A 54,163-nucleotide genomic window follows, 5' to 3' on the forward strand; every position below is an offset into this window, starting at 1 on the left:
AAGGTGGAGCACCCGTTTCGGGTGATCAAGCGTCAGTTCGGCTTGGCAAAGGTGAGATTCAAGGGATTAGCCAAGAACACTGCGCACGTGATCACGCTGTTTGCGCTGTCGAACTTGTGGATGGTCAGAAGGAAACTGATTGCGATGATGGGACAGCTGCGCCCGCAGGCAGCGTGAAGGGGGCATAGAAGCCCTCAAACGCATCGGATGCTCGGTGCAACGAGCCTGCGAGTGCAGCGGGACCGCACGCACCCTCTTCAGCCGGCCAATTTACGACTTGATCAGACGTTCCCTAGGATCTGTTTCTGAGCTATTCCAATAATCAGGAAAAACAAAGGGGCATCGATCAGCGCGATGCATCTGATACTGAAGTTCAAGCTCGTCCCGCTCATCATTCTCAAGGTTGTCCGCCTTGGATTGACCGGTTGCGGCTGCAGAAACCGCCAACGCAATATGGCGCCTAAATAGCGGCCAAGCCTGCTGAAACGGTCGATAGATTCGGCCAGAGGAATGTCTGTATGGACCGATTTTTCGAGTCTTCTTGCCATGGGAATCTTCTTCAATCCATGTGGACCGGAAGAGTCTGTTGCCATAGCTCCAAACAGGCATCTTTGTATCGACATGGCGCCCCAACACGTTCACAACTGCAGTCCAAGCGACTTGATCTCTGATCGTGAAGTGGAAGTATTGCCGAACCCTTGGATTTCCATCTCCATCAGGGTTCTTCGGGAAAGCCATCGGCCGAATCGGTGACATCCGAAATCTTCCAGAGCAAAGATCGTCACTCAGACTATGGAGTTCGCGACCCAAATGAACTTCAAAGGAGGCGAGGTCCGCTTCGTCGATCCAGATGTCGCCGGGGACGGAGGCCCGTTTCACCTTCTCCCATGCCCAACGCATGTTCAATTCGTCGCATACTTGATCCAGAAAACTACGCATTTTTTCCTCGTGCAATCACGTCGCTAGCATCCATGCCTTCAGGTGGAATCGCAAACCGAACGCTCTTGCTTCTCGCCCGAAACTCATTTGCAAGGCATTTCATGAACTTTTCGCCCGCGGTATCCCCATCGGGAACGCCCACTAAGTCAAATGGAAGTAGCTCTTCAACCCATTCGGAGCGAAACGATGTGGCCCCTAAAACCGCGACTGCTGCAAATCCAGCCCCCTCCATGGCAACTGCGTCCGGAACGCCCTCACAAATGTGGAGGAGACCCCCTTTCCGCAACTGCCGAAGCCTCTCGCGGTTGAACATAGGTTTGGGGATGCCGCTTGGGCCAAAGAATTTCATACTGCTCTCCAGGCAGCGAACTTGAAGGTATTCTGTAGCCGCCCCGGACTTGAAGGGGAAGAGCAGAGCGTAGCCATACCAACTTAGTGCTCGTCGGCTCCCAGATAGTCCCGCGGCGCGGATTCGCTCTGCACCCCAGTGCTTCTCGAGTTTTAGATAAGCCTTGGTTGGATTTACGAGTTCAACGATGCCAAACTTGAGCGCCAGTTCGGGTGAAATTCCGTGAGCTTGGAGGTAATTGATCCCCAAAGATGCTTTTACAGGGCCGCAGTGCGCTGTCAACCAACCGTATAGCTCAGGGTCAGGCCTATTTGAGGGGACAGAAGTCGAGGGAACGACTGACTGAGGCTTTGTAGGCCGTGCAATGGAACGCGCGAGTCTACTGGGTGGTACGTCGCTGCCGGCGACGCCGAAATGGCTGCAGAGCCAGTTGCAGGCGTCTATAAACCCTAAGCCATGAATTTTCCGGACGAGCGCGATTGCGTCGCCATGTTCACCGCATCCAAAGCACTTCCAAGTGTTTCTCGTCTTGCTGACTGTGAAGCTCGGACTCGCCGTATCGTGTCCGTTGAAGCACATTGCCTTGCTGCCGCGCAGGATGATCCCCATGGCTGCCGCGACTTCCGCCATTGGCAATTCGCGCAGGCGTGCGAGCGTCTGATCGCTCAGTTGCGTCGGCATGGCTGCCTTTGTACTGGTTCGCCGCAAAACCATCTCCTCGCGCCAGTTTCCGTTCTCTTACGGAAATTGTCCCATAGAGACAATGCAAATGTGGTTGCCAGTCCGCTAACGTCTGAACGCACACATGCCTGCGGTGGCAGCCAATCGGGCAAGGTAGTTACGTCAGGATCAACCAGAGAGTGCACCTGCCCTCACAGGCCGTGTTCAAAGATCAAGAAATCCGGCGTATCTCGTCCGCACGCCCACACCAGCGCTACAGCATTCAATATGCAGACTTGAAACTATTCCGACATCCCATAAACAAGGTAGTCGTGCGACGCGAAGCTGCCAATGCGATTTCGTCCATACGAGAACACGGAATAAGCGAAAGCAGACCCTTAAGAGGGCAGGCATTCTTCGTGCGGGCCCTTCCGCATCACGACGTTGAACAGGGCACGCCAACTCCGCAGGCCCTCTCAACCCAACCCCTCAATACCCCCGCCCCGGATCAACCACATCCATCGGCTCTTCCCCCTCCGCCACACGCAGGATATTCGCCGCGATCTGCCGCGCAGACGAGGAGGGAATAGCAACCGAAGCCAGATGCGGCGTAATCAGCACCTGCGGCATGCCCCACAGCGGATCATCGGCAGGCAGCGGCTCGCGCTCGAACACATCGAGCGTCGCGCTGCCGATATGCCCGCTCTGCAGCAGCGCAGTCAGCGCCGCCTGATCGACCAGCGCCCCGCGGGCCACATTCACGAAGGCGGCGCCGGGCCGCATACGCTCCAGCCGTGCGCGGTCGAAAAGGCCCTTCGTCTGCGGCGTGAGCGGCAGCATCAGCACGACGATGTCGGCCTGGCCGAGCACGGTGTCCAGCGTCTCCATGCCAGAGAAGCATTCCACGCCTTCGATCAGCCGCTGGCTGCGCGACCAGCCCAGCGTTCTGAAGCCCTGGCGCTGCACTTCGGTTGCGGCCATGGCGCCGAGATGGCCCAGGCCGAGCACGGCCACCGTGATTTCCTCGGGCGAGCGCGGGTGGCGGTAGGCCCATTCGCCGCGCCGTTGGGCCTGCTCGAAGTGGGGAATGTCGCGCGCATGGCGCAGCACGGCGAACAGCACGTAGCCGGCCATCATGCGAGACATGTTCGGATCGGTGATGCGTGTGATGGGGATGCCGGCGGGCAGGTCGCTGCGCGAGACCAGGGCGTCGACGCCGGCGCCCAGGTTGACGATGAGCCGCAGGTTCGGCATCTGCTGGAAGAAGCCCTCGGGCGGCTTCCACACCATCGCGTAATGCACGTCCTCGGGCCGCTCGAGGGCGCTGGAGTGGACCACCTGCAGGTCGGGCAGTTGCGCCTGCAGTGCCTTCTGCCATGCACCGAAATCGTCGAAGTCGCTGTAGAAGACCAGGGTGCCGAGGCGCTGCTGCTGCTGTGCCATCTTCAGGCGCTCTTCTGCTGCTGTTCGCTGGCACTGCGAACCAGGCGGGCCACGGCCTCGATCGCGAACTCGTAGCCGTCGCCGCCCAGGCCTGCGATCACGCCATGGGCCGCCTTGGAGATGAAGGAGTGGTGGCGGAAGGGCTCGCGCTTCCAGATGTTGCTCATGTGGGCCTCGATGATCTTGCCGGGGAAGGCCAGCAGTGCGTCGAGTATGGCGATCGATGTGTAGGTGAGGCCTGCCGCGTTGATGACGATGCCGTCGGCCACGCCGCGCGCTTCCTGGATCCAGTCGATCAGCTGGCCTTCGTGGTTGCTTTGCAGAAAGCGCAGGTCCACGCCCAGCGAGGCGGCCTTCTGCTCGCAGCGCGACTGCAGCACCGGAAAGCTGTCGCTGCCGTAGGTCTTGTTGGCATCCAGGCCATAGAGGTTGGCGTTGGGCCCGTTGAGAAACCAGACCGTGAGGGGAGGAAGCGTGGTGGTGTTGCTCATCGTGGGTGCTTTCAGGCTTCGTGGGGAAGGGTGGCCTGCATGGCGGGCAGTTGCGCGAACCCGGCATACCAGCGCGTTGCGGCGGGGTGGCTGGCGCGCCAGTCCAGTTCGGGAAAGCGGAAGTCGAGGTAGCCCAGGCCGCAGCCGATGGCGACTTCGCCGATGGTGGGGCCAGCCGTTGCCAGCTCCGGCGCGATGGCCTCGATGGCGCCCAGGCAGGCCGTGACCTTGGTCAGCAGCGCCTGGCGCCAGACGGGCCACTGCATTTCAGTGGGCCGCGCCGTGAGTTCGTAGCGCGCAAGCAATGCGGCGTCGAGCAGGCCGTCGCCCATCGACTGGCGCGTGAGCGCCTTCCAGCGCGCGGGGCCGGCCGGTGGAAAGATGCCGGCGCTGCCCAGGCTGTCGATGTATTCGCAGATCACGCGGCTGTCGTAGAGCGACTCGCCGTCGTCCAGCACCAGCGTCGGCACCTTGGCCAGCGGGTTGTGCGCCGCGATGCGGTTGTCGCGGCGCACCGGGTGAGCGGCGCTGTCGAGCCACTCGATGCGTTCGGCCTGGCCGCTCAGGTGGGCGCAGACCATGACCTTGCGCACGAAGGGCGAGGTGGGGGCGTACAGCAGTCGCATGATGCTCAAGGCTCCAGGACGAGTTTGCCGAACACCTGGCCGCTCTCCAGCAGCGCATGGGCCTGTGCGGCCTGGGCCAGCGGCAGCCGCGCGTGCAGGCGCGGCGCGATGCGTCCGCTGGCGAGCAGCGGCAGCACGTGGCGCGAGATGGCCTGCGCCATGCGTGCCTTCTCGGCATGCGTCTGCGGGCGCATGGTGGAGGAATGCAGGCTCAGCTGGCGCTGCATCAGCGTGAGCAGTTCGACCGTGACGGCGGAGCCCTGCATGAAAGAAAGGCTCACGTGCCGGCCGCCGAAGGCCATGGCCTGCAGGTTGCGGCGCACATAGTCGCCGCCGACGATGTCCAGCACCACGTCCACGCCGCGCCCGCCGGTGAAGTCGAGGCAGGCCTGCACGAAGTCGGTGGTAGGCCAGCAGATTGCGAGGTCCGCGCCCATGGTTTTCAGATCGGCGAAGCGGGCCTCGTCGCTGGCGGTCGCGATGACGGTGCAGCCGGCCGCATGCGCCATCTGCACCGCGAGCGAGCCGATGCCGCCCGTGGCGCCGTGGATCAGCACGGTCTCGCCCATGGCCAGCCGGCCCAGCTCGAATAGGTTGTGCCAGACGGTGAAGAGCCCTTCCGGCAGGGCCGCGGCCTCTGCGTCGGACAGGCGGGCCGGCACTGCGAACGAATGGTCCACCGCGGCCACGCACCAGGGCGCATAGCCGCCGCCGGGCACGAGCGCCATGCGCCGCGTGCCGCGCAGCGCAGGGTCGACGCCCGGTCCGCAGGCGACGACCTCGCCACAGACTTCGAGCCCCAGCACGTCGGTGACGCCGGGCGCCGGCTTGGCGATGCCCTGGCGCTGCATGATGTCGGGCCGGTTGATGCCGCCGGCCAGCACGCGCAGCAGCACCTCGCCGGGGCGGGGTTGCGGCACGGGCCGCTCGACCAGCACGAGCACGCTGGCATCGCCCGGTTCGCGGGCCACGATGGCCTGCATGGTGGAGGGCAGCGCTTCGGTCATGGCGTTCATGGCTGGGGGCTGAAGACGCTCACGCCTTCAGGTGCGAGCGCCAGTCCTGCCACAGAGCCGACCGGCCATTGCCGCATGGCCGTGAGGCCCGGGCTGCGCACGGTGACGATCTGGCGTGCCGTCATCGGCAGGTCGACGTCGACGAAGGTGTTGATGTGGTCGCCCTGGAACACGTGATTGACCACGGTGCCGCTGAGCACCGAGGCCGGGTGCAGGTTCTCCAGCCGCAGATGCTCTGGCCGCACGTACACGTCGAGTCGCTCGCCTTCGTGCGAGGCGTGCACGAGCCGGTCCTGCGACAGGCTGATGAGGCCCGAGCCCAGGCGCAACTGCACGTCGCCCGCGCCCTTGCCGTGGTAGTAGGCAGGCAGGATGTTCACGTCGCCCAGGAAGGATGCGACGAAGGGGTCCTGCGGACTCTGGTAGAGCTCGGCCGGCGGCGCGATCTGGCGGATCACGCCCGCCGACATCACCGCGATGCGGTCGGACATGGCCAGCGCCTCGCCCTGGTCGTGCGTGACGAACACGGTGGTCAGGCCCAGGCGGCGCTGGATCTCGCGGATCTCCACCTGCATGGAGCCGCGCAGGCTCTTGTCGAGGGCCGAGAAGGGTTCGTCGAGCAGCAGCACCTTGGGCTGGATGACGAGCGCGCGCGCCAGTGCCACGCGCTGCTGCTGGCCGCCCGAGAGTTCGCGCGGCTTGCGGTGGCCGAGGCCGTCGAGCTTGACCATGGCCATGGCATCGCGAATGCGCCTGGCCGCTTCGTCCGTGGGCACGCCCTGCATGCGCAGGCCGTAGCCGATGTTGCGCTCCACCGTCATGTGCGGGAACAGCGCGTAGTTCTGGAACACGAGGCCGATCTTGCGCAGGTGCGGCGGGTCGCTGGTGACGGGGCGGCCGTCGATGAAGACTTCGCCGCTGTCGGCCTCGGCGAAGCCTGCGATCAGGTTCAGCAGCGTGGTCTTGCCGCAGCCCGAAGGCCCCAGCAGTGTGAGGAACTCGCCGCGCCGGATCTTCAGCGAGACCTCGCGCAGCACGGTCTGGTCGTGGTACTTCTTGACCACGCCTTCGATGCTGACGGCCACATCGGCCGCATTGGGGCCGAGCTCGGGAGGGACAGGATTCATGGCCGAAACGATAAGTCAATCGGCTGCCATCGGGCATTTGCAGATATTGAGCCGGCCCCTCGGAAAAAACGAAACAGGCGCTTTCTCCAGCGTTGCGCAACGTCTTGCGGGCGTCGCGGCCGCGCTTCGCTTTTTCCTAAGCCTTGCGTCTGAAAAACATGATTTTCAAACGCCATGCCCTTCATCAGACTCGGCCCCCAATCGGTGTGTGGCAGCGCCGGCCTGCCCGGCCGAAACAGCCCCGTCGATCATCCTGAGGAACATCAAATGTCTGTGGAGAAAATCAATACCCTGGTGGTCGGCGCAGGCCAGGCCGGTATCGCGATGAGCGAGCATCTGGCGGCCATGGGTGTCTCGCACCTCGTGCTCGAACGCAATCGCATCGCGGAGCGCTGGCGTTCGGAGCGCTGGGATTCGCTGGTCGCCAACGGCCCGGCCTGGCACGACCGCTTTCCGGGGCTGAAGTTCGAGGGCATCTCGCCCGAGGCCTTTCCGCCCAAGGAGCGCATGGCGCAGTACTTCGAGGACTACGCAGCCATGCTGAAGGCCCCAGTGCGCACCGGCGTGGAGGTGCAGCGCGTCGAGCGCCATGTCGGCCGACCGGGCTTCAAGGTGAGCACTTCGCAAGGCGTGATCGAGGCGATGAACGTGGTCGCGGCCACCGGCCCGTTCCAGATCCCGGCCTATCCCGCCATCGTGCCGGCCGATGCGCCGGTCGCGCAGCTGCATTCATCGGCCTACAAGAACCCGGGCCAGCTGGCCGACGGCGCGGTGCTGGTGGTCGGGGCGGGCGCTTCGGGCTCGCAGATCGCCGAAGAGCTGCGCCAGGCCGGCCGCAAGGTGTACCTGTCGGTGGGCGAGCATTACCGCCCGCCGCGCTCGTACCGCGGCCGCGACTACTGCTGGTGGCTGGGCGCGCTCGGCCTGTGGGACGAAGTCCGCATCAAGCCGAAGAAGAAGCACGTGGCCTTCGCCGTGAGCGGCTACGAGGGCGGCCGCACGGTGGACTTCCGGCGCCTGGCCCACGCGGGCATCGAGCTGGTGGGCCTGACCGAGTCCTACGAGGGCGGCGTGATGCGCTTCGCCGAAGGCCTGGCCCGCAACGTGGCCGAGGGTGACCAGGCGTACTTCGACGTGCTGCGCGAAGCCGACGCGTACATCGAGCAGAACGGCCTGCCGTTCCCGCCCGAGCCCGAGGCCTGGGAGCTTCTGCCCGACCCCGCATGCCTGACCGAGCCCACGCTGAGCCTGAACCTGCGCGAGGCCGGCATCACGACCGTGCTGTGGGCCACGGGCTTCAAGTTCGACTACAGCTGGCTGCAGGTCAACGCCTTCCACGAGAACGGCGAGCCGTACCACAAGCGCGGCATCTCGGCCGAAAGCGGCATCTACTTCCTGGGGCTGCCGAACCTGGTGAATCGTGCCTCGTCGTTCATCTACGGCGTGTGGCATGACGCCAAGTACATCGCCGACCACATCCTTTTGCAGCAGGGCTACATGTCCTACGAAAAGAGCTGATCGCGCACGGTGCGTGAATGAGAAGGCCGCCGGATCCTGCGATCCGGCGGCCTTCGTCATTCGATGCGCGCCGTGGGCAGCGGCATCTCGTGACCCGGCTGATCTATCGATCTATCCGATCAGCGGCAGAGGAAGTCGACGAGCCCAGCCAGCATGCGGTCGCAGGCCTGCAGCTGCGACAGCTCCACGTATTCGTCGGCCTTGTGCGCCACCGTGATGCTGCCGGGGCCGCACACCAGCACGGGCGTCTGCTGCCAGCTCTGCTGGAACAGGCCGCCCTCGCTGCCGTAGTCGACCTTGGTGGTGGGCGTGCCCTCGGGCAGCAGCCCGCGCAGCAGGCCGACGGCCGGCGCATCTTCCGGTGTCGACAGGCTGGGGTAGCTGTTCTGCAGCGTGACCTCGGGCAGCGGTGCGTTGGCGTGCTGGGCCTCGCGCTTCACGCGCGCGGCCAGGTTCTGCAGGATGCGTTCGAGGATCTGCGCCGGCTCGTCCTGCGCGACGTTGCGGATCTCGAAGTTCAGCGTGCATTCGCTGGGCACGATGTTGAGTGCGCGGCCGCCCTGGATGGTGCCGACGTGCACGGTGGAGTAGGGCACGCCGTAGCCTTCTTCGCGCGGGCCGCTTTCGGCCAGCTCGCGCTGCACCTCGCGCGCCGAGGCCACGAGGTCGCTGGCCATGTGGATGGCGTTGACGAACTGCGGCGCGAGGCCCGAATGACCGGCCTCGCCGCAGCAGACCGCGCGGTAGGCGGCCTTGCCCTTGTGGCCGGTGCCGATGCGCATCAGCGTGGGCTCGCCGACGATGCACAGGTACGGCGCCGGCAGATGGCCTTCGAGCCGGCGCAGCAGATGGCGCACGCCGACGCAGCCGATCTCTTCGTCGAAGGACAGAGCCAGCTGCAGCGGCCTTTTCAGCGGCCGTCCGGCGGCAGCCACCATGGCGGTGACTGCGCAGGCGACGAAGCCCTTCATGTCGGCCGCGCCGCGTCCGTAGATGCGACCGTCCTTGTGGGTGGCCTCGAAAGGCGGCGATGTCCAGGGCTGCCCTTCCACGGGCACCACGTCGGTGTGGCCTGACAGCAGCACGCCGGGCACGCCCTCGGGTCCGACCGAGGCGAACAGGTTGGTGCGGCGCGGGTCCTCGGGGTCCGGCGCGCGCGTGGAGGCGATGCCGGCGGCCGAGAGGATGTCCTGCACCGCGGCGATGAGCCCGTCGTTGGGTTGCAGCGAGACGGAGGGAAAGGCGATCAGCGTCTCCAGCAGGGAGACGCTGGAGACGCTGGCGGAGCGTTCAGTGGTCATGGTTTTTGCGCGGGTGGCGCGTCTCGCGAGTCTGGCGTTTCTTGCGTCTCGGGCGCCACGGGATGGGGATCGAAGAAGCTGGCCGCGCTCATACCGGGGATGTACTGGTCGGAGATGTAGGCGCGGCAGCGGTCCATGAAGGCCTGGGTCAGTCGCGACTGCTTCATGGGCTTGTAGGTGGCCAGCCCCAGGAGCATGGGGCGGTGCTTGCCGGCCAGGCGAACGCGCACCATGCGCTTGCCGTCCAGCGACAGGTTGGACTTGGGCCGAACGTTGAACAGCGCATAGCCGATGCCGTTGGCGGCCATGGAGCGCACCACCTCTTCCGAACGCGAGCGCGCCACGATGTTGGGTGTCAGCCCGACGCTGGCGAACAGCGAGGTGAAGTAGTCGCGGCTCATGGGCAAATCGAGCAGCACGAAGGGCTGCGGGGCGAGCTCCTCGAAAGTGACGGCCTTCTGCTGCGCCAGCGGATGCAGTTCGCTCACCAGCACGTAGGGCGGCAGCGTGGCCAGGCTCTCGAACTCGATGTCGTCGTCCAGGCGCAGGTCATACGTCAGGGCCACGTCGATCTCCAGCGACCGCAGCTTGTTCATGAGCACTTCCTGGTCGCCCTCCACCATCTGCATCTCGACCCGCTCGAAGGCGCGCGCGAAGCGGAAGATGACCTCGGGCGCGATCATGGCCGTCAGCGACTGGAAGCTGCCCACGCGCAGCGGGCCCTGCATCACGTCGCCGGAGTCGGAAGCGATCTCGTAGAGGCGCGAGGAGCGTTCGAGCACGTCCTGGCACTGGTTCAGCACCAGCGTGCCGATGGCGGTGAGCCCCAGTCCCTTGGAGGGATGGCGCACGAACAGCTGGACGTTGAGTTCGCTCTCGATGTGCGCGATGGCCGCGGAGATCGAGGGGGAGGAGATGTGGATCTGCGCGGAGGCCGCGGCGATGCTGCCGTACTTGGCCGTCGCGACGAAGTACTCCATCTGGCGCAGGGAGACGCGGTTGAGCATATCGGAACAGGTAGGCGCGCCACGCGCGGCGCGGAAGCGACCGCGCCAGTGTAGCGACACCCCTGCGTCAGGGATTGCCCGGCACACCGAAGCTGGGTGCGGCGCGCGGGTCGATCGCCCGCGTGATGTAGGCCTCCTGCTGCGGCGCATAGACCTGCCAGGTGGCGTACAGCGCCTGCACCGGGTCGGCTTCAACCCAGTCCAGGCGCAGGTCGACCACGGGCCAGTTCTGCGTGCCGTAGACCAGCAATCCCGCTGAATGCACGGGGCCTTCCTCCCCGCCGGCCGCCTGGCCGGCGAGCATGGCCAGCATCAGGCGCTCGGCGAGCGCGCCCTCGGCCTTCTCGAAGGCCGCCAGCATGGCCGCCGGCACCTCGCGGTTGCGCAGCATGTTGCCGGCGCAGGCCGCGTGCGTGCCCACCACGCTCGCCAGGGTACCCAGCGCGTTGGCCCCGGTGAACACCACCGGCGGGTTGTGCGCGTCGATGGCCATGAGCTGGCGGTAGTCGATGAAGGGGCGCTGCTGCTGCAGCTGCGCCACGGCCTGCGCGGGCGTGTTGCCGGCGGCCATGAGGTCGAGCAGCATCGGTCCCAGGTCGGGGTCGGTGATGTTCTGGCTGGCGGCGGCGCCCACGCCACGGCGGCCGCGCACGCAGCGCGACGCCACGGCGGGCGACGAGGAGGCCACGGCCGCACCGAACTGGCCGGTGGCGGGACAGCGCGCAACGATGGAGAAGGTCATGGCGTTCAGTCGGGGATGACGGCGGTGGCGTCGATCTCCACCAGCCATTCGGGGCGGGCCAGGGCCGAGACCACGATGCCGGTGGACACCGGGAACACGCCCTTGAGCCAGCGGCCGACCACGAGGTAGACGGCCTCGCGGTAGCGCGGGTCGATGATGTAGATGGTGATCTTGCAGATGTCCTGCAGTTCGCCGCCGGCTTCCTCCAGCAGCATGGCGATGTTGGACATGGCCTGTTCGGCCTGTCCGGCGACGTCGCCGATGCACACGCTCTCGGAGGTTTCCAGGTTCTGGCCGATCTGCCCGCGCAGGAACACGGTGCGGCCGCGGGCGACGACGGCCTGGCAGAGGTCGTTGTCCAGCTTCTGTTCCGGGTAGGTGACCTTGGTGTTGAAAGGACGGATGCGGGTGTGCTTCATGGTCGCTGCAGGGGAGGCTGGGGGCATGAGACGCCGATGGCGCCGGGACCGGCATGGTCGTCGGCGCCGGCCGTTGGCGCCATTTGTTTTTTCCGTGTGACCGTTTAGGAATTTCCGAGCGGCGGGCGCGCCGGGGCCCTCGGAAAATTTGAGCCACCTCTACGTAAAAGGCGATTAGGCCGCGACGTAAGCCATTCCTATGATCCGGCCCCGTGATGCAGGTGCTGCACGTGCCGAAGGTTTTGCAGGGCGCCCCGCAATCGCAGTACCGGCAGATGTTCAACTTTTACGATCGAGGTTCAATCAATGATTCGCAAGCTTCTGACTTTGTGCGCGCTCTCCGTCACTCTGGGCGGCACCACCGCCTGGGCACAGGACAACGCGCTCGTGGTGAGCACCTGGGGCGGCAGCTTCCGTGACCTCATCGACGACAACATCGGCAAGGAATTCACCCGCCAGACCGGCGTGCCCGTGAAGTACGTGACCGGCGGCACCATCGATCGCCTGAACAAGGCCAAGCTGGCTTCCAAGCCCGAGAGCGACATCACCTTCACGACCTCGCACGTGGGCTGGCTGTATGTGAACAGCAACCTGTTCGAGCAGATCGACACCGCCAAGATCCCGAACTACGCCAACCTGGTGGACCGCGCCAAGATCAGCCCGTACCACATCGGCAGCTGGGCGTACGTCTACTCCATCGGCTACCGCCCCGACCTGGTGCCCGCCAGCATCAAGCTCGAGAGCTGGAACGACCTGTGGAACCCGGCGCTCAAGGGCAAGCTCAGCGCGCCCGACTTCGACCCCAGCCACATCATCGCGGTGTCGGCCATGCTCTCGGGCGGCGACGCCGCCACCTGGGAGAAGGGCCAGGAAAAGCTCAAGGCGCTCAAGCCCAACTTCAAGGCCTTCTACACCAACGACGCCAACGCCCAGCAGCTGATCGCCACCGGCGAGACGCCCGTGGAGGTGATCCTGTCGATGAACGCGTACCACATGGCCAGCCAGGGCGTGCCGATCAAGGTCGTGATGCCCAAGGAAGGCGCCGTGCTCGGCGTGGACACGATGGCCATCATGAAGGGCACGACCAAGGCCGATCTGGCCTACAAGTTCCTGAACATCGCGCTGTCGGCCGACGTGCAGTCGAAGATCGTCGCCTCCAAGAAGGCCAGCCCGGTCGTCACCAATGCCAAGGTCTCGGCCGAGGACGCCAAGCTGCCCGGCGTGTTCACCACCAAGGAACAGTGGGACACCCAGGCCATCGTGATCGACAACAAGCTGCGCGCCGAGAAGACCGCCGAATGGCGCAAGTGGTTCACTGAAAACATCATGAACTGATCGCTGGCGATAGAGCACCTGAAGTTAGTTGTTGCGAAGGGCTGGAATGCGTTCCGATCTACGGGCCTGGCTGGTGTCCCCGGCCGTCATTGTTGCGGCGGGCATTGCCGTGTCGCTGCTGGCCGTGCTGCAGTTCAGCTTCCGCGCCTTCGTGCCCGGCTCGCTGGACGTGGGCGGCCTTACGCTCGAAAACTTCAGCGGCCTGACCAAGTCGATCTATCTTTCCGCGTTCGCCAACACCCTGCTGCTGAGCGTGGAGACGACGGTGTTCTCGCTGCTGGCAGCCTATCCGCTGGCCTATGCACTGGTGCGCGTGCGCAACCGTGCGCTCAAGTCGTTCATCCTCGTGGTGTCGATCACGCCGCTGTTCCTGGGCGAGATCGTGCGCACCTACTCCTGGATCGCGGTGCTGGGCAGCAACGGCTTCATCAACGGCGTGCTGCGCCGTCTCGGCCTCATCGAATGGCCGCTGGAGCTCATGTTCACCCACCTGGGCGTGCTCGTGGCGCTGGTGCACGTGACCATCCCGGTGGTGGTGCTGATGCTGGCCACCGCCATCTCCCACATCGACCGCGACTACGAGAAGGCCGCGCAAAGCCTGGGCGCGGGCCCGGTCAAGACCTTCCTCACGGTCACGCTGCCGCTGTCCATGCCCGGCATCCTGGCCAGCATCACCACGGCCTTCGCCTGGACCTTCAGCGCCTTCGCCACGCCGCAGATGATCGGCGGCGGCCGCGTGCCGACGGTGTCCACGCTGGTCTACCAGCTCGGCTTCTCGTCGATGAATTTCCCGCTGGCCGCGAGCCTGAGCGTGGTCGGCCTGCTGCTGACCGCTGCCGCGCTGCTCGCCCTGGGCCAGTTGACCAGGCGGCTGAAGGCCATCGGAGGCCACTGACACCATGAAGATCAAGAGCGCCCTGCCGCTTCCGCTGCGCATCGCGGGCCCCCTGCTGATAGCCATCCTGCTGGGCTTCGTGCTGCTGCCGGTGGTGGTGGTCACCATCGCCGCGTTCAACGAGAAGGCCATCCTCACCTTCCCGCCCGAGTCGTACTCGCTCCAATGGTTCGCGCGGGTGTTCAGCTACCCCGACTTCCAGCATGGCTTCAAGGCCAGCCTGGTCATCACCGGCTGGTCGTCGTTCCTGGCGCTGGTGATCGGCACCTGCCTGGCCATCGCAGCGAAGCGGATGGAATTCAAGGGCAAGCAGACCCTGCTGGCCATCCTGCATTCGCCGCTGGTGGTGCCGCACTTCACGCTGGGGCTGGGCCTGCTGATCCTGGTGTCGCAGGCCTCGGTGCAGCGCGGCTGGGGCATCGCCATCCTGTGCCACGTGATGCTGGTGCTGCCCTTCGTGATGCGCAGCGTCTACGTGTCGATGGAGAACCTGGACGAGCGCCTGGAGCAGGCCGCGGCCAGCCTCGGCGCCTCGCCGCTCAAGGTGCTGCTGACCGTGACTGTGCCGCTGCTGGCGCCAGGGCTTTTCGGCGGCTGGCTGTTCGCGGCCATCATGTCGTTCAGCGAGTTCACGGCGTCGCTGTTCGTGACCACGCAGGACACGCAGACACTGCCCGTGGCCATGTACAACTACGTTCGCGAGTTCGCCGACCCGACGCTGGCGGCGCTGTCGGTGGTCTACATCGCGGTCACGGCCACGGTGCTGGCCCTGGCCAACTACTTCCTCGGTCTGGGCAAGATCCTGAACATCGAGGATCGATGAAGGCCCTTGCGCACGCAGCCGGGCGCCGCCGCGAGCGCTCCAGGTCGCGACGTTGACGGGGCCAGCGAACAGGGCCACCATCGCACAGCGTCGCCAATGCCCGATACGGCGGCGCGCCTGTCGAGGCCGCTTGGCTCGTACACGAGCTGGGTAACTCGAACAGGGCACCCAAGGGCGCTCCAGGGCATCCTGGGTACCAGGCAGGTCCAGATTTCAAGGAGCCATCCCATGACCGAAAGCGACAAGCTCTTCGCAGGCTCGATCCCACGGCTCTACGACACGCTCATGGTTCCCTTGATCTTCGAGGCCTACGCTGCCGACACGGCCGAGCTGGTCGCAGCCTTTTCCCCCAGCGCGGTGCTCGAGACGGCCGCAGGCAGCGGTGTTGTCACGCGGGCCCTGGCGCCAAGGCTGGGCATGGGTACGCGCTACGTGGTGACCGATCTCAACCAGCCCATGCTCGACTACGCCGCCACCCGTCAGGGCAGCAGCAAGATCGACATCGAATGGCGGCAGGCCGACGCGCTCAGGCTGCCGTTCGAAGACGCCTCGTTCGACGTCGTCTTCTGCCAGTTCGGCGCGATGTTTTTCCCCGACCGCACCGCCGGCTATGCCGAGGCGCGCCGCGTGCTCAGGCCGGGCGGGCGTTTCGTGTTCACCGTGTGGGACCGCATCGAGGACAACGCCTTTGCGGACGAGGTCACCGGCGCCGTCGCGGAGATCTTTCCGCAAGACCCTCCGCGCTTTCTGGCGCGCACGCCGCACGGCTACCACGACGTGGCGCTGATCCGCAGCGATGTGAGCCGCGCGGGCTTCACGAGCATCGAGATCGAGACGCGCGAGAAGACGAGCCGCTCACCCTCGGCGCGCGACGTTGCTACAGCCTATTGCCAGGGAACGCCGCTGCGCAACGAGATCGAGGCGCGCGATGCCGGGGCGCTGCAGGCGGCGACGGACCGGGCGGCGCAGGTCATCGCCAGCCGCCACGGCGAAGGCCCGGTGGCCGGCAAGATCCAGGCGCATGTGATCGTGGCGGCGAGGTAGCCGGGCAGGGCAGGAGGCGAGGGCGCTGTCTTCGGCGCCCGATCGGCCCTTCGATCAAAGTGTCGTGACGACGATGGGCGCGCCCTTGGTGATGATCATCGTGTGCTCGTACTGCGCAGACAGGTTGCCTTTCACGCCCGCAAGCGTCCAGCCGTCGGAAGCCTCGGTGACGATGCGGCTCTTGGTCGACAGGAAGGGCTCGATGGTGATGACCATGCCCTCGTGCAGCGTGCGCGTGTCCGAGGGATCGAAGTAGCCCGGAATGTGCTCGGGCTCCTCGTGCAGCGCGCGGCCGACGCCGTGGCTCGCGAGGTTCTCGATGACCTTGAAGCCGTAGGCCTTGGCCGTGCGCTCGATGGCGGCGCCGATGCGGTTGATCGGCTGCCCGGCCCTGGCGGTCTTCATCGCTTCGGCCAGCGCGGTGCGGGTGGCGTGGCACAGGCGGGTCTTCTGCGGGTTGGTGGGCGGCACCACCGTGGTTCCGCCGGTGTCGGCGAAGTAGCCGCCGAGTTCGGCCGACACGTCGACGTTCAGCACGTCTCCGGCGCGGATGACGCGGTCACCGGGAATGCCGTGCGCGGCCTCTTCGTTGATGCTGATGCAGGTCGCGCCCGGAAAGTTGTAGGTGAGCTTCGGCGCAGACCGCGCACCGTGCTCCTCCAGCAGCCGCTGGCCGATCAGGTCGAGCTCGCGTGTGGTCATGCCGGGCTCCGCTGCATCGAGCATGCGCTGCAGCGTCAGCGAGACGATGCGGCCGATGCGCTGGAGGGCTACCACGTCGTCCTGGGTTTCGATGGTCATGTCTGTCGGTCCTTGAGAAAGAGAGGGCGCGGGGCGACGGATGGCCCGCCGGGAAGGCGCCCTTCAATGCAATGGAACGGCGCGGATGGAGTGCATTGTCATATGCACATCGAATTTCCGGGCATCTTTACCGGCCATTCGAATATTCTTGCTGGGCCGCAGCCGCTCCCACTCATCCCTCGTCACCCCTCATTCAGGTGCCGCACCCATGCCCGACCTTCCCCACAGCCCCGCCGCCGAACGCAACAAGCAGCCCATCCTCGACGCATTGACCGGCATCCTCGGCGAAGAAGGCGCGATGCTGGAGATCGCCTCCGGCACCGGCCAGCATGCCGTCTGGTTCGCCACCGCGCAGGGCAGATGGACCTTGCAGCCCACCGACGGGGATGAGCGCGCCTTGCCCGGCATTGCCACGCGTGTCGCCCGGGCTGCACTGCCCAACCTTCGGCCGCCGATCCTGCTCGATGTCACGGCGCCTCAATGGCCTTCGCAAGGCTCATCTTTCCCGCAAGGGCAGGACAAGTTCGACGCGATCTACTGCGCCAACATGATCCACATCGCACCCTGGGCCGCGTGCGTTGGGCTGATGAAGGGCGCGGCGCGGCATCTGCGTTCAGGCGGTGTGCTCGTCACCTACGGCCCCTATTTCGAGGACGACTTGCCGACGGCGCCGAGCAATCTGGCCTTCGACGAAGACCTGCGCGGGCGCAATCCTGCGTGGGGGATACGGCGGCTGGAGGATGTGGCGGCGGAGGCGCAGCGGGCGGGGCTTGTGTTGCGGGAGAGGCATGGGATGCCGGCGAACAATCTGTTGTTGGTCTTTGGCTTGACTTGAACGCTCCACTGACAGGTCTTGGAAGTCGGGTAGCTTGCCGATCAGCGCGCCGGGCCTCGGAAGAATGGAAGCTCAAACAAATCAAGGGAGGACTCAATGTCGACATCCATGCAGGCGCGTGCCACGCACGCGGGGGTTCGAATTCTTTTCATCGCCGCGGGCGCATTGCTGTTCGGCCTCGTCTCCAATTTCGTCTTGACCGCGATTGGCCATTGGTACGAGATGAACATGGCGCGCAGCGAGTACGACCTCTCCGATTCCTTCATGATCGCCTTGCTGGTCCAGGCCCTTTGTGTTGTTGCCGGTGGAGTGACAGGCAACTGGCTGTATCGGCGCTCGCGCATCAAGAAGGGCGTCGAGCGCTGAAGGGTAATCGGCCTGTTGCACGCGGCGGGCAATGCCTTCGCGTTGCTCGCCCCGATGCTCGATTTCTGCGCACCCCCGTGCATCGATCACGATGTTTCACTTTTGAAACGCATCGGCGCTCCACCGCTTCCCGCGAGCGCGATTACATTCAAGCCCGGTGCGCATTCGCGCCACCGTTTTTTTCCACCATCGATTCAAGCAAGAAAGAACATCCGTTTTGAACAAGACCGACCTCATCGCCGCCGTCGCCACGGACACCAACCTCAGCAAGGCCGATGCCGCTCGCGCGCTCGATTCCGTCATCGACAACCTGTCGCGCGCCCTGGCAAAGGGCGATACGGTGCAACTGATCGGCTTCGGCACCTTCGCCGTGGCTGCCCGTCCCGAGCGTGAAGGGCGCAATCCCTCGACCGGCGAGAAGATGACCATCAAGGCCAGCAAGGCGCCGAAGTTCACCGCCGGCAAGGCGCTGAAGGACGCGGTCAACGCGCCCGCTGCCGAGTAAGCAGCCAGGAAAATAGACCCCAAAGAACGCGCAAGGGGCATGCACAGGCCCCTTGCCCGCACCCCCTCCGTGGCGTCCGCGCCGCAGTGCAGGCCGCGGAGGGCGGCCATCTTCAGGAAACCGTCGTATTCCGCGCTAGAGTTCGTGCAGGTTCACGAGCCCAGCCATCCGACATGTACGACGCGCCTGTGCCGACACCCTCATCCCCCACCACCTCGCAGCAGTGGCTGCTTCGGCTTCTTTCGATAGGAGCCTGCCTCCTGTTCATCGGCTGTGCCAGCAGCCCGCCCGGGCCCCGGCAAGGCGGCAGCCCCGGCGCCGTGATCGGCGGCACGAGCCTGCTGACGCCCGAGCAATCGAACAGCGTCGCGATCCACGCCCTGGGCCTCGTCGGCACGCCGTACCGCTACGGCGGCAACACGCCCGACGGCGGCTTCGACTGCAGCGGGCTCATCGGCTACGTGTATCTCAACAGCGTCGGCGAGGCTCCGCCGCGCACGGTGGCGCGCATGGCGGGCTTCGGCGCCCCGGTACCGATGTCGGAGCTTCGCACCGGCGACCTCGTCCTGTTCGGCGCCTCCACGCCTTCGCATGCGGGCATCTACGTGGGCAATGGTCGCTTCGTGCATGCGCCTTCGACGGGCGGCGTTGTGCGGCTCGACCGGCTCGACGGCGTGTACTGGTCGCGCCAGGTGGTGCAGGCGCGGCGGCCATAGGCGCAAGCGCGTGGGCTCAGCCCGGCCTGCTTCTGCCGCTCTTCTTCGCGGGTGAGCCTGCGGCACCTGCAGGTGCTGCTGCACCGGCATTCCCCCCCGCATTCAACTGTTCGACCCACGACAGCGCATCGACATACGCCATGAACCGGTTGAGGTACTCCGGCGAGATGTCGCGCATCAGCGTGAGCGAGCGGTGCACGAGGTGGTGCGAGTTGAGCGGGCCGGCGTTCTCGGGCACCTTCGACAGCGACTGCGTCAGGCGCCGGTCGGCACTGAGCCTGGACCACGTGCTCTGGAAGTAGCGGATCGACTTGAGCTCGGGCGGGGGCGCTGCGGGTGAGGCTGCAGCCGCGGCGCCGGCCTTTGCGGGAGTCGGTGCGATCGGGGCATTGCCCGGCACCGGCGCATGTTGCGCGATGTGCTCGACGAGCTCCGCAAGAGCACTCTGTTCCACGGTCGCCTTTTGCTCTTGCGGTTCCGGGCTTGCGGATTGTGACTTCTTCCGATCCTCCTCGTACGCCGCAAGAAGCGCCGCCACCTTGTCGTCCAGCATCTGCCGTGCCTCGCCGCCGTGCGCGGCGGCGCGCCTGGCCATCGCCTCGATGAAGCGGAAGCGCACCGGGTCGAAGCGCTGGTCGCCGCGTGCGAGGGCGGCGGCGACCAGCGCGCCGATGTCGCGTGCGGCTTCGCTGCCTTCGGTTTCAGTCACGGGGCTTGGCGTTGGCGTTGGCGTTGCTGGTGCCGCCGTTCGACGGGCGCGGCGTGGGCGCCATCTCCACGCGGCGGTTCTTCGAGCGGCCATCGGCATCGGCGTTCGACGCAACCGGCTGCTCGGAGCCGAATGCCGCCGCGAAGATCGACGACGACGGAACCCCCGATTCGATCAGCGCGCGCGTCACGGTGAGCGCGCGCTGTGCCGAGAGCTCCCAGTTGTCGGCGAACTGGCGCGCGTTGTCGCGCATCTGCCGGTCGTCGGTGAAGCCGCTCACCATCAGGATCTCGTCGCGCGACTTGAGGTAGGCGGTCAGCGGCGCCGCGAGGCTCCTGAGCAGCTGGCGGCCTTCGGGCTGCAGCTCTGCGGAGTTGAAGGCGAACAGCACGTTGCCGCTGATGCCGATGCGACCGTTGGTCAGCGTCACGCGGCCGGCGGCCAGCGGTGCAGCCAATGCCTGTTCGAACGTCTGCAATCGCTTGGCCTCGGCCTGCCGTTGCTTGACTTCGGTTTCCAGCTTCGACGCGAGTTCGAGCTGCATGCCGATCGCGCAAACGAGGATGAGCACGAAGGCACCGAGCAGGCCGGCCATGAGGTCGCCGAAGACGGCCCACACGGGCACGCCCGGTTCGTCGAAGCCGGCCTCGATGTCGTCGCGGATCATGCTTCGCTGTCCGCGGGCGCCTGCTGCGGCAGCTGGCGCTGCCGGTCGGCGATCTGCTGCATGTCTTCGACGATCTGCTTCTGCGACATGATGCTCAGGTCGATCACCTCGCGCGCCTGCGCGACGTAGTAGGCCAGCTGCTCGTCGCTGCGCGCGATGGACTTGCCCAGCGCGCCTTCGATGCGCTGCAGGTGGGCCGCAAGCTTGTCGTTCGACTGGCTGAAGAGCTGCACCGCGAGGCCGAAGGCCTCGCCCAGGCTGGCCACTTCGACGGCGCTGCCGGTGATCTGAGCGGCGACCGAGGCCATCTTCTCGGACTCGGCATCGGCCCGCTCGGTGAAGCGGCTGCCCACGCGCTCCAGCATCTCGGCCGACGCCGACACCAGCGTGTCGATGGCGGTGCGCTGCTCGGTGGAGGCGTGGTTCACCGCATCGAGCAGGGTGGAGAGCGTCTCGAGGATGCGGCTGCGCTCCTCCAGCATCGCGTTGTCGCGCGCCATGCCGTCGGCCAGCTTCTGGCGCAGCTCGGTCACCACCTCGGCCGCGGCGCGCGGCGCTTCGGCCGCCGCCTGCAGCAGCTGGGCGATCTCGGCGACGGTGCTCCTGGCATGCGCTTCCGTTTGCGCGGACATGTCGCGCGCGGTCTGCGCCATGGTGTCGATGAGCTGCTTCTGCTGGCTCGCGCTGTGCTCGCCGGCCTGCTGCCATTCCTGGCGCAGCGCGGCGGCCATGTCGGTGAGCGACTGCGTCCAGGCCGAGAGGCGCAGCTCGTCGCGCGAGGTCATCTGCGACACGATCTCGGCCGCGGCGCGCGGTGCTTCCGACGCGGCCTGCAGCAGCTTCTCGATCTCGGCGATGGTGTTCTTCGCATGCGCTTCGTTCTGGGCCGACATCTCGTGCGCGGTCTGCGCCATGGCGTCGAGAAGCTGCTTCTGCTGGCTGCCGGTGTGCTCGCCGGCCTGCTGCCATTCCTGGCGCAGCGCGGCGGCCATGTCGGTGAGCGACTGCGTCCAGGCCGAGAGGCGCTGTTCGTCCCGCGAGGTCATCTGCGACACGATCTCTGCCGCGGCGCGCGGTGCCTCGGATGCGGCCTGCAGCAGCTTCTCGATCTCGGCGATGGTGTTCTTCGCGTGCGCCTCGGTCTGGGCCAGCATCTCGCGTGCGGTCTGCGCCATGGTGTCGAGCAGCTGTTGCTGCTGGCTCGCGTTGTGCGCGCCGGCCTGCTGCCATTCCTGCTGCAGCGAGGCGGCCATGGCGGTGATCGACTGCGTCCAGGCGGCAAGGCGCTGTTCGTCGCGCGATGCCAGCTCGGTCTGCAGCGAGGCGTGCGACTTGTCGATGGACTGGAGCAGCGATGCGGAGTGCTGTTCGAAGGCCGCCGCAGCGGTCGACAGGGCCTGGTGCGCGTCACCCGAGAGCTTCTCGCTCACGCGCTGGTGCTGCGCGAGGGCGCTGCTCCAGCTGTCGGATACATTGCCCACGGCGCTTTCGAGGCGGGCGGAGACGCTCTCCACCAGCGCGGCGGAGCGCTGCTCGAAGGTCTGCGCGAAGTTGTCGTGGGAGCCGCGCATGTCGCCGGCCAGGGCTTCGCTGGTGCGCTGGTGTTCCGCGAGCGCGCTCTTCCAGGTGTCCGCCACGCGGGTGGTGCTGGCCTCGAAGCGGCTGGAGAGGCCGTCGAGCTGCTGCTGGACCGTCTTCGAGATGGTGTCGTGCAGTGCGACCGTCTCGCGCGCGATGCCGGCCATGGTGGCTTCGACCACGGGCTGGATCGCCGCGCCCGCGACGCGCGCGCTTTCGGTGAGGCTGTGCTTGAGCGACTGGTCGACCGAAGCGGCAAGGTTGCCGTAGACGGCCTCGGCCTTGCTGTGGAAGCTGTCCTGCCCGGCCACAAGACGCTCGTTCAGCGCCTGACTCTGGCGTTCCATCGCCAGCATCATGGCCTGCAGCTGGCCGACCAGTTCGGGCATGGCATGGGCCTGCTGCTGCAGCAGCCTGAACGATTCTTCGCGCTGGTGGGTCTGCGAGAAGGGGCGCAGCACGGTGGCGATCCTGGTGTCGAGCAGTTGCGCCGCCTGCAGCCTCTCGCGGCGGCTCAGCGCCGAGGCTAGGCCCAGCATGGCCGATGCGGCCACGCCCGCCACCGAGGTGCCGAAAGCCAGGCCCAGGCCCTTGACGGGGGCCGATAGCGAATCGCGGATGGTCTGCAGGTCGGTCGAGCTTTCGAGCGCGATTCCGGTGCCGCGTAGCGTGACCACCATGCCGATGAAGGTGCCCAGCATGCCCAGCAGCACCAGGAAGCCGGCGAGGTAGGGCGTCAGCGCCGGGCCCGGCAGGCCCACGCGCTCACCCTCGATGCGCAGGCGCACCGGGTTGCGCAGCGAAGGGTGAAGACCGTCGAGCCACGCGCCGAGGTTCTGGGGCGGCGCGGAGAGGCTGGACACGGCCTGCGTCAGCGTGCCGGTGGCCTGCTGGAAGCGGTGCAGTTCCAGCGCGCCGAGGATGTAGAAGGCACCGACGATCAGGGTGACGGCCAGCGCCAGCGAGTTGGTGCCGATGTAGCCGGCGCCCACCCAGCCGACGACGGCCAGGCCGGCGGCAAACACAGCGTATTGAAGGAATCGGGTCATGGGGTCCTGGTGGCCTGGGTGCGAAGGGCATCGAGCAGCCCTTCGACCGGTTGAAATCGAAAATCAAGTTCGGCGAGCAGCACGTCCTGCGCGTCCTTGCGGAAGGTGTCGAGCCATGCGTCGGAGGGCGGGGCGGCAGGCTGTGCCTCGTCTTCCTCGCTCGCCGCCTCGGCGGCGGCCGCCTTGCGCAGCCGCTCGAAATGCCGCTCCAGCAGCCCCGGAACGGCCGACAGCAGGCTGTGCTCGCGTGCTTCCAGCACCTGCGCCATCACCACGTCGACCGAGGCCAGCCGCGCCATCGCGGGCGACCTGGCGGCCATGGCGGAGCGCAGCCTGCTGCGCAGCGAGCCCACGCCGGCTTCCATGGCCTGTTGCCGGGCGAGGTAGCGGCGGCGGTAGGGGGCGAAGTCGGAGGCTGCGTCCTTGCCGGCGCCGAAGGTGTTGTCTTCGACGATGGCATTGGCCAGCGCGGTACGCACGCGGCTGCATTCGTTTTCTTCGGTGTTGCGGGGAGCCCGGATGCCTGCCTGCGCCATCGCGGGCGCGCCGTCGAGCGCGGCCGACAGCGAGATCGCGTCGGTCCAGCCGAACCATTGGCTCAGCCGGTCGGCGGTGGGATTTGCAGGTTCGCGGACATCAGCCTCGGCCAGTCGGGAAAGCAAGCGAATGAGCGCCGAGCCGTTGAAACTTGTGCGCCTGAAAACTTGCCCCATAACCTCCTGGACGCGTCTGACGGCGCCTGACCGAAAAACCCGGCAGTCTACAACAGCACCCTCAGTCCGAGGCTCTCCGGGCGCCTGTGCGGGGCGCCGGCTGTGTAACGAAATGCCTGTTTTCCATCGCCGAGACCGCTGCCGGAATCAACGCCTGGCGTCCGGCGACCGGACGTGCTCCGGCCGCACCCCCAGCCCCACGGCCCGGGCCGGCAGCCTGCGCAGCAGTGGCCAGCGCGCCAAGAGCCTCAGGGGCAAGGGCAGCGGCGCCTGGCGGTCCGGCGGCTCGCGGTCGAGCACGGCCATGAGCACGTTGTCCTGGATGAAGCGCTGCACGGCCTGGGTGACCTGCACGGGCCACTCCCTGCGGCGCTGCAGCTGGGGCAGCAGGGCGTCGATCTCCTTGTCGCTCGCGTCGCCGGCCAGCGCGGCCCACAGCAGGTTGGCGGCGGCCACCGCGTCCTGCACGGCGAGATTGATGCCGACGCCGCCCACCGGCGACATCGCATGCGCGGCATCGCCGATGCACAGCAGCCCGCGGCAGGACCAGCTCTCGAGCCGGTCGACCGTCACTTCGAGCAGCTTGACCGAGTCCCAGTCGGGCAGCGCCGCGGGCAGCCTGTCGACCAGGAAGGGCGCGATGCGGCCGATCTCCCGGTGGAAGGCGCCGATGCCCCGTGCCTTGAGCGCATGGTGGCCGCCCTTGGGTATGACGAAGGCGCACTGCCAGTAGTCTCCGCGGTTCAGCGTCACGAGGATGCGGCCCCCCGCGATGTGGCCGCCGGTGGACGCCGGGTCTTCCTCGCGCCGCGGAATTGCCATCCAGAGCACGTCGATGGGCGCGCCGTAGCTGATGTGCGGCAGCGCCGCCGCGTCGCGCAGGGCCGAGTGCCGTCCGTCGGCGGCCACCACCAGCGAGGCGTGCAGCTCGACCTCGCGCGGCTGGCCGGCGCGGCGGTCGCGCCGCACCTTCACGCCGTTGACGCGGCCCTTTTCCTGCAGCAGGCCGATGGCCTCGGCATCGGTCCAGAGCTCGAAGCCCGGATAGCGCCGCGCCTCGTCGTACATGAAGTCCAGGAACTCCCACTGCGGCATCAGCACCAGGAACCTGCTGTGCGAGGGCAGGTGGGTGAAGTCGGCCACCGGCACGGTGCGGCCCTCGTAGCTGGCGCGCAGCTCGTCGACGCGGTCGTGGGGGCGCTGCAGGAAGGCGTCGAGCAGGCCCAGCTCGTGCAGCACCTCCAGCGTGGACGGGTGCACCGTGTCACCGCGGAAGTCGCGCAGGAAGTCGAGATGCTTCTCCAGTACGACCACCGGCACGCCGGCGCGGGCCAGCAGCAGGCCCAGCACCATGCCGGCAGGGCCGCCGCCTGCGATGCAGCAGCGCGGCGTCGGGGATTCGCTCGCTTGGGCGGTTGGCGTTTCCATGGCTCCGATCGATCGATCCGGTCGCGCCGCGGACGACGTGGCCTGTGTTGCACGGCACCGCCCGATGCGGGGGCTGGGCCCCCGGGGCTCAGGGTTGCGCGAAGGTGACGCTCTGGGCGATGAGCACGCCGTCGACCACGCGGTCTCCGACGACTGTCACGCGCTTGCCGTTGCCCAGGTCCGTGGCGGTGCCGTTGACGAACATGGTAGCGGAGCCGCCGGCATTCACGCGCTGGCCGCGCACGATGAAGTCGGAAGCCGACTGGTAATTGCCTATGGCGCCGACCACCGTGAAGGAAGCCGGCCCGCCAGTGCCCGGCACGTAGCGCACGCGCAGCTTCTTCGCCACCAGTACCTGGCCAGAGAGGAAACCGTCGACCTCGACCTTGACGCCGTTGCCGATGGAGCCGGCCTGGCCGCCGGGTATCTGTGCATTGCGCGCGTCGACTCTGTTGCCGAGCACGTGGAAGTCGCCGAGCGATGCGAAGTCGGTCACGACGCCCGCGAGCTGCAGTGCGATGCCGTCGGCGGTGGGAATGGCGTACCAGCCCTGAACCCTGGTGGCGGTGAAGCGGCCAGCCACCGGCGCCGCGGTGCCGCGCACGCGGACGATGGCGCCGTCGGCCAGGCTGGCGGCGTCGACGCCGGGGCCGAAGGTCGCGCCGCCGAAGTCGACCGTGAGCAGGCCGAGGGTGAATTGCCGGCCGACGCGGTCGAGGTTCTGAACGGTGCCGGTCACCAGCGGTTCGGTGGAGGCAGGCGTGACCTGCACCCGCGTGGCGCGCAGCGTGCCCGGTGCGGCGGGCAGGCCCCAGACCTGGATCACCGCGCCGTCGCGCAGGTCGGCGGGGCCGTTGGCGTCGCCCCAGACGGTGGCGGTGTCGGTGGTCACGCGGCTGCCCATCACGGTGAAGCTGCCGCTCGGCAGGTCGATGGCGGAGACGGCGCCGCGCAGCTCGGCGGCCGAGACCACCTGCGCGGCAATGCCGCTGGTGAAGTTGGCATCGACCTTGCCGGCCACGCGCGCACTCATGCCGATCTGCAGCTCGGTCGTGTCTTCGAGGCTGAAGGTGGCGCTGTCGGTGTTGTAGCGCAGCCCGTTGAGGATGATGCTGCCCAGGCCGTCCGCCGCGCCGATGCCGGCCGCGTCCGCAGTCACGCCGGTGCCGCCGGAACCCACGCCGGAGCCGTCGCCGTTCGTGTTGCCGGCGGTGGTGGTGCCGTCGCTGCCGCCGGTTCCTGCACCGGTGCCGTTTCCGGTGCTTCCTGAGCCGTCGGCCCCGCCGGTGCCGCCGCCGCTGTTGTCGGCGCCGCCGCTCGCCCCCGTGTCGGTGGAGGTGCCGGAGATGCCGGCCACGCCGGCGCCCGATGTGCCGCCGCCACCGCCACCGCCACCGCAGGAAAGAAGCATGGCGATGCCGCCGGCGAGCAGGAGGCTGCGCAGCAGCCCGCGCAGAGGTGCGCGCGTGGGCCGGAGGGAGTGCACCGTGGTGAGGATCGTGTTCATCGTGAGGGCGGCCCGCTCTTCTTCGGCGCGGCTTCGTCGTCTTCGTAGTAGGTATAGATGCCGACGCGGATGCGGGCCTTGCTGTCGGCGGGGGCGCGCTCGACGGCCTCGGTCATCTCGCGGGCCAGTTCGTGGTGCAGGCCGGTCCAGCGCTCGCGTGCGAGGCGCTGGATTTTTTCGCAGTCTTCCAGCGTGAGGCCGCGCGCGTACACCGAGCGCTCCAGCATGCGGGGCGTTTCGCCCAGCGTGTTGGAGACGGCGGCCAGCAGGTGGTCGCGGCCGTTGTCGCCCAGGAATGCGAGCATCGACTGCAGGTCTTCGACCGGCACGAAACCGTCGGCCATGAGCTCGGCGGTGCCGTTGTCCTCGGCCACCATGTTCAGGCGCACCAGTTCATCCAGGATGGTGCGATGGTGGATGTTGCCGCGGCTGGCCAGCCGGGCCACGCGCTCGAAGGACGGGGCCTCGTCCTCGGTGGAGACGGGGATGCGGCGAAGGTCCTCGTTCTCGACCGTCATCTGCAGCCAGAGCGTGAAGGTCTTGGCGGCGGCCGACAGCTCGGTGTGCGGCAGCGGGTCGGCGGTGGCGCGGACCTTGGCGGTGACCGCCTTGCGGTTCAGGCCTGTGGTGACCGAGATCTGGCTGAGGTTGGGCCGCTTCACGCCCTGCTGGCGCCAGGAGCGCTGGGCCTCCTCGATGAGCAGGTCGCGCAGGAGTTCTTCCAGGTGCGGGTGCTTGACGCCCATGGCGAGCGCCAGCCGGACCACCGGACGGAGGATGCGAGCGCAGGCGGCGAGGGCCCAATCCAGCCGTTGTTCCATGGGTGCGGTCGTTGCTCCTGGTTCTTTGCGTCCGAGACAAGAAGGGAGAAGGGGCCCGGGCTTCCAGCCGTGCCGGAGCGGATTCCAGCCCCCTTCGCAGCGGGGTATTGTCGTTCGTCCGCGAAGGCCGCCCCGGCCGTGTGCCCGCGGGGAAGGCTAGGTGGCGGTGCAGGTGCCGTCGTTCGACCTCGTGACATTGGTGCGCCCGGTGGCGCTGATGCTCACGGCGCGCGACTGGTTGGCGCTCGGGGTGCTGCGGCAGATGGTGATCCGGCTCTGGCTGGCGCCCACGCCGGTGGCCTGGAACACGATGGCGCTCGCGCCGCCCGCCTCGCGCAGCAGGTAGCCCGAGGCCGCCGCGCTTTCCACGCGCAGCACCTGCGTGCCGCTCAGCACGATCCAGCCGGCTTCCCACTGGCCGTTGGTGCTGCAGCTGGTGCCGTCGGCCGAGGCGCAGAGGGTGACCGGCGCGTTGCGCTTGATGGCCTCGCTGCGCGCGAGCTGGCTGCCGGCCACCAGCGAGGTGGCGTAGCTGCTCAGTCGCATGGAAAGCCGGATGCCGTCGAACGAGGGCACGGCGATGGCGATGAGCACCACGAGCACGGCCACCGTGACCATCAGCTCCACCAGGGTGAAGCCTGGGGCGCGGGCAGTGCTGGGCGGGTGGCGCATGTTGCCGGTGCTGCGCATGCTCACTTCTGGATGAACCAGTAGACCCGGCCCTTGGGCTGCTTGAACGCGGCCTTGGGTGCGGTGCCCTTGGGGCTCAGGAACGAGTCGGGGTTGGCGCCGATCACCACGTCGCGCATGCTGCCGTCGTCGAGCTGGACGCGGCCCACCACCGGCGAGGGCGCGAGGCCGCCGCCCACCACGTTCTGGAAGCGGCCGCCGGGGCCCTGGGGTGCTGCGTTGACGTACGACACGTTGTAGACGCGCGCGGTGCCGAGGTCCGCGCGGCACATCTGCGCATTCGGGTTGCTGGGCGTGTGGGTGTTGAAGGTGGTGACGCCGTAGGCGGTGACCGAGCTGGTCACCACCTGTTCGCCGGCGGCGAGGGCAAGGTACCAGCCCTTCTTCGTCGCGAGGTCGGACGAGGTCGGCGTGGAGGTGTCGGTGATGGGCTGCAGCGAGGCCTGGCACAGCAGGCCGTTGCCGGTGCCGCAGTTGCTGGTCTCGCTGCTCAGCCAGGTGCTGTCGGTAGGCTTGTCGACCAGCATGTAGAAGCGGTTGGCCACGCCCAGCGCGACGTTGTAGTAGCGCAGCGGCTTCTCGCGGTCGCCCGAGCCCAGCAGGATCACGAAGGCACCGTTGTCCTCCACCACGTCGGGCGCGAACATGAACTTGCGGTTGGGCGTGCAGGTGGTCACCGTGTCGCAGCCCAGCGAGGCGACCTGCGTCATGGTCCAGGCCGAGGGTGCCCCGCTGCCGAGGGCGATGCGATAGACGTTGCCGCCCAGGTCCGCTGCGTAGGCGATGCGCGCGATGCCGAGCGAATCGGTGACCACGGTGACTTCGCCCACCACCGGCCGAGCGGTGGGGAACATCTGCAGCCGCGCGCCGGTGTCGGCGTCGAGCACGTAGATGCCGCTGCCCTTCGCTGCCGTGCCGCAGGCCTGGGCTGCGCTGTTGGTGTCGACGTCTTCGCACTTGTCGTAGCCGCCGCCGAAGATCAGCAGCGGGCTGTTGCCGCCGCCGTAGCCGTTGGCGCGCATGACCTTGGGGGCAGACCAGGTCTGGCCGAAGCCCTCGAAGCCGCTGTCGCAGCCGACGTCGTCGCCCTGGTTGGGGCAGCCCTTGCGCCATTTCAGCGTGGGCGAGGCGGCGGAGGAGACGTCGAAGGCGTAGATCAGCCGGCCGCCGCGGCGCATGCTCGCGTAGAGCCAGGCGGTGCTGCCCTGGCGATAGGCCGAGACCGGCCCGTCCATGCCGTAGGGCTTGGGCGCCACCGCGCCCGAGGTGACAGGCAGCAGGGGGAAGCTGATGCGCGTGCTGTTGTCGTACAGCCGCTTGATGCTGCCGTAGAACTCCGGCGGCATGAACGACCAGAGCTCGTCGCCCGCCGCGGCCGAGCCGATGGCCGCGGTGCGGTTGCCGTTGACTGCGCGCAGCACGCCGTCGTTGCCGCCGTAGAACACCACCACCTGGGGCGCGGCGTCGGTGCCGTAGTTGATGGCCACCGGCCGCGAGTGCACCACGTCGCCGTGCACCGAAGGGCGCATCGAGGTGGAGGTGACGGGGTTGCCCTGCGCGTCGGGCCGCTCGTCGCCCTTGTCGTCGAGACCGCGCGCCCAGTTGATGATCAAAGTGCGGTCGGTGTCGGCGGTGACGCCCAGCGCAGCCTTGGTGATGGCGGCGTTGCCGTCGGCGAAAGCGGTGAGCGCCGTGCAGCTGCCCGGCGTGCAGGTCTTCATGTTCCGGTTGGCGACGGCCATGCGCCGCAGCATGTAGCCCTGCGCACCTTTCTCCACCACGTTGCCGTCGGGGCTGTCGGCGGCTTCCTTGCCGATGCAGTCTCCCGAGGGCCGGAAGCTCCAGTACAGGTCGGTGTCGCTCGGCGCGGGCGTCCAGAAGCTGCGGGCGCAGGGAGCGACGAAGCCGGTCTGGTTGTTCACCGCGTTGGCGCCCACCGAGTCCTGCAGGATCAGCTGGTTGCTGCTGTCGAGCCCTAGCTTGTATTGCTTGAGGTTGCCGTTCCAGCGCGCAAAGGCATCCTGATCGGGGCGGAACATGCCCACGAACACCTGGTTCAGGTAGGTGCCCTGGGTGTTCACGCTCACCGGCAGGCTCACAGAGGAGAACACGCTGTTGACCGACTGGATCTTGCTGAAGATGTCGTCCAGCGCCGCGCCGAGCGCGCTGCCCAGGTCGGGCTTGGAGGAGATGTCGTAGTACTCGCCCTTGCTCTGCGTGGCCATGCTCTTGAGCAGCGAGGTCCAGCCCGGGCCCTGGCCGCCGGTCGCCTTGGCGGCCTCGATGGTGTAGACCTTCACGCCCATGCTCGTCTGCAGGAAGCGCGACCACTCGTCGGCTGTGTTGTCCTGCGAGCCGCTGGGGCTCAGGGCGATCTGCGTCGCGTCGCCGCCCGCAGCGCGCAGGGCGGCGTTGGAGGTCTGGCTGTCGCTGGTGTTGTCCTGCGCCGCGCCGTTGCTGATGTAGATGACGAAGGTGCCGGTGCAGTTCTCGGTGCTGGGGCCGACGTAGGTGGTGGCGGAGAAGCTGCCGAGCGCGTTGCGCGGCAGCGCGTAGATGGCCTTGGAGGCCACCGTGCCGCTCGTGTTGCCGCTGTAGTCGGCCTTGACCTTGCCGTTGCCGGCGATGGGCGCGCCATTGGCCAGGTATCGGTAGACCTCTGCCATGGTCTTGCCGGCCTTGCCGCCGTTGGACTTGTCCGCCAGTTTGTCCAGGCTGCGGATGAGCGCGCCGTACTTGACCTTGGTGCCGTCGTCCATCGTGCGCACCGCGGCGCGCACGTAGCCGCCGTCGGAGTTGGAGTTGCCCTGGCCGGTCTCGGTGAACATCATCAGGCCGACCTTGAACCTGTTGGACTTCAGGCTTTCGAACGCCGACGCCAGCGCGGTCATCTCGGCGGTGAAGGGCTGGTTCCAGTTGGCCGTGTTGTCCAGCACGAAGAGCACGTTCGGCGTCTGCGCAGCGCTTGGGTTGTAGCCCACGAAGAGGTCGATGTCCTCGGCGTGGGCCGGGCCCGCCGGCATTGCCGTCAACGCAGCGAGCGCGGCGGCTGTCCACAGCGAAGCGAGAAGTTTCCGGGTCATGGTGCGGGCCTGTTCGTCGTCGGGTTGTCGTGGGAGGGCATGCCTAGGAAGCGCAGAACGCTTCGAACTGCGCCTTGTTGAGCAGGGCACGCACGCCCTGGCGCACGGAGGTGGTGGCGCCGCTGGTGTTGCGGGCATCGGTGACCGTGGTGCTGATGTCCCACACGGAGTTGTATTGGTCGGGCAGCGTCGAGAGGCCCGAGCCGCTGCTCGACGCGCCGCCCGTGACGCCGCCCGGGCCGGTGCTGCCGCCGCTGCCGGTGTCCAGCGCCTTGGTGGCGCGCACGCACACCGGCGGCGCGACGTTCACGACATAGTCGGTGACGCCGTCGTTGTCGATGTCGACCATGCTCACCGTCTGCTGCGGCGGCGCCAGCGTCGGGCTGCCGTCGCTGCCGGGCACGAGCAGGCTGGTGGCGGCTTCCTCGATCGCGCGGTTGGCGGCAGCCACCGCCTCGTTGCGCGTCTGCAGGTTGCCCACCGCCTTGAGGTTTGCGTTGCTCAGGTTGAAGGCGGCCGTCACCACCAGGGTGATCAGCAGCAGCATGATCATCCCGATGAGCAGGGCGGCGCCGCGCTGGCCGGCACCGCGGGCGAGTGGGGCGCGTGTGTTCATGGCGTCTCCCTTCGGCCGGTGACGTTGCTCAGGCGCACGGAGGTGGAGAACGCGTGCCGCTTGTAGTGGTCGTTGAACGGCCCCAGCGTGGCGCCGCCGAGCTGGTAGGTGCGTGTGTCTGTGTGGCCCGGCGATGCCTCGGAACTGCGTGCCAGAACGAAGAGCTTGACGGCCACCACGTTGACGAGCTGGTCGGCGGTACAGGCGGGGCTCGTGGTGCAGTGCACGAAGTTGTCGTCGGGGCTGCCGTCGCCGCGGTTGGCCGGCGTGGACTTGTTCGCCGGGTCGGCCCAGGCGATGGCCGTGGTGTAGTCGACGGCGGCGCCGGTCTTGCTCAACGTGTCGAGGCCGAGTTCGACGCGGAAGCCCTCGACGCCTTCGATCAGCGGCGTGGGCGGCTGCTGCGCCAGCGTGCCGCCCACGAAGTCGAAGCGCGAGCGCGCCAGCGTGGGAACGCCGTCGCCCACGGTGTCGGCGTAGTCGCGCACGTAGTAGATGTCGGCCACCAGCTTGCGCTTGGGCGAGGGCGTGGTGCAGTCCTTGCGGAGCATGTTGCCGAAGCCGGCGGTCGACAGGTCGAAGGACGACGGCTTCTGCGTGCCGCACAGCGACGACTGGAAGTACATGGCGCCGCTCGTGTCGGCGTCGCAGTTTGGCGTGCCGGGCAGGCAGGTCTCGGCATGGCGCACCACGATGATGTCGGTGCCGGCCTTCTTGTTCTTCAGCAGGTCTGTGCAGCTCGCGGGCACGCTGTCGTAGGTCTGCACCGGGATGTCCAGCAGCTGGCGCTTGTAGTCGTCGGTCCAGTTCGCGGCGGAGTAGGGCAGGCACGGGTCGGGCAGCGCGCCGGTGGGCACGTGCGTGGGAGCGCCCGTGACGGTAAGGTCGTCGAACTCGGGCATGTAGTTCTCCCAGAAGCCGGCGTGGGAGATCTCGTTCTCGAGCACGAACGTGCTGAGGCGCCCGGTCTCGATCTGGCGGTTGACCCGCTCCAGCTCGCGCTGGGAGTTGCTCACGTTGAGAAAGAGCGCGAGCAGCGCGGCCACCACGATGAGCGTGATGGTGATGGCCACCATCAGCTCGATCAGCGTCAGGCCGCGCTGGCCGTGCCGCGGAGCGCGTGGGCGGTTCATGAGAGCGACCCGATGCGCACCAGCGTGGTCACGGTGCGGCGGCATTTGTCGCCCGTGCAGGTGGTGCCGCTGTCGTACTGGCCCTTGCCGCAGGCCACGCCGGAAGGCGGCGCCGAGATCGGCCCCAACCCCTGCCATGCGACGGTGACCAGGTACTCGTTGTTGCCCATGTCCTCCACGCAGCCGCGCCCGCCGATCACGGTGCCGAGCTTGCTGCCGCCGGAGATCTCGGCCGCGCCCTGCAGTGCGTTGCACCATTCCTTGGCGTCCACCTGCTGCCGCGTCGCAGTGGCGGTGGGACAGGCGGCGTCGGCGCCCAGCGGTGCGCTGGTGACGTAGCTGGCCGCCGTGCGGCGGTTGGTCGCGATGCGGCTGGCCATGTCGTTCAGCAGGATCAGCGCCTGCGAGCGCTGGTACGACTCCATCTCGGAGGCCTGCATGCGCGCCTGAAGCCCCACGAGTCCGAACAGGCCGATGGCCAGCACGAGCAGCGTGACCAGCACTTCCAGGAGCGTGGCGCCGCGCTGGCGCCGGACGGGGCTGCTCTTCACCATTTGCCTGCCGGCGTCTTCACGCCTTCGCTGGTGAGGCCGAGGTTGCCGTCGCCCGACTGCGAGCCGGTCGGCGTGAAGGTGAGCGTGTAGCCCGGGACGCCGGAGGTCGAGAGGGTGACGTCGTAGCTGTAGTTCGCCGAGACCTCCGGCGGCAGGCTGTAGCCGCTGGCGGTGAGCGCCGCCTTGTCGGCATAGCCGCGGTTGGCAATGAGGAACTGCTGCTGCCGGTTGGCGATGTCCATCATCTGCGCCTGGGCCGCCGAGCGCTTGGAACGGATGACGTACTGCTGGTAGCTCGGCAGCGCGATGGCCGCCAGGATGGCCACGATCGCCACCGTGACCATGACCTCGATCAATGTGAAGCCGCTGCTGCGTCTGCGTGCCTGCGGATGCTGGTTCATCGTGGCTCGAAAGGAATGTTTCACATTGTTAATTATGTGAATTTATCACATTTAAGCAAGATGCAAGGGTCAAGAGGCTCCGCTGTGCGGTGTCTGCCACGGCCGAATCCAGGGTTTTCCATTACGCAAAGCCACGCGCCCGCCCCGCGCGGTCCGACGGATGCGCCGGCGTCCCCGCCCGGCAAAACTCCCGGGTTCAATCCAAGGAGACATCCGCATGCACAGCATCCGACGCCATCTGGTGTGGCTGGTCGTGGCCGTGGTCGGCGCGTTCGCGCTGGGCACCGTGGCCCTGACCCGCGGCGAAAGCGTCAACGCCCTCTGGGTGGTGGCCGCCGCGATCTGCACCTATCTCATCGCCTACCGCTACTACAGCCTCTTCATCGCCGACAAGGTGCTGGGCCTGAACGGCAACCGCAAGACGCCGGCGCACCGCCACAACGACGGCCTGGACTACGTGCCGACCGACAAGAACGTGCTGTTCGGCCACCATTTCGCGGCCATCGCGGGCGCGGGCCCGCTGGTGGGGCCGGTGCTGGCGGCGCAGATGGGCTACCTGCCCGGCCTGCTGTGGGTGCTGGCCGGCGTGGTGTTCGCCGGCGCGGTGCAGGACTTCATCGTGCTGTTCATCTCCACGCGGCGCGACGGCCGCTCGCTGGGCGACCTCGTCAAGCAGGAGATGGGGCCGGTGCCCGGCATGATCGCGCTGTTCGGCACCTTCATGATCATGATCATCATCCTCGCGGTGCTGGCGCTGATCGTGGTGAAGGCGCTGGCCGAATCGCCGTGGGGCACCTTCACGGTGGCCGCGACCATTCCCGTGGCGCTCTTCATGGGCGTGTACCTGCGCTACATCCGCCCGGGGCGCATCGGCGAGGTGTCGCTGATCGGCTTCGTGCTGCTGATGCTCGCCATCTTCGGCGGCCAGGCCGTGAGCCAGAGCCCCGAATGGGCGCCGCTCTTCACCTTCGACGGCAAGGCGCTCACCTGGATGCTGGTGGGCTACGGCTTCGTCGCCGCCAGCCTGCCCGTGTGGCTGCTGCTGGCGCCGCGCGACTACCTTTCGACCTTCCTGAAGATCGGCACCATCATCGCGCTGGCCATCGGCATCGTGTTCGTGATGCCCACGCTGCAGATGCCCGCCGTCACGCAGTTCGCGCAGGGCAACGGCCCGGTGTGGTCGGGCAGCCTGTTCCCGTTCCTGTTCATCACCATCGCCTGCGGCGCCGTCTCCGGCTTCCACGCGCTCATCTCCTCGGGCACCACGCCCAAGATGCTCGACAACGAGCGCCACGCGCGCTTCATCGGTTACGGCGGCATGCTGGCGGAGTCCTTCGTCGCGGTGATGGCGCTGGTGGCGGCCTCGTGCATCGAGCCCGGCATCTACTTCGCGATGAACAGTCCCGGCGCGCTGGTCGGCACCACCGCGCAGCAGGTGGCGGCCACGGTGTCGGGCTGGGGCTTCGTGATCACGCCCGAGATGCTGGTGCAGACCGCCAGGGACGTGGGCGAGACCACCATCCTCGGGCGCACCGGCGGCGCGCCGACGCTGGCCGTGGGCATGGCCCACATCCTTCACCAGGCGATCGGCGGGCAGGCCATGATGGCCTTCTGGTACCACTTCGCGATCCTGTTCGAGGCGCTCTTCATCCTCACGGCGGTCGATGCTGGCACCCGCGCGGGCCGCTTCATGCTGCAGGACCTGCTGGGCAGCTTCGTGCCCGCGCTCAAGCGCACCGACTCGCTGCCGGCCAACCTCGTCGCCACCGCGCTGTGCGTGGCGGCCTGGGGCTACTTCCTGTACCAGGGCGTGGTCGATCCGCTGGGCGGCATCAATACGCTGTGGCCGCTCTTCGGCATCTCCAACCAGATGCTGGCCGCGGTGGCGCTGATGCTGGGCGTGGTGGTGCTGTTCCGCATGAAGCGCGAGCGCTATGCGTGGGTGGCCATCGCGCCGGCCGCATGGCTGCTGGCGTGCACGCTCACGGCGGGCTGGCAGAAGATCTTCTCGTCCGACCCGAAGATCGGCTTCCTCTCGCACGCAGCCAAGTACACCGAAGGCATCGCCAACGGCGTGCTGGTGGCGCCGGCCAAGACGCCCGAAGCGATGTCGCGCATCGTGTTCAACGACCGCCTCGACGCCGCGCTGTGCGCGCTCTTCATCTTCGTGGTGCTGAGCGTGCTGGTCTACAGCATCAAGGCCTGCATCGCGGCGCGCGCGGCCAACCGCCCGACGACGCAGGAAACGCCGTTCGAACCCATGGGCGCCGCCGCCGCGACGCCCGCCCACTGAAGCCATGGGCCTCGCATTGCCGGAAGCCGGGCGCTACTTCGCGCGCTCGCTCAAGCAGTCGCTGCGGCTCATGGTCGGGCTGCCCGACTACGACGCCTACCTGACCCACATGGCGGCCACCCACCCCGAGCGGCCGCCGATGAGCTACGAGGCCTTCTTCCGCGAGCGGCTGGAAGCGCGCTACGGGGCCGGCAAGGGGCGCTGCTGCTGAGCCGAACGCGGGATTGCGTTACAGCTCTTTCCGATCGAAGCCCCGTCCAGCGGGATGGACGGAGCCGATCCCCAGGCCTAGAGTCCCCTCCATGTCCACGGCCCCTGGCTGGCATGGAGGGCGATATGTCGCAGGATCCCTTTGCAGACTTCAAGAACCGGCAGCGCGAGATGTGGTCGACCTTCGCGCCGACCGCCATGTTCACCACGCCGGTGGCCGGGCATCTCGTCCGGTTCGCGCAGATCGCCGAGGGCGAGTCGGTGCTGGACGTGGGCACCGGCACGGGCGTCGTGGCCGTCACCGCGGCTCGCCGCGGCGCACGCGTCACGGGCCTCGACCTCACGCCTGAACTGATCGAGGCCGCGCGCGAGAACGCCGGCATCTCCGGGCACGGCGACATCGCCTGGACCGAGGGAGATGCCGAGAACCTCCCGTACGCCGATGCCTCCTTCGACGTGGTGCTCAGCCAGTTCGGCCACATGTTCGCGCCGCGGCCCGAAGTCGCCGTGGCCGAGATGCGCCGCGTGCTCAAGCCCGGCGGCCGGATCGCCTTCGCCACCTGGCCGCCCGAGCACTTCGTGGGCCGCATGTTCGCCTTCATCGGGCGCAACTCGCCGCCACCTCCGGCCGGCGCGTCGCCGCCACCGCAATGGGGCAACCCCGGCATCGTCACGGAGCGCTTGGGGCCGCACTTCGAGGTGCCGTTCTTCGACCGCGGCACCATGCACTTCCCGGCTCTGAGCATCGGCCACTTCCGCCTGTTCCTGGAGCGCTCGGTCGGCCCGATGCGCAAGCTCGTGGAGGGCCTCGCCGCCGATCCGACGAAGCTCGCCGCGCTGCGGGCCGAATTCGATGCGCTCGCCGAGCCCTACTACGTCGACAACGTGGTGCACCAGAGCTACCTGCTGACGCGCGCGCGGGCACGCTGACCGCCCGCGGTGAAGCGGGCTCAGCCTGCGCCTGAGGCCGGCTGCGCCAATTCCAGCTTTTCCGATCGGCCCGGCAGCGCGACGATGCCTCCACGACAACAACATCCGTGGAGCGCATCGATGCCATCCGAACAACTCGACCTCGGCCGGATGACCGGCCTCTCGCTTCGCTTGCGTGTGGTGCTTTCGGGCGTGCTGATGCTGGCGGCCGCGATCAGCGCGGCGCGTCCTTCGGGCGCGGACATCGACCTGCAGGCCGAGCAGCGCTTCCAGCTCGCGCTCGAGGCCCAGGCCGCGCGCGACTATCGCGCCATGCTCCAGCACCTGCGCGACGCCGCCACCGACGGCCACGCCGAGGCACAGGAGATGCTGGGCATGGTGCTGATGACCGGGCCCGCGCTCTACGGCAGTGCCGTGAAGGCCGACCGCTGCGAGGCCGGCGAGTGGATGCGCCGCGCGGCAGTGCAGGGCAGCGAGACGGCGAAGGTGCAGCTGACCTTCCTGAACCGCCTGCGCAGCTCGCCCGACGGCCGCCGCGCCTGCGGCTGAAGGGCCGGGCGCCCGATCGCGGGCAAAGGCGCCGTCTGACGTCGGCCTGCCGGGGAGGCCGCTAGGCTGGGGCTCTTCCATCGGAGGCACGAGCAAGATGAAGAGACACCCGAAATATCCACTGGCCGGCCCGGCTCTTGTCATCGCCGCAGGCGTGGCGACGATGCTCCTCGTCGCCGGGTGCGCGGTGTCGCCGCCCACCATTCCCACGGCGAAGCAGGTCGACCTGCAGCGCTTCATGGGCGACTGGTACGTGATCGGCAACATTCCGACACGGCCCGAGCGCGATGCCTTCAATGCGGTGGAGTCGTACACGCTGCAGCCCGACGGCCGCATCGACACGCGCTTCCGCTACCGCGAAGGCGGCTTCGACGGCCCGCTGAAGACGATGAACCCTGTCGGCCGCGTGGTGCCCGGCACCGGCAACGCGGTGTGGGGCATGCAGTTCGTGTGGCCGGTGAAGGCGGAGTACGTGATCGTCGACGTCGACAAGGACTACGGTTTGACGATCATCGGCCGCAGCAAGCGCGACTACGCCTGGATCATGGCGCGCACGCCCAGCATTCCCGAGCCGGCCTACGAGGCGGCGGTCGCGCGCCTCAAGGGGCTTGGCTACTCGGTGGAGAACCTGCGCCGCGTGCCGCAGCGCTGGCCCGAGGAACAGGCCGGCGCGTCGAAGTAGCCGCTACGTTCCGGCTCAGGCCGAGGCCATCGCCTCGAAGCCGCGCGCCAGGTCCGCCATGAGGTCCTGCGGCGATTCCAGGCCGATGTGCAGCCGCACCACCGCGCCACGCCGGCTCCAGTCCGTCACGCTGCGCGCGGCGCGCATGTTGGTCCAGGCGACGAGGCTCTCGTAGCCGCCCCAGGACGAGCCGCGTCCGAAGAGGCCGAGGGCGTCGACGAAGCGCTCCACGGCCGGGTTCGCGGTGCCGGGCTTCAGCTCGATGGAGATCAGTCCGTTCGTGCCGCTGCAGTCGCGCTTCCAGATCTCGTGGCCCGGATGCTGCGGCAGCGCTGGGCAGAACACGGTCTCGACCTCTGGGCGCTGCTGGAGCCATCGCGCCACTTCCAGCGCATGCCTCTCGTGCACCTGCAGCCGCGCCGACAGCGTGCGCATGCCGCGCAGCACCAGCCATGCGTCGTCGGGGCTCACGGTCATGCCGAAGGCGTCGCAGCGCTCGTTGAGCGGGCGCCACGCGGCCTCGGTGGTGGCGACGGTGCCCATCATCACATCGGAGTGGCCCGAGAGGTACTTGGTCGCGGCCATCGTCGAGATGTCGGCGCCCAGCGCGAGCGGGCGGTACTGGACGCCCGAGCCCCAGGTGTTGTCGGCCGCGAGCAGGGCGCCGCGCGCGTGCGCCAGCTCGGCAAGCCTGGGCAGGTCGCACATCTCGTAGACCAGCGAGCCGGGGCATTCGGCATACACGAGGCGCGTGTTCGGCTCGAACAGTTCCTCGATGCCGCTGCCGTCCGCCGCGAAGAAGCTGCTGCGGATGCCGTAGGGCTCTAGGAAGGAATGCACGAGGTTGCGCGTGGGCTCGTACACGCTGTCGGACATCAGCACGTGGTCGCCCGGCTTCAGGTACGACAGCAGCACCATGCCGATGGCCGCGAGGCCGGTCGGGAAGAGCCGCGTGCGCCAGGCGCCCTCGAGCTCGCTCACCGCGTCCTCCAGGGCGAAGGTGGTGGGCGTGCCGCGCGCGCCGTAGCTGAAGACGCGCTCCTCGTCGCGGCGCGTGCGTGCGTCGCGCATGGCGCCCACGCTGTCGAAGAGCACGGTGCTGGCGCGCACCAGCGGCGTGTTGACGGGAACGCCGCCGGCATGGGACGGGGCCTTGCCGGTGCGGGTGAGCCGGGTGTCCAGCGTCAGGCCGGATGAAGCGTGGTGCGAGTCGGGCATCGTGTTCTGGCGGGGAAGGGAAAGCAGGGGCCGCTATGTTGCTTCAATCAGTCGGCGCGCGCACCCGAAAGCTTGACGATGCGCGACCAGCGCTCGATGTCCTGCTTCAGCTGCGCCGCGAAGGCCTCGGGCGTGCTCGCCACCACCTCGCTGCCGCCGTCGGTGACCAGCTTGCTCACTTCGGGAAGGCGCAGCGTGCGCACGATGGCTTCGTTGAGGAAGGCCACGCGCTCGGGCGGGGTGCCGGCCGGCGCGAAGAAGCCGTACCAGTCCTCGAAGCGCGCGCCGTTGTAGCCCAGCTCTTCCAGCGTGGGCACCTTCGCGAACACGCCGATGCGCCGCGGGCTGGTCACGGCCAGCACGCGCAGCTTGCCGTTCTGCACGAAGCCGGCCACCGAGGCGGTGGATGTGACCATCAGGTCGACCTGCCCGCCGATCAGGTCGGTCAGCGCCGGGCCGGCACCCTTGTAGGGCACGTGCGTCATCTCCACGCCGTTGTCCTTGGCGAGCACCACGCCCACCAGGTGCGAGAGCGTGCCGTTGCCCGGCGTCGCGTAGGTCACCTTGCCGGGGCTGGCCTTGGCCTTGGCGGCGAGGTCGGCGAAGCTCTTGATGGGCGAGTTGGCCTCCACCACCAGCGCGAGCGGCGCGGCGTTGATCTGCGTGATGGGCACGAAGTTCTTGACCGGGTCGAAGCCCGGCGAGCCATACAGCGTGGGGTTCACCGCCATGATCGACACCTGCGAGGTGAGCACGGTGTAGCCGTCGGGCTTGGCGTCGGCCACCGCCTTGGCGCCGATGTTGCCGCCCGCCCCGCCGCGGTTGTCGACCAGCGCGGCCTGTCCCATGATCTCCGGCAGCTTGGTGGTGACCAGGCGCGCCGTCGCGTCGTTGCCGCCGCCCGGCGGGAAGGGCGAGATGAACTTCACCGGCTGCGACGGAAAGCCGTTGCGCGGCGCCATCGGGTCGGCGGTGGCTGGCTGCAGCGCGAGCGCCGAGAGCCAGGCGGCTGCGACGGCAAGTCGGGCGATGTGGGCGATGTGCGGGATGCGGCTGGCGAACGGCATGACGGAACTCCTGGGGCTGGGAACTGACAAGGACGAACGAAAGGCGGGGCGGAAGAAGGACGGCTCAGGCGTGGGGCGCTGGCAGCCGGAAGGCGGCGCGCTCCTGCGCGTCGAGTTGGGCGACGAGGCCGGTCTCCCAGGCGAGGTAGCGCCGTGCGGCCTCCTTGTTGCCGTCGTGCCGGTCGTGCACGAAGAACAGGTAGTCGATGCAGTCCGCATCGGCTGGCAGTTCGGGCGTGGCTTCCACCGGCAGGCCGGCGGCGCTCCAGGCGGCCAGGCCGCCGGCAAGCAGCAGCGGGGCGGGCGAGATGCCCGCGAGTTCGGAGGCGGCGGCCCAGGCGGCGAGCGCGGCTTCGTCGGCCACCAGCACGATCTGGCGCGTCTCGCCTTGCAGGTCGGCGGCGAGGCGAGGCCGGATCGACCAGCGCGCCTGCGCGATGTGGCCGGCGCGAAACTGCATGCTGCCGCGCAGGTCGACCACCGCCACGTCGTTGCGCTCGATGCGCGCGGCGAGCGTCTTCGCATCGATGGCGCCGAGCGCGGGTGCGGCAGGCGCTTCTGCCGGCGCAAGGGCGAGCCCGCTCTCCAGCCCGCCTTCGAGCACGCTTGCGTCGTGCCCCATCTGCCGCAGCCAGCTCGCGACGGTGGGTGCGCGCACGCCGTCGCTGTCGAACAGCACCAGCCGCGTACCGCGCACGCCGAAATACTGGTCGCCGGCCTGCATCAGCTGGCCGCCCGGCGTGTGCTGCGCGCCGGGCAGGGTGCCGGCCGCGAATTCCTCCGGCGTGCGCACGTCGCAGAGGAACAGGCTTCGGCTCGCGTCGTCGGCCCACTGGCGCACGGTCTGCGCGTTCACGGTGGGCACGTCGAAGCGCGCGGCCAGCGCCTTCGCGGCGGGGCGCAGGTCGGTGTTGCCGCTGTCGTCGGCATAGCGCTGTGTGCCGCCGTGCTCCAGCGTGTGGTCGTTGAGGTACCAGCCCTGCGTGCCGTTCTCCAGCGCATACACCGGGTTGGGCAGGCCGAGGTTGATGAGCGTCTGCGCGCCGATGATGCTGCGCGTGCGGCCCGCGCAGTTGATGACGATGGGCGTGGTGGTGTCGGGCACCAGCCGGCGCACGCGGAAGGCCAGCTCGCCGTTGGGGCAGCAGGTGGCGCCGGGGATGTTCATCTTGCGGAACTCGCTGGCGGGGCGGCCGTCGAGCACCACCACCTTGTCCTTGCGCGCCAGCATGCCGGCCAGCTGGTCGGCGCTGACGCGGGGCGTGTGATAGGCCTCCTCGGCCAGCTCGCCGAAGGTCTTCGAAGGCAGGTTCACGCCCGCGAAGAGCACGTACCCCGCAGCCTTCCATGCGCGGGCGCCGCCCTGCAGCACGTGCACGTGGGTGTAGCCCAGCGCGGCGAGCCGTGCCGCGGCGCGCTCGGCGACCTCGCTGCCGTCGCCTTCGTCGTAGACCACCGTGCGCACGCCGCGGCGCGGCACGAGGCGCGGCGCGTCGATCTCCAGCCGGCTGAAGGGCAGGGGAATGCCGTAGAACAGGTGGGCCTCGCCGTACTGGCCGTGCTCGCGCACGTCGAGCAGCGCGATCTCGCCGCCGTCGTGCAGCCAGGATTTGAGGGTCTTCGGGTCGATGAAGAGAGTCATGAGAGCGGGTCGTTGGGACGAACGAATTCCTGCGAGGCCGCCAGTGCGGCCCGCACGAAGAACGGGAACGGGTGAAAGGAAGAGCGGCTAGCGGCGCGTCTGCACGCCGATGCCCATGGTCTGGTACGTGCCCGCTTCCAGGTCGTAGGCGGTGCGGCTGTTCAGCGTCTCCAGCGCCCGGCCGTACATGTGCAGGTGGCGGATGACCTGTTCGCCCTGGATCTCCACCGAGTGGATGTCCTCCGGCATCAGCGCGATGCCCTTGCCCGGCGCGACGACGACCAGCTCCGTCTGCTTCAGCCTGCCCACGCCCGGCACGCTGCCGTCGTCGGTGCGCTCGTACACGCGGTTGTGCTCGGTGCCTTCCACCGCAGCGATGCAGGCCCAGGTCGTGTGGTTGTGCGGAACGATCTTCTTGCCCGGGCGCATCACGTTCAGGTAGAGGGCGTAGCTCTGGTCCGGGTCTTCGGCGATCAGGTAGCGGGCCTGGTGCTCGCCGGCCTCGGGCGGCGGGAAGTCGGCGGCGCCCCAGTACTCGGTGCGCGCGGCCAGGCCCTGCAGCGCATCGAGCACCACGCCGAGCTTCTCGCGGGTGGGCTCGCCGCCGCCGATGGCCTTCTTCATGGTGGCGATGGACGCCTCGACGGCCTGGCTGCGTTGCTCGGACGGGGTGCTGCTCATTCGGTCTTTCTCCAGTGGGGTTGCCTGTTCGATGTGCGTCCACTGTAGTGACGCAGGCATGACGCAACAATCCAGCTCGCGCAGGAAACACTTCAATAAAATTAATACATGCCCACGCTCGATCTCGAACTGCTGCGCTCCTTCGCGGCCGTCGTCAGCCATCACAGCTTCGCGGCGGCGGCAGTGCACCTGGGGCGCACGCAGTCGGCGATCACGCAGCAGATGCAGCGGCTCGAAGAGCAGATCGGCCACCCGCTCTTCGCCAAGCAGGGCCGGCAGAAGCGGCTGACGGAGCACGGCGAGAGGCTGCTGACCTACGCGCACCACATGCTGGCGCTGAACGACGAGGCGCTGCGCAGCCTGCGGCAGGGCCAGCTCGAAGGCAACCTGCGCATCGGCGCGCCGCACGACGTGGCCGAGACCATGCTGCCGCTGCTGCTGGCAGAGGTGGCGCGCACCTCGCCGCTGCTGCAGCTCGACATCCACATCGGCCGCAGCCCCTACCTGATGACCTCGCTCAAGAGCGGCGAGGTCGACATGATCATCTCCAACCGCGCCGACGCGCAGTCGCAGTTCGAAGGCGTGGTGCTGCGCAACTCGCCCACCGTGTGGCTGTGCGCGGCGAGCTACGTGCACGATCCGACGAAGCCGGTGCCGCTCATCATGGCCGACGGACCCAGCATCTTCCGCCGCATCGGCCACGAGGCGCTCGACACGGCCGGGGTGGCCTGGACGCCGCGCTACACCTCGTCGAGCCTGATCGGCATCAAGGCCGCGCTGCGCGCGGGGCTGGGCGTGACGGCGCGCGGCGTGGAGCAGCTCGATGCAGGCCTGCGCGTGCTGGGCGCGGGCGACGGCATGCCGAGACTGCCCGACCTGGCCTACTACCTCTACGTGCGTAGCCACGTGGTGAATCCGGTCACGCGGCAGGTGTTCGAGACGCTCAAGAAGCAGCTGCGGCTGCCGCGCACGGACATGCCGGCCTAGGGCCTGGACGCCGCGCCCGACATCTCGGGCATCGCATTCGCCGCGGACATCGCGTGAGTGCCGCGCCCGCCCTGCTTGGCCCGGTACATGGCCTTGTCGGCAGCTGCGAGCAGGTCGCGCGGCGTCTCGCTGCCGTCGCCCAGGGCGATGCCGATCGACACGCCGATCGCCGTGCGTGACCGGTCCAGCGGCAGCGGCTCGGCGATCGCGTCGATGCACCGCTGCGCCAGCACCTGCGCGCCCTCGTTGGCGGGCTCGTTGAGGCCGGTGGCCAGCAGCACGAACTCGTCGCCGCCGATGCGCGCCACCGTGTCCGTCTGCCGCACCAGCGCCTGCAGCCGGCGCGCGATCTCCTGCAGGGCCTTGTCGCCGGCCTCGTGGCCGAAGGTGTCGTTGAGGCCCTTGAATCCGTCGAGGTCGAGGTACAGCACCGCCACCTTGTGCCCCTGCCGGCCGGCGTGGGCCAGCGCCTGCTGCAGCCGGTCGTCGAGCAGCTTGCGGTTGGGCAGGCCGGTGAGCGTGTCGTGATGGGCGATGCGCTGCAGCGCCTCCTGGTTGTCGAGCAGCTTGGCCAGCAGGCGGTTGAAGGCCTGGGTGAGATGGCCGATCTCGTCGTCGCGCACCACCTTCAGCGGTGCGAGCGGGAGTTCGCCACGGGTCATGCGGTCGGCTTCGTCGGCGGCGCGGAACAGCGGCCGCAGCAGCCAGGCCATGACCAAGCCGAGCACGATGAGCACCGCCGACACCGCAGGCCCGCGCTGCTGCAGGATGAAGGACTGCATCCGCCCCACCGGCGCCAGCGCCTCCGCGACGGGCAGCCGCGCCACCACGAACCAGCCGCTCGTCGGCACCGAGGCGATGGCCGAGATCTCGTCGATGCCCTTGGCGTTGCGCGTGGTTCCGCTGCCGCGATAGCCCGCCATGGCGCGGTCGTGCAGCAGGTTCACGCCTTCGCGCGGCGTCGGCGTGAGTGACATCGAGACATCCGTGGAGGCGACGAAGAGCCGGTCGCGCGGCGAGATCACGAGAATGCCGCCGCTCTGGCCCACGCGGCCGTCCTGCAGGTGGTCGAGCAGGCCGTCGGCCGTGAGGTCGGCCGTGCCCAGCAGCACCGCGGCCACCTGGCCCGCGCTGTTGCGCACGGGCACAGCCATGGGCAGCGCAGAGTGCCCGGAGGGCGTCGCATGAGGGCGGCCGATCGCGCGCTTGCCGGCGAGCGCGGCGGCGAATTCCGGACCGTCCGCGGCCGGCTGAGCGGCGTCGTCGAGCCGCTTGCCGCCGGTGTCGGCCACGCTCAGGCCCAGGGGGAAGAGGCCGCCGAGCGCGCCCCGCTCGGCGAGCCAGGCCCGCAGCTGGCCGGGCTGCGCGAGGAGCCCGGCAGGCATGGCGCCCGCCAGCCGTTCGAGGAAAGCCAGCCGCTCGTCCAGGTAGTTGTCGACGTCGCGGGCCACGTAGGCGGCCAGTGCCGTCTGCTGCGCGGCCACCGACTGCGTGAGGTCCTCGCGCAGGAACCGGCTGAGCTGGATGTAGCTGGCGGCGGTTCCGACGAACGCCATCGCCAGACCCATGACGAGCAGACGGAAAACCAGGCTTGTTGCGGATTTTCTGAGGGTCACTCTGGCGTCGGGTCTGGAGGCGGTAGGTGCGGGACTTTATCCGATGCCTTCCCAAGGCCCTTCTTCGGGCCTTCGCCCGCCGCCCGGCTTCAGCCCGCGACCCCGAAGAAATGCTGCCGGTAGCGCGGCGAAACCTCGTCCACCCGCAGCATCAGCGGCAGGTCGGCCGTGTTGAAGGCCAGGTCCATCGCGGGCGGCCCGAGCAGCCGCGCGCCGCAGCGCAGGTAGCCCTTGATGAGCGGCGGCGCGGCCGGCGGCGGGGTGTCGCTGTCTGCGTCGCTGTCAGCCTCGGCATCCAGCGGCAGCGCGATGCGCGGCTCCACGCGCCAGCGCTCTTCCACCAGGTGCGTGCGGCACAGCCGCTGCCACAGCCGCGCGGCGGTCGCGCCGTGGTCGTCCAGGCCGATGCTCGCGCAGCCGATCATGGTGTCGAGCGCGTGGTCGACCATGTACTGGCCCAGCGCGGTCCACAGCGCCATGATGACGCTGCCCGATCGCCAGTCGGCGTCCACGCAGGAGCGGCCCAGTTCCAGCGCATTGCCGCGCAGCGGGGCGATCGGGGAGAGGTCGAACTCGGTGTCGGTGTAGAAGCCGCCCGCGCGGCGCGCCGCGCCCGGCGTGAGCACGCGGTAGGTGCCGATGAGCGGGCCGGGTCCGTTCACCGGATCGACCGCGCGCACCAGCAGGTGGTCGCAGTAGCCGTCGAAGCGGTCCACGTCCAGGCCGGGCGGCGTGCCCGCCGGGGGCGTGAGGTGCGCGCCCATCTCCAGCGCGAACACGCGAAAGCGCAGTCGCTGGGCGTCGCGCACGTCGTCTTCGCAATCGGCCCAGCGGGTCTCCAGCGCGGGCATGGCACCGGAAGAGGTGCCGGAAGACGCACCGCGAGCGGCGAACGAACGGTCGGTCAGGGCTTGCGAGGAGGAGATGTCCATGTGCGTGGAGCCACTCAGTTGGAAGGTGGATAGCGGCTGACCAGGCGGTTCTGCCGCCGGTTGAGCCGCGCGAGTTCGAGCAGGCCGATGGGCCGCACGCCGGCCTTGCGCTGCGCCGCGCCGATGGCGAACAGCAGCCGCTGCTTGGCGAAGACCATGCGCAGGCCCTGGACCAGGCCGATGTCCGGGTCCCATGCCTCGATCGCTTCGGAGCCCGCGCCGTTGACTTCCATGATCGTGAAGCCGCGCCCGGCGGCGAGTTCGCGCAGGCTCTCGTAGCGCACGTCGAAGCGCCCGAAGCGGAAGTCGGGCATGTCGCGCGCGACGGCGTCGATGGCGCGCACCAGCTCCGGCGTGACGAGCGATGCGCCATTGCGGTAGAGACCGCCCACGCGCGTGGAGCCGATGGTGGCCAGCTGCACCTGCTGGCCGGCCGCCGGCACGCTGTCGGGCGGCACGCTGCATCGGTGGCGCGGCGAGCGCGCGATGCGGCGCGCCCGCACGTCGGCCGCCACGAGCTCGGCCACGGTGCTGCGGCCGTCGCCCGTCACGCGCGGAAAGTAGCGCAGCGCCAGGCCGACGACGCGGCCTTCGTCGGTGGCGGGATCGCGTGCGTAGAAGATGCCCGCCTCGCCTTCCTGCGGCAGGTAGCGCTGCAGCACGACCGTCTCGCCTGGCGGAAAGACGGCGAGGTAGTCACGCAGCGCCGCCATGTCGGCCAGCAGCCGCACGCCGTAGCCGCACAGGCCGAGGTCGGGCTTGGCGACCAGCGGAAAGGCAAGGCCCTCCGCGGCGATGGCCTGCTGCAGCGATGCCTCGGTCGCCCTGCCGTCGTTGAACACCGCGCAGTGGTCGGCCGTGACCGAGCGCGCCAGCGGCCCCATGCCCCGGAAATATTCGAGCTTGCCTTCGCCCGCCATGCCGCCCGAGGTGATGTGCGGGTTGGCTGCGCAGGGCACGGTGGCGCCGCCGTGGCGCAGCGACAGCCACAGCCACTGCACCACCAGCGGCACGCAGATGAGCCACTTGGGCATGCGCTCCAGCAGGCTGCATTCGCGCACCACGGCCAGCCGCGAAGCGTCGGCACCGCCGAGCTCCAGTTCCGCCGCCATCACACGGCCTCCGGCCTGCGCGTGGCGACGAGGCCCACGGCGGCGATGCGGTCGATGTGCGCGTACACCGGCCGTTCGAGCTCTTCGCCGAACACGTCGGGGTCGATCTCGGCATACGACCATTCGAAGCCCGGCCCCGCCAGCAGCGGGCGCATCTCGGCGAGGAAGGGGTCTTCGCCGTCGACCATCGCCACGCCGGTGTAGAGCAGCAGCCGCCCGCCCGGCGCGAGCCGCCTGAGCGACTCCGCCGCGATGCGCACGCTCAGCGCCCGCCCGAGCCGCGCGCCGCCATGGCGGTAGGCGCGCTGCGCGGCGTCGTCGAGGTAGGGCGGGTTCGACACGATCAGGTCGAAGTCGCCCTCGACGGCGGAGAGCGCATCGCCCTGTGCGAGCGTGACCTCGACGCCCGCCACCTGCGCATTGACGGCCGTGTACTGCAATGCGAGCGGGTTGATGTCGTTCATCACGAGCGTCGCGGGCGTGTCGGCGGCGGCCAGCGCACGCGCCACCGCGATGCCGCCCGCGCCGCTGCCGCAGCCCACGTCGAGCACGCGCAGGGGCGTGGACTGGGCCGCATGCCGATCCAATGCGTGCCGGATGAAGCGCGCGAAGCGGCTGGTGTCGGGGCCGAAGAACACGGCCTTCTCCTCGACCGTGGGGTAGGCCGAGTGCAGGAACAGGTCGTCCCCGAGGCTGGCGATGCGCACCGTGCTGCGCAGCAGCGATCCGGTGCGCTGAACGACGCCCGCATGCTTCATCGCGGCCAGCAGCTGCGGCGGCACCGCGCGCGGCTCGAAGGGGAGGTTCCAGCCGAAGATGTCGCGCAGCGTGGTGCCCGGCTCGCGCCCGCGCCGCGCGAGCACGCGCTGGTGGGTGAGCGGCGTCACGGTGGTGAAGCGATAGCCCGTGGCCGCCACCTCGCGCAGCACGCCGGCCGCGTCCATCATGCGGCCAGCTCCTCGGCCTCGCGCAGTTCGGCGGTGTAGCGCTCGAAGCATCGCTCCCCGCAGTACAGCCGCATCAGCGCGCCTTCGGCGATGAACTGCCCGCAGGCCGGATCGGCCTCGACCAGCGGCCGGATCACCTCGCGCAGCCATGCGCGCGAGTGCGACACGTCGAGCGCCGCATGCAGGTCGAAGTAGGCGCGCGCGCGGCCGCTCAGGCCCAGGCGGCGCATGCCGGCGGCCACCTGCTTCACGCGCCCCGGGGCAGTGAGCTCGATGACGCCGAGCGCGCCGATCGAGTGATAGGCATAGCGCCGCGTGGTCGCCAGCGCGACCATGGTGTTGGCGAGGGCGAGCGACTCCCACACGGTGGTGTCGGTGGCCGGATGCAGGTCGAGCTCGCGCACCATCTGCTCCAGCATCTGGCCGTGCATGGCGCTCTGCTTGCCGTGGCCCATCTCGTCCCAGAAATTGCGCGCGCATTCCAGCTTGGGCTGCGGCGGCAGCTTGACCTGGGTGCAGGCCAGCAGGTCCTCGAAGCCCGCCTCGCCCGCGGCCTCCTGCGTGAGGAACCAGCGCATCTGCGGCAGGGTCGCCTCGCTGGCGAGCCAGTCGAAGAGCCGATGGTGCTGGCCGGGCCCGGTCTGCTCCAGCGACTCGAACCACGTGACGAAGTGGGCCGCGTTGCCCGTGGAAGCCGACGCCGCCGCCTGCACCGTGGTGCGCAGCGCTTCGACGAACTCGCCTTCCAGCAGCCGGCAGGCGTGCTCTTCGGCGAGCTCGTCCTTCCACCAGGGCGAAGGGATGCCCGGCCTCAGCCGCGCGGCGTTGAACCTCGCCAGGCGGCGGTGCAGCTGTGCGCCGGCACGTGTGCTGGTGTCTGCGCTGGCGTCCGGGGTGTCGTCAGTGGACATGGCCGATCCTCGTCATCCGCTGGGCAAAGGGGCAGAGTGCGCCTTTGCGCGGCGGCTGTCCGTCAGACGGGGCCTACAGATTCCACCCTGGTGCAGGGTGCGCGCAGGGAAACGGCTTCAGGTCGACCAGATGCGCGGCGTGGCCGCCGGCAGCCGCCAGAGCTCCGCGCGCCACGCCTGCCATACCTGGCGCAGCAGCTGCATCGCGGGCTCGACCACGGGCGCCAGCACGCGCAGCACCACCACTTCGGCATGTGGACTGGTGGCGCCGGCGCTCTCGGCCAGGGGGCTGGCCTCCAGCAGCGAGCGTGCATGCGCGAGCAGCGCGTCGCGCCGGGCGCGTGCCACCGGCGAGCCCGCGACGAAGAACAGCGACGCCATGCAGCGGTGGCCGCCCAGGCCGATGGGGCTCTGCAGCAGCCGGTGGTCGGCCGCGTCGATGCGTCCGCGTTCCAGCCAGACGCCGGGCACCTCGATGTGCTGCAGGTAGGTGCCGCGCTCGAAAGGCTGGCCGGCGTTGGGCAGGCCCAGCGCGGTCACGTCCCAGCCGATCAGCTCGGCGCCGGGCTCTACCTCGATGCTGAGCCGGTTCTCCGCCCGGCAGCCGCTGTAGCAGATGGCCTCGAGCGGCAGCCATTCGAGCCGCGCGCCGGCCGCGAGGCGGATGCGCGTGCGCTGCAGCGCGAGGTCGCCTTCGGAGCGGTAGAAGCGCGATGCGCCGGGCGTGGTGATGAGGCCGTGGCTGCCATCGGCCCCTTCGATCTCGATGTCGAGCGTGTCGCCGCCCACCAGCCCGCCCGGCGGATGCACCAGCACGTTGTGGCAGACCGCATCGCCCTCTGGATACAGGCTCTGCAGGATGCGCAGCGGCCCGTCATGGCGGAAGCGGGCGACGGTGCGTTCGGATTCGTGCTGATAGGAGAGATGGAGACGGGCGTGCCAGGACATCCGGCGAGTCTAGTCGGGGTGTTTTCGTGGAACACCGCGGAACCAGCTCTGCCGGCCCGCAGGTGTTGCCCCCGGAAGGGGGTGGCGAAGCGACACGAAGTGCGCGCAGCCTGGGGGCGAGCCTATTTCCAGGCGCCATCGTGCGCGGCGCTGGCCTCGTCGATGAGCGCCGGCCCGATGCATTCGATCGGATGCGGCGATGCGCGGAACACGTCGCGGCACGACAGCTCGGCGTCGCGCTGGTCCTGCCGCTCTCCGCGGAACACGCGCAGCCGCTCGGCGTCGATGCCGAACACCACGCGGCCGATGTTCGACCAGAAGATCGCGCCCGCGCACATCACGCAGGGCTCGCCCGACGCATAGAGCGTGGCGCCCGCCAGCTCCTCGCGCGAGAGCCCGCGCCCGGCCAGCGCGCGCAGCGCGTTGACCTCGGCATGGGCGGTGCAGTCGCCGGTCTCGGCATTGCTGTTGGCGGCCTCGGAGAGCACTTCGCCGGCGGCCGAGACGATGACGCAGCCGAAGGGGCGGTTGCCCCTGCGCCGTGCCGCGTGCGACCACACGATGGCCTTGCGCAGGTAGCGCCCGTCGCGCTCGTCGAGCGCGGTCTCCGGCGGATAGGAGGTGCTGTTGTTGTCGATTTGGTCGTTCATGCCTTGGAGGACTTGGGAAGAGTGCGTTCGCTGCGCGATGGAAGCATGGAGGTGTTGAAGATGGCGTCGGACGCAGGCTTGACCTTCAGGCCGAAGACATCGGCCACCTCGTCGACTTGCTGCTCCAGCGTGAGCTTCCTGATGTCGCCGAGGCCATGGCCCTGCGTGTCCGCCGCGCCCACGTACTGAGCGGTGATGCCCCAGCGCTCGATCTCGATTTTCTCATCGAGGATGGGCTCGCGCTGCCGCATGGCCGCGATGCTCGGCGCCGGGTTGGCGAAGGTCTCGACGATGGCGCGGTTGCTCGCGCGCAGGAAGGCGGCCACCACCTTCGGGTTCTGCGCGATGAGGTTGCTACCCGCGAGAATGGCGTTGCCGTACAGGTTCACGCCCGCGTCGGCGTACTTGAGCACCGACAGCTCCTCGGGCTTCATGCGCGCGAAGAGCGAGACGGCCGAGTCGTGGAAGTAGGTGGCGGCATCGACGTCGCCGCGCACCATGACGTTGTCGCGCGCGCTGAAGTCGGTGGTCTGCCACTGGAAGGCGTCGGGGCGCATGCCCTGCTTGCGCGCCACCAGCGGCCAGGCGCGGCGCGTCGATTCGACGGCCGCGGCCGCGACTTTCTTGCCCGCGAGGCTCTTGAAGTCTCCGGTCACGCCGCGGTCCTTGCGGCCGATGATCGCGAACGGTGCGCGGTTGTAGTACTGGTAGACCGCCTGCACCACCGGCGTGCCGGGGTTCTGCGCGTTGAACTCGATCAGCGAGCTGATGTCGCCCAGCCCCAGCTGGTAGACGCCGCTCGCGATGCGCGTGATCGAGGCCACCGAGCCGGCGCCGGTGTCGATGGTCACGTCCAGGCCTTCGTCCCTGTAGTAGCCCTTGGCCAGCGCGAGGAAGAAGGGAGCGGTCTGCCCGTTGATGCGGAAGTCGAGCGTGAACTTGAGCGGGGTGAGCTTGCCGCCCTGCGCGAGCACGGCGGGGGCGGCGATGGCTGCAATGGTTGCGGTAGTGGCCGCAAGGAAGGATCGACGTTGCATGTGGGGCCTCGGAAGCTTCGTGTCTTGGATCCGTTCGCACTGACCCCGAGGAAGATCTCCGGGAAGAGGGCGGCGGGCGTCTCAAGAGCAATTTCCGGGCGGGCGCACAGTCGTGGTGCGTGCGCTGCTGAACGCTTCTACTCTTGCGCCCGGTGATGCACGAGGCATGCCAAGGGCTTTGGTCGGGCATTGGCGATGGGGCTTGGTGCGGCGGGCCCGAGGCGCCACAATCCGGGCGCGCAACTTGCAAGGCAGTCTGCGCAGAGTAGAAGCGTTCAGCCGCGCGGTGCCCCACGCATCCCGGCGGGAAATTGCTCTTTCACGTTCGTCCCCCACGACCACAGAAGGAGTCCGCGCATGCTCGTCACCCGTCAACCCGTCTTCCGCAAGTTCTGGCATGCCGTCATGCCGCTCACCGAACTGGCCAACGGCCCGAAGCCCTTCAGGCTGCTCGGCGAAGACATCGTCCTCTTCATCGATGCCGACGGCCAGCCCGCCGCCCTGCGCGACCGCTGCTGCCACCGCACCGCGAAGCTCTCCAAGGGCTGGTGCGTGGACAGCGAAGGCCAGGCCTGCGGCACCGGCGCGATCCAGTGCGGCTACCACGGCTGGACTTACGACCGCAGCGGCCAGGTCATCCGCATCCCGCAGTACGAAGCCGACCGCAAGATCTCGCCCGAGTACCGCACCACGGCCTACCGCTGCGCAGCCCGCTACGGCTATGCGTGGGTGGCTCTTGAAGAGCCCATCGCCGACATCCCCTCGATTCCGGAGTTCGACGACCCGGGCTACCGCACCATCTTCCAGTTCTACGAAGAGTGGCAGACCAGCCCGATGCGTGCGCTGGAGAACTCCTTCGACAACTCGCACTTCAGCTTCGTGCACCGCGCCACCTTCGGCGTGGCCGCGAGCCCGAAGCCGAGCAAGTACGAACTGGTGGAGAACGACACGGGCTTCTACGCCGAGACGATCATCGAGGCGACCAACCCGGTGAAGTTCCACGCGATCAGCGGCGTGACCGACCCGATCACCACGCGCCACATGCGCAACGCCTACTTCCTGCCGTTCTCGCGCCGACTCGACATCGAGTACCCGAGCGGCGTGCGCCACATCATCATCAACTGCTTCACGCCCATCGACGACGGCCGCATGCAGCTGTGCCAATGGCTCTTCCGCAACGACACCGAGGCCGACTGCACCGCCCAGATGCTGATCGACTTCGACGAAGCCGTGACGCGCGAGGACAAGGACATCCTCGAATCGACCGACCCCGACGCGCTGGTCGACACCCGCCGGCGCGGCGTGGAGTATTCGATGGAGTCGGACCGGCCGGGGATGCTGATCCGCAAGCACCTGATGCAGCTGCTTGCGAAGCACGGGGAGGCGGAGGTCTATCGCGGGATGGACGAGAACGCCGTGATTCCCATCGCGAAGGCTGCCTGAAGGCTGCTTGAGTCCGGGGGGCGGACTTCGCGCAGGTCCGCCCGCTCCCCGCCCTCGTTCTCAGGCGGCGGCGGTAGCAGGGCGCGGCGTTCCGGCGCGCGAGGAGCCTGCTTCGTAGCGGTCCATCGCCAGGCCGTCGGTGCGGATCTCGGGGCGCTGGCCCATCACCATGTCGGAGATGAGCTTGCCCGAGCCGCAGGCCATGGTCCAGCCCAGGGTGCCGTGGCCGGTGTTCAGGTAGAGGTTGGGGTAGCGCGTGCCGCCGACGATGGGGGTGCTGTCGGGCGTCATCGGGCGCAGGCCTGTCCAGAAGGTGGCACGGGGCACGTCGCCGCCGGGGAAGAGGTCGGTGACCACCTTCTCGAGCGTGGCGCGGCGCGCCGGGTTCAGGCGCAGGTCGA

55 protein-coding genes (1 of these 55 cut by a window edge) are annotated in these 54,163 nt (G+C 68.4%); 17 read left to right on the plus strand and 38 right to left on the minus strand.

Annotated features, from left to right (window positions below; translation table 11 throughout):
- Positions 1 to 177 (plus strand): transposase (locus G369_RS0125685; protein WP_019656920.1); only part of this gene is annotated, 177 nt, incomplete at its 5' end.
- A 93-nt stretch (positions 178 to 270) separates the two neighbouring features.
- Here the strand turns inward: G369_RS0125685 and G369_RS38720 are convergent.
- The 7 genes from G369_RS38720 to G369_RS0125715 all read right to left on the minus strand — a co-directional run bounded on the left by G369_RS38720 (position 271) and on the right by G369_RS0125715 (position 6,651).
- Entirely contained in the window at positions 271 to 939 is a 669-nt protein-coding gene (locus G369_RS38720; RefSeq protein WP_157773782.1) for a hypothetical protein, read from the minus strand.
- Positions 932 to 1,969 (minus strand): CHC2 zinc finger domain-containing protein, encoded by a 1,038-nt coding sequence (locus G369_RS37780; protein WP_167333978.1) that lies wholly within the window; start codon positions 1,967 to 1,969, stop codon positions 932 to 934. The genes G369_RS38720 and G369_RS37780 overlap by 8 nt, the downstream gene beginning before the upstream one ends.
- Before the next feature lie 468 nt (positions 1,970 to 2,437).
- On the minus strand, positions 2,438 to 3,391 hold the full coding sequence (locus G369_RS0125695; RefSeq protein ID WP_019656922.1) for a 2-hydroxyacid dehydrogenase: 954 nt from the start codon (positions 3,389 to 3,391) through the stop codon (positions 2,438 to 2,440).
- 2 nt (positions 3,392 to 3,393) lie between these two features.
- The gene (locus G369_RS0125700; RefSeq protein ID WP_019656923.1) at positions 3,394 to 3,882 is read right to left on the minus strand and encodes a type II 3-dehydroquinate dehydratase; all 489 of its coding nucleotides are present in this window, start codon (positions 3,880 to 3,882) and stop codon (positions 3,394 to 3,396) included.
- 11 nt (positions 3,883 to 3,893) lie between these two features.
- Positions 3,894 to 4,508 carry a glutathione S-transferase gene (locus G369_RS0125705; protein ID WP_026346626.1) on the minus strand — a complete coding sequence of 205 codons (615 nt, stop codon included), beginning with the start codon at positions 4,506 to 4,508 and terminating at the stop codon, positions 3,894 to 3,896.
- 5 nt (positions 4,509 to 4,513) lie between these two features.
- Positions 4,514 to 5,524: an NAD(P)H-quinone oxidoreductase gene (locus G369_RS0125710; protein ID WP_019656925.1), complete on the minus strand. Its 1,011-nt coding sequence runs from the start codon at positions 5,522 to 5,524 to the stop codon at positions 4,514 to 4,516.
- Complete coding sequence (locus tag G369_RS0125715; RefSeq protein ID WP_019656926.1) at positions 5,521 to 6,651, minus strand: ABC transporter ATP-binding protein; 1,131 nt, start codon at positions 6,649 to 6,651, stop codon at positions 5,521 to 5,523. The genes G369_RS0125710 and G369_RS0125715 overlap by 4 nt, the downstream gene beginning before the upstream one ends.
- Positions 6,652 to 6,918: 267 nt before the next feature.
- Between G369_RS0125715 and G369_RS0125720 the strand changes: the two genes are divergently transcribed.
- A complete protein-coding gene (locus G369_RS0125720) occupies positions 6,919 to 8,169 on the plus strand; it encodes a flavin-containing monooxygenase (protein ID WP_019656927.1) in 1,251 nt (416 codons plus the stop codon).
- A gap of 119 nt (positions 8,170 to 8,288) precedes the next feature.
- Here G369_RS0125720 and argE read toward each other — a convergent pair whose 3' ends face one another.
- From argE to G369_RS0125740, 4 genes are all read right to left on the minus strand, one after another.
- On the minus strand, positions 8,289 to 9,470 hold the full coding sequence (gene argE, locus G369_RS0125725; RefSeq protein WP_019656928.1) for an acetylornithine deacetylase: 1,182 nt from the start codon (positions 9,468 to 9,470) through the stop codon (positions 8,289 to 8,291).
- Positions 9,467 to 10,477: a LysR substrate-binding domain-containing protein gene (locus G369_RS0125730; RefSeq protein ID WP_019656929.1), complete on the minus strand. Its 1,011-nt coding sequence runs from the start codon at positions 10,475 to 10,477 to the stop codon at positions 9,467 to 9,469. Before G369_RS0125730 ends, argE begins: the two co-directional genes overlap by 4 nt.
- 67 nt (positions 10,478 to 10,544) lie before the next feature.
- On the minus strand, positions 10,545 to 11,219 hold the full coding sequence (locus G369_RS0125735) for a DUF1028 domain-containing protein (RefSeq protein WP_019656930.1): 675 nt from the start codon (positions 11,217 to 11,219) through the stop codon (positions 10,545 to 10,547).
- A 5-nt stretch (positions 11,220 to 11,224) separates the two neighbouring features.
- A complete protein-coding gene (locus G369_RS0125740) occupies positions 11,225 to 11,638 on the minus strand; it encodes a RidA family protein (RefSeq protein ID WP_019656931.1) in 414 nt (137 codons plus the stop codon).
- Positions 11,639 to 11,944: 306 nt separating this feature from the next.
- On the opposite strand from G369_RS0125740, the gene G369_RS0125745 reads away from it, so the two are divergent.
- The 4 genes from G369_RS0125745 (at position 11,945) to G369_RS0125760 (ending at position 15,735) form a co-directional block, all read left to right on the plus strand.
- Positions 11,945 to 12,973, plus strand: a complete 1,029-nt coding sequence (locus tag G369_RS0125745) for an ABC transporter substrate-binding protein (RefSeq protein ID WP_019656932.1) — start codon at positions 11,945 to 11,947, stop codon at positions 12,971 to 12,973.
- A 46-nt stretch (positions 12,974 to 13,019) separates the two neighbouring features.
- A complete protein-coding gene (locus tag G369_RS0125750) occupies positions 13,020 to 13,868 on the plus strand; it encodes an ABC transporter permease (protein WP_020723264.1) in 849 nt (282 codons plus the stop codon).
- Between the two features lie 4 nt (positions 13,869 to 13,872).
- Positions 13,873 to 14,691, plus strand: a complete 819-nt coding sequence (locus G369_RS0125755) for an ABC transporter permease (protein WP_019656934.1) — start codon at positions 13,873 to 13,875, stop codon at positions 14,689 to 14,691.
- A gap of 228 nt (positions 14,692 to 14,919) precedes the next feature.
- A complete protein-coding gene (locus tag G369_RS0125760) occupies positions 14,920 to 15,735 on the plus strand; it encodes a class I SAM-dependent methyltransferase (protein WP_019656935.1) in 816 nt (271 codons plus the stop codon).
- 54 nt (positions 15,736 to 15,789) lie between these two features.
- On the opposite strand, the gene map is transcribed toward G369_RS0125760, so the two are convergent.
- On the minus strand, positions 15,790 to 16,536 hold the full coding sequence (map, locus tag G369_RS0125765; RefSeq protein ID WP_019656936.1) for a type I methionyl aminopeptidase: 747 nt from the start codon (positions 16,534 to 16,536) through the stop codon (positions 15,790 to 15,792).
- Positions 16,537 to 16,744: 208 nt separating this feature from the next.
- Between map and G369_RS0125770 the strand changes: the two genes are divergently transcribed.
- From G369_RS0125770 to G369_RS0125785, 4 genes are all read left to right on the plus strand, one after another.
- Positions 16,745 to 17,371, plus strand: coding sequence for a DUF938 domain-containing protein (locus G369_RS0125770; protein ID WP_019656937.1), 627 nt, complete (start codon positions 16,745 to 16,747; stop codon positions 17,369 to 17,371).
- Positions 17,372 to 17,479: 108 nt separating this feature from the next.
- The gene (locus tag G369_RS0125775; protein ID WP_019656938.1) at positions 17,480 to 17,737 is read left to right on the plus strand and encodes a hypothetical protein; all 258 of its coding nucleotides are present in this window, start codon (positions 17,480 to 17,482) and stop codon (positions 17,735 to 17,737) included.
- Between the two features lie 217 nt (positions 17,738 to 17,954).
- On the plus strand, positions 17,955 to 18,242 hold the full coding sequence (locus tag G369_RS0125780; protein ID WP_019656939.1) for an HU family DNA-binding protein: 288 nt from the start codon (positions 17,955 to 17,957) through the stop codon (positions 18,240 to 18,242).
- Positions 18,243 to 18,415: 173 nt separating this feature from the next.
- Positions 18,416 to 18,958 (plus strand): C40 family peptidase, encoded by a 543-nt coding sequence (locus G369_RS0125785; protein ID WP_019656940.1) that lies wholly within the window; start codon positions 18,416 to 18,418, stop codon positions 18,956 to 18,958.
- Between the two features lie 16 nt (positions 18,959 to 18,974).
- Here the strand turns inward: G369_RS0125785 and G369_RS0125790 are convergent, their stop codons facing one another.
- The 13 genes from G369_RS0125790 to G369_RS0125850 form a co-directional block, all read right to left on the minus strand.
- Positions 18,975 to 19,667, minus strand: a complete 693-nt coding sequence (locus G369_RS0125790) for a DUF2894 domain-containing protein (RefSeq protein WP_019656941.1) — start codon at positions 19,665 to 19,667, stop codon at positions 18,975 to 18,977.
- Positions 19,660 to 20,331, minus strand: a complete 672-nt coding sequence (locus G369_RS0125795) for an OmpA family protein (RefSeq protein ID WP_026346628.1) — start codon at positions 20,329 to 20,331, stop codon at positions 19,660 to 19,662. Before G369_RS0125795 ends, G369_RS0125790 begins: the two co-directional genes overlap by 8 nt.
- Positions 20,331 to 22,961 carry a DUF802 domain-containing protein gene (locus tag G369_RS0125800; RefSeq protein WP_019656943.1) on the minus strand — a complete coding sequence of 877 codons (2,631 nt, stop codon included), beginning with the start codon at positions 22,959 to 22,961 and terminating at the stop codon, positions 20,331 to 20,333. The genes G369_RS0125795 and G369_RS0125800 overlap by 1 nt, the downstream gene beginning before the upstream one ends.
- On the minus strand, positions 22,958 to 23,674 hold the full coding sequence (locus tag G369_RS0125805; protein WP_019656944.1) for a DUF3348 domain-containing protein: 717 nt from the start codon (positions 23,672 to 23,674) through the stop codon (positions 22,958 to 22,960). The genes G369_RS0125800 and G369_RS0125805 overlap by 4 nt, the downstream gene beginning before the upstream one ends.
- Positions 23,675 to 23,821: 147 nt before the next feature.
- Positions 23,822 to 25,102, minus strand: coding sequence for an FAD-dependent oxidoreductase (locus G369_RS0125810; protein WP_080647903.1), 1,281 nt, complete (start codon positions 25,100 to 25,102; stop codon positions 23,822 to 23,824).
- Between the two features lie 88 nt (positions 25,103 to 25,190).
- Positions 25,191 to 26,609, minus strand: coding sequence for a DUF5666 domain-containing protein (locus tag G369_RS0125815; protein ID WP_019656946.1), 1,419 nt, complete (start codon positions 26,607 to 26,609; stop codon positions 25,191 to 25,193).
- Entirely contained in the window at positions 26,606 to 27,430 is an 825-nt protein-coding gene (locus G369_RS0125820) for a DUF6502 family protein (RefSeq protein ID WP_019656947.1), read from the minus strand. The genes G369_RS0125815 and G369_RS0125820 overlap by 4 nt, the downstream gene beginning before the upstream one ends.
- A gap of 156 nt (positions 27,431 to 27,586) precedes the next feature.
- Positions 27,587 to 28,120 (minus strand): GspH/FimT family pseudopilin, encoded by a 534-nt coding sequence (locus tag G369_RS0125825; protein ID WP_244164380.1) that lies wholly within the window; start codon positions 28,118 to 28,120, stop codon positions 27,587 to 27,589.
- Positions 28,121 to 28,122: 2 nt separating this feature from the next.
- Positions 28,123 to 31,203 (minus strand): pilus assembly protein, encoded by a 3,081-nt coding sequence (locus G369_RS0125830; protein ID WP_051127646.1) that lies wholly within the window; start codon positions 31,201 to 31,203, stop codon positions 28,123 to 28,125.
- Positions 31,204 to 31,246: 43 nt separating this feature from the next.
- A complete protein-coding gene (locus tag G369_RS0125835) occupies positions 31,247 to 31,819 on the minus strand; it encodes a membrane protein (protein ID WP_019656950.1) in 573 nt (190 codons plus the stop codon).
- Positions 31,816 to 32,952, minus strand: coding sequence for a PilW family protein (locus G369_RS0125840; RefSeq protein WP_019656951.1), 1,137 nt, complete (start codon positions 32,950 to 32,952; stop codon positions 31,816 to 31,818). Before G369_RS0125840 ends, G369_RS0125835 begins: the two co-directional genes overlap by 4 nt.
- The gene (gene pilV, locus G369_RS0125845; RefSeq protein ID WP_019656952.1) at positions 32,949 to 33,506 is read right to left on the minus strand and encodes a type IV pilus modification protein PilV; all 558 of its coding nucleotides are present in this window, start codon (positions 33,504 to 33,506) and stop codon (positions 32,949 to 32,951) included. Before pilV ends, G369_RS0125840 begins: the two co-directional genes overlap by 4 nt.
- Positions 33,500 to 33,907: a type IV pilin protein gene (locus G369_RS0125850; RefSeq protein WP_019656953.1), complete on the minus strand. Its 408-nt coding sequence runs from the start codon at positions 33,905 to 33,907 to the stop codon at positions 33,500 to 33,502. The genes pilV and G369_RS0125850 overlap by 7 nt, the downstream gene beginning before the upstream one ends.
- Positions 33,908 to 34,124: 217 nt before the next feature.
- Between G369_RS0125850 and G369_RS0125855 the strand changes: the two genes are divergently transcribed.
- The 5 genes from G369_RS0125855 (at position 34,125) to G369_RS0125875 (ending at position 38,571) form a co-directional block, all read left to right on the plus strand.
- Positions 34,125 to 36,200, plus strand: coding sequence for a carbon starvation CstA family protein (locus tag G369_RS0125855; RefSeq protein ID WP_019656954.1), 2,076 nt, complete (start codon positions 34,125 to 34,127; stop codon positions 36,198 to 36,200).
- A gap of 4 nt (positions 36,201 to 36,204) precedes the next feature.
- Positions 36,205 to 36,411, plus strand: a complete 207-nt coding sequence (locus tag G369_RS0125860; protein WP_019656955.1) for a YbdD/YjiX family protein — start codon at positions 36,205 to 36,207, stop codon at positions 36,409 to 36,411.
- Positions 36,412 to 36,536: 125 nt separating this feature from the next.
- Positions 36,537 to 37,340, plus strand: coding sequence for a class I SAM-dependent methyltransferase (locus G369_RS0125865; protein WP_019656956.1), 804 nt, complete (start codon positions 36,537 to 36,539; stop codon positions 37,338 to 37,340).
- A gap of 150 nt (positions 37,341 to 37,490) precedes the next feature.
- Positions 37,491 to 37,889, plus strand: a complete 399-nt coding sequence (locus G369_RS0125870; RefSeq protein ID WP_019656957.1) for an SEL1-like repeat protein — start codon at positions 37,491 to 37,493, stop codon at positions 37,887 to 37,889.
- Between the two features lie 97 nt (positions 37,890 to 37,986).
- The gene (locus tag G369_RS0125875; RefSeq protein ID WP_051127647.1) at positions 37,987 to 38,571 is read left to right on the plus strand and encodes a lipocalin family protein; all 585 of its coding nucleotides are present in this window, start codon (positions 37,987 to 37,989) and stop codon (positions 38,569 to 38,571) included.
- A gap of 15 nt (positions 38,572 to 38,586) precedes the next feature.
- On the opposite strand, the gene metC is transcribed toward G369_RS0125875, so the two are convergent.
- The 4 genes from metC to G369_RS0125895 all read right to left on the minus strand — a co-directional run bounded on the left by metC (position 38,587) and on the right by G369_RS0125895 (position 43,179).
- Positions 38,587 to 39,789, minus strand: a complete 1,203-nt coding sequence (gene metC / locus G369_RS0125880; RefSeq protein ID WP_019656959.1) for a cystathionine beta-lyase — start codon at positions 39,787 to 39,789, stop codon at positions 38,587 to 38,589.
- 47 nt (positions 39,790 to 39,836) lie between these two features.
- Positions 39,837 to 40,856 carry a Bug family tripartite tricarboxylate transporter substrate binding protein gene (locus tag G369_RS0125885; RefSeq protein ID WP_019656960.1) on the minus strand — a complete coding sequence of 340 codons (1,020 nt, stop codon included), beginning with the start codon at positions 40,854 to 40,856 and terminating at the stop codon, positions 39,837 to 39,839.
- Between the two features lie 64 nt (positions 40,857 to 40,920).
- A complete protein-coding gene (locus G369_RS0125890; protein WP_019656961.1) occupies positions 40,921 to 42,498 on the minus strand; it encodes a rhodanese-like domain-containing protein in 1,578 nt (525 codons plus the stop codon).
- An 87-nt stretch (positions 42,499 to 42,585) separates the two neighbouring features.
- Positions 42,586 to 43,179 carry a cysteine dioxygenase family protein gene (locus G369_RS0125895; protein ID WP_019656962.1) on the minus strand — a complete coding sequence of 198 codons (594 nt, stop codon included), beginning with the start codon at positions 43,177 to 43,179 and terminating at the stop codon, positions 42,586 to 42,588.
- Between the two features lie 108 nt (positions 43,180 to 43,287).
- Between G369_RS0125895 and G369_RS0125900 the strand changes: the two genes are divergently transcribed.
- Complete coding sequence (locus tag G369_RS0125900) at positions 43,288 to 44,166, plus strand: LysR substrate-binding domain-containing protein (protein ID WP_019656963.1); 879 nt, start codon at positions 43,288 to 43,290, stop codon at positions 44,164 to 44,166.
- Here G369_RS0125900 and G369_RS0125905 read toward each other — a convergent pair.
- The 8 genes from G369_RS0125905 to G369_RS0125940 all read right to left on the minus strand — a co-directional run bounded on the left by G369_RS0125905 (position 44,163) and on the right by G369_RS0125940 (position 52,319).
- Positions 44,163 to 45,722, minus strand: a complete 1,560-nt coding sequence (locus G369_RS0125905) for a GGDEF domain-containing protein (protein ID WP_244164381.1) — start codon at positions 45,720 to 45,722, stop codon at positions 44,163 to 44,165. The two genes, G369_RS0125900 and G369_RS0125905, sit on opposite strands and share 4 nt — an antisense overlap.
- 149 nt (positions 45,723 to 45,871) lie before the next feature.
- The gene (locus G369_RS0125910) at positions 45,872 to 46,714 is read right to left on the minus strand and encodes a GNAT family N-acetyltransferase (protein ID WP_019656965.1); all 843 of its coding nucleotides are present in this window, start codon (positions 46,712 to 46,714) and stop codon (positions 45,872 to 45,874) included.
- A gap of 14 nt (positions 46,715 to 46,728) precedes the next feature.
- Positions 46,729 to 47,826: a hypothetical protein gene (locus tag G369_RS0125915; protein WP_019656966.1), complete on the minus strand. Its 1,098-nt coding sequence runs from the start codon at positions 47,824 to 47,826 to the stop codon at positions 46,729 to 46,731.
- On the minus strand, positions 47,826 to 48,773 hold the full coding sequence (locus tag G369_RS0125920) for a methyltransferase (RefSeq protein ID WP_020723266.1): 948 nt from the start codon (positions 48,771 to 48,773) through the stop codon (positions 47,826 to 47,828). Before G369_RS0125920 ends, G369_RS0125915 begins: the two co-directional genes overlap by 1 nt.
- Positions 48,770 to 49,684, minus strand: a complete 915-nt coding sequence (locus tag G369_RS0125925) for an iron-containing redox enzyme family protein (RefSeq protein WP_019656968.1) — start codon at positions 49,682 to 49,684, stop codon at positions 48,770 to 48,772. The genes G369_RS0125920 and G369_RS0125925 overlap by 4 nt, the downstream gene beginning before the upstream one ends.
- 117 nt (positions 49,685 to 49,801) lie before the next feature.
- Positions 49,802 to 50,632: an urease accessory protein UreD gene (locus G369_RS0125930; RefSeq protein WP_019656969.1), complete on the minus strand. Its 831-nt coding sequence runs from the start codon at positions 50,630 to 50,632 to the stop codon at positions 49,802 to 49,804.
- Between the two features lie 122 nt (positions 50,633 to 50,754).
- Positions 50,755 to 51,282, minus strand: a complete 528-nt coding sequence (locus G369_RS0125935) for a nucleoside deaminase (protein WP_019656970.1) — start codon at positions 51,280 to 51,282, stop codon at positions 50,755 to 50,757.
- A complete protein-coding gene (locus tag G369_RS0125940; protein WP_019656971.1) occupies positions 51,279 to 52,319 on the minus strand; it encodes an ABC transporter substrate-binding protein in 1,041 nt (346 codons plus the stop codon). The genes G369_RS0125935 and G369_RS0125940 overlap by 4 nt, the downstream gene beginning before the upstream one ends.
- 357 nt (positions 52,320 to 52,676) lie before the next feature.
- On the opposite strand from G369_RS0125940, the gene G369_RS0125945 reads away from it, so the two are divergent.
- Complete coding sequence (locus G369_RS0125945) at positions 52,677 to 53,762, plus strand: aromatic ring-hydroxylating dioxygenase subunit alpha (RefSeq protein WP_019656972.1); 1,086 nt, start codon at positions 52,677 to 52,679, stop codon at positions 53,760 to 53,762.
- 60 nt (positions 53,763 to 53,822) lie between these two features.
- Here the strand turns inward: G369_RS0125945 and G369_RS0125950 are convergent, their stop codons facing one another.
- Positions 53,823 to 54,163, minus strand: the 3' portion of a protein-coding gene (locus tag G369_RS0125950) for a D-amino acid dehydrogenase (protein ID WP_019656973.1). It continues 961 nt past the right edge of the window; the window shows 341 of its 1,302 coding nt (coding positions 962-1,302); its start codon lies off the right edge, out of view; its stop codon occupies positions 53,823 to 53,825.

It is taken from the genome of Variovorax atrisoli 110B, assembly GCF_000382045.1.
GTDB classification, from domain to species: Bacteria; Pseudomonadota; Gammaproteobacteria; order Burkholderiales; family Burkholderiaceae_C; genus Variovorax; species Variovorax atrisoli.

Bases quoted from the DNA above. Each gene is read 5' to 3' on its own strand.
- G369_RS38720 (WP_157773782.1), bottom strand. From the start codon at position 939: ATGCGTAGTTTTCTGGATCAAGTATGCGACGAATTGAACATGCGTTGG.
- G369_RS37780 (WP_167333978.1), bottom strand. From the start codon at position 1,969: ATGCCGACGCAACTGAGCGATCAGACGCTCGCACGCCTGCGCGAATTG.
- G369_RS0125695 (WP_019656922.1), bottom strand. From the start codon at position 3,391: ATGGCACAGCAGCAGCAGCGCCTCGGCACCCTGGTCTTCTACAGCGAC.
- G369_RS0125700 (WP_019656923.1), bottom strand. From the start codon at position 3,882: ATGAGCAACACCACCACGCTTCCTCCCCTCACGGTCTGGTTTCTCAAC.
- G369_RS0125705 (WP_026346626.1), bottom strand. From the start codon at position 4,508: ATGCGACTGCTGTACGCCCCCACCTCGCCCTTCGTGCGCAAGGTCATG.
- G369_RS0125710 (WP_019656925.1), bottom strand. From the start codon at position 5,524: ATGAACGCCATGACCGAAGCGCTGCCCTCCACCATGCAGGCCATCGTG.
- G369_RS0125715 (WP_019656926.1), bottom strand. From the start codon at position 6,651: ATGAATCCTGTCCCTCCCGAGCTCGGCCCCAATGCGGCCGATGTGGCC.
- G369_RS0125720 (WP_019656927.1), top strand. From the start codon at position 6,919: ATGTCTGTGGAGAAAATCAATACCCTGGTGGTCGGCGCAGGCCAGGCC.
- argE (WP_019656928.1), bottom strand. From the start codon at position 9,470: ATGACCACTGAACGCTCCGCCAGCGTCTCCAGCGTCTCCCTGCTGGAG.
- G369_RS0125730 (WP_019656929.1), bottom strand. From the start codon at position 10,477: ATGCTCAACCGCGTCTCCCTGCGCCAGATGGAGTACTTCGTCGCGACG.
- G369_RS0125735 (WP_019656930.1), bottom strand. From the start codon at position 11,219: ATGACCTTCTCCATCGTTGCGCGCTGTCCCGCCACCGGCCAGTTCGGT.
- G369_RS0125740 (WP_019656931.1), bottom strand. From the start codon at position 11,638: ATGAAGCACACCCGCATCCGTCCTTTCAACACCAAGGTCACCTACCCG.
- G369_RS0125745 (WP_019656932.1), top strand. From the start codon at position 11,945: ATGATTCGCAAGCTTCTGACTTTGTGCGCGCTCTCCGTCACTCTGGGC.
- G369_RS0125750 (WP_020723264.1), top strand. From the start codon at position 13,020: ATGCGTTCCGATCTACGGGCCTGGCTGGTGTCCCCGGCCGTCATTGTT.
- G369_RS0125755 (WP_019656934.1), top strand. From the start codon at position 13,873: ATGAAGATCAAGAGCGCCCTGCCGCTTCCGCTGCGCATCGCGGGCCCC.
- G369_RS0125760 (WP_019656935.1), top strand. From the start codon at position 14,920: ATGACCGAAAGCGACAAGCTCTTCGCAGGCTCGATCCCACGGCTCTAC.
- map (WP_019656936.1), bottom strand. From the start codon at position 16,536: ATGACCATCGAAACCCAGGACGACGTGGTAGCCCTCCAGCGCATCGGC.
- G369_RS0125770 (WP_019656937.1), top strand. From the start codon at position 16,745: ATGCCCGACCTTCCCCACAGCCCCGCCGCCGAACGCAACAAGCAGCCC.
- G369_RS0125775 (WP_019656938.1), top strand. From the start codon at position 17,480: ATGCAGGCGCGTGCCACGCACGCGGGGGTTCGAATTCTTTTCATCGCC.
- G369_RS0125785 (WP_019656940.1), top strand. From the start codon at position 18,416: ATGTACGACGCGCCTGTGCCGACACCCTCATCCCCCACCACCTCGCAG.
- G369_RS0125800 (WP_019656943.1), bottom strand. From the start codon at position 22,961: ATGACCCGATTCCTTCAATACGCTGTGTTTGCCGCCGGCCTGGCCGTC.
- G369_RS0125805 (WP_019656944.1), bottom strand. From the start codon at position 23,674: ATGGGGCAAGTTTTCAGGCGCACAAGTTTCAACGGCTCGGCGCTCATT.
- G369_RS0125810 (WP_080647903.1), bottom strand. From the start codon at position 25,102: ATGGAAACGCCAACCGCCCAAGCGAGCGAATCCCCGACGCCGCGCTGC.
- G369_RS0125815 (WP_019656946.1), bottom strand. From the start codon at position 26,609: ATGAACACGATCCTCACCACGGTGCACTCCCTCCGGCCCACGCGCGCA.
- G369_RS0125820 (WP_019656947.1), bottom strand. From the start codon at position 27,430: ATGGAACAACGGCTGGATTGGGCCCTCGCCGCCTGCGCTCGCATCCTC.
- G369_RS0125825 (WP_244164380.1), bottom strand. From the start codon at position 28,120: ATGCGCAGCACCGGCAACATGCGCCACCCGCCCAGCACTGCCCGCGCC.
- G369_RS0125830 (WP_051127646.1), bottom strand. From the start codon at position 31,203: ATGACCCGGAAACTTCTCGCTTCGCTGTGGACAGCCGCCGCGCTCGCT.
- G369_RS0125835 (WP_019656950.1), bottom strand. From the start codon at position 31,819: ATGAACACACGCGCCCCACTCGCCCGCGGTGCCGGCCAGCGCGGCGCC.
- G369_RS0125840 (WP_019656951.1), bottom strand. From the start codon at position 32,952: ATGAACCGCCCACGCGCTCCGCGGCACGGCCAGCGCGGCCTGACGCTG.
- pilV (WP_019656952.1), bottom strand. From the start codon at position 33,506: ATGGTGAAGAGCAGCCCCGTCCGGCGCCAGCGCGGCGCCACGCTCCTG.
- G369_RS0125850 (WP_019656953.1), bottom strand. From the start codon at position 33,907: ATGAACCAGCATCCGCAGGCACGCAGACGCAGCAGCGGCTTCACATTG.
- G369_RS0125855 (WP_019656954.1), top strand. From the start codon at position 34,125: ATGCACAGCATCCGACGCCATCTGGTGTGGCTGGTCGTGGCCGTGGTC.
- G369_RS0125860 (WP_019656955.1), top strand. From the start codon at position 36,205: ATGGGCCTCGCATTGCCGGAAGCCGGGCGCTACTTCGCGCGCTCGCTC.
- G369_RS0125865 (WP_019656956.1), top strand. From the start codon at position 36,537: ATGTCGCAGGATCCCTTTGCAGACTTCAAGAACCGGCAGCGCGAGATG.
- G369_RS0125870 (WP_019656957.1), top strand. From the start codon at position 37,491: ATGACCGGCCTCTCGCTTCGCTTGCGTGTGGTGCTTTCGGGCGTGCTG.
- G369_RS0125875 (WP_051127647.1), top strand. From the start codon at position 37,987: ATGAAGAGACACCCGAAATATCCACTGGCCGGCCCGGCTCTTGTCATC.
- metC (WP_019656959.1), bottom strand. From the start codon at position 39,789: ATGCCCGACTCGCACCACGCTTCATCCGGCCTGACGCTGGACACCCGG.
- G369_RS0125885 (WP_019656960.1), bottom strand. From the start codon at position 40,856: ATGCCGTTCGCCAGCCGCATCCCGCACATCGCCCACATCGCCCGACTT.
- G369_RS0125890 (WP_019656961.1), bottom strand. From the start codon at position 42,498: ATGACTCTCTTCATCGACCCGAAGACCCTCAAATCCTGGCTGCACGAC.
- G369_RS0125895 (WP_019656962.1), bottom strand. From the start codon at position 43,179: ATGAGCAGCACCCCGTCCGAGCAACGCAGCCAGGCCGTCGAGGCGTCC.
- G369_RS0125900 (WP_019656963.1), top strand. From the start codon at position 43,288: ATGCCCACGCTCGATCTCGAACTGCTGCGCTCCTTCGCGGCCGTCGTC.
- G369_RS0125905 (WP_244164381.1), bottom strand. From the start codon at position 45,722: ATGGCGTTCGTCGGAACCGCCGCCAGCTACATCCAGCTCAGCCGGTTC.
- G369_RS0125910 (WP_019656965.1), bottom strand. From the start codon at position 46,714: ATGGACATCTCCTCCTCGCAAGCCCTGACCGACCGTTCGTTCGCCGCT.
- G369_RS0125915 (WP_019656966.1), bottom strand. From the start codon at position 47,826: ATGGCGGCGGAACTGGAGCTCGGCGGTGCCGACGCTTCGCGGCTGGCC.
- G369_RS0125920 (WP_020723266.1), bottom strand. From the start codon at position 48,773: ATGATGGACGCGGCCGGCGTGCTGCGCGAGGTGGCGGCCACGGGCTAT.
- G369_RS0125925 (WP_019656968.1), bottom strand. From the start codon at position 49,684: ATGTCCACTGACGACACCCCGGACGCCAGCGCAGACACCAGCACACGT.
- G369_RS0125930 (WP_019656969.1), bottom strand. From the start codon at position 50,632: ATGTCCTGGCACGCCCGTCTCCATCTCTCCTATCAGCACGAATCCGAA.
- G369_RS0125935 (WP_019656970.1), bottom strand. From the start codon at position 51,282: ATGAACGACCAAATCGACAACAACAGCACCTCCTATCCGCCGGAGACC.
- G369_RS0125940 (WP_019656971.1), bottom strand. From the start codon at position 52,319: ATGCAACGTCGATCCTTCCTTGCGGCCACTACCGCAACCATTGCAGCC.
- G369_RS0125945 (WP_019656972.1), top strand. From the start codon at position 52,677: ATGCTCGTCACCCGTCAACCCGTCTTCCGCAAGTTCTGGCATGCCGTC.